Genomic DNA, 57,671 nt, shown 5'->3' on the forward strand with positions numbered 1-57,671 from the left:
TTTAACGATGGTACCTTGTTGGAATTCAGTCTCGTTTAGAAACTCTTCAAAGAGTTGAGCAAAAGATTCAGTCATTTAATTAATCTTCAATAAGTAAACGTCCACGGGTGTCCTACCACATGGGGTTATTAAATTCGCCAGTCATCATCCATGCGACCAACGCTCTTAACTGACGTGGTTTATTCCGCCAGCTTCGATTCGATATATTGTAGTGCCTTAACCACCACTTCGTCGATAGACATTTCGGTGGAATCTAGCAATAGCGCATCCTCTGCAGGGCGCAATGGCGCCACTGGGCGGTTACGATCTCGGTCGTCACGCTCTTGGATTTCGCTCAAAAGGGCGTCAAATTTAACATCAAGCCCCTTTAGTTGCAACTGCTTGAAACGTCTACGTGCACGTTCCTCAGCACTCGCATCAAGGAAAATTTTGGCTTCTGCCTGTGGAAACACCACAGTTCCCATATCACGGCCATCAGCAACTAACCCCTGGCCTTCCGCAAAAGCACGCTGTCTGCGCAGCAATGCTTCACGAACGCGTGGTAAAGCCGCCACTTTTGACGCTGCCATACCCGTTTCTTCTTTACGCAGTTCTTTGGAAACGTCTTCACCTTCGAGGATAACTTTTACCAAGTCTCCTTCTGCGATGAACTGCACATCCAAATGGGTGGCCAGCGGTACGAGTGCGTCTTCAGATTCGATGTCAACACCGTGGTGAATTGCAGCAAGAGCTAGCACGCGATAGATCGCACCAGAGTCTAATAGATGAAAACCGAGTTTGTTAGCCAACAGCATGCAAAGCGTGCCTTTTCCCGCTCCGCTTGGTCCATCAACGGTAATCACCGGTGTATGAGAGGACATGTTTTACTCCACTTTATTTTTGTTCGTGACTGACTTTGTCAGCGATTTACCGGCGGCAAATTATAAATTGATTCGGAGTCAGGTGCTAGGAAGGATTCAAGAAAGCGGCGATTTAAAGTCAAAATTTCAGGAGAAAAACTCAGATCTGAGACCTGAGTTTTTGATGTCAAAAACCTCAGTTATAACAAGATACGTTTGTCATTCTGAGCAACGATAGCTGGCCCAATGCCTTTCACTTGCGTCAGATCTTCTTTAGATTTGAACGCACCATTGGCCTCACGATAGTCAACTATTGCTTGGGCTTTTTTCAGGCCGATACCTTTGAGTAAAGTTGCCAACTCTTCCGCTGGTGCCGTATTGATATTGACAGTTATCTCGACCCCTTCTGTAGCAGAAACATTTTCTTCCGCCCAACTGTGAGATACTGGCCAAGTGACAGCCAGGAGAATCGCCAACCAAAATTTGTGAATTTTCATACTGTATGTTCCTTGTAAAGTAAAAACGCCGCCGATCATAGGCCGGTGTGGCTTTACGGCATACCAAGAGAAATCAGAAATAAAATGGGCTGCAAACGCAGCCCATTTTGTTAAACATATCAGTTACAAGAAACTCAACTACTGGCTCACAGCATAGTACTTAATGTCGGTGTTCTGACGCAGCACGCTCAACACTCCGGCAAGATCTTGCTGAACACCAATACGTGCTAATTGCGCACCAATTTGGTCGTGGTATTCAGTATTCACTTTTGCTTCCACCTTATCCAGCTCCACGACAATGATGTTGCCATCGAAGTCTTTCGCTTGTGCGTAAGTTACTGCACCTTCAACGGGTTTAGGCATCGCGTACACGGTTCCTGCTAGAGGAGAGCTGCGATCAATCATGTTCAAATCGCCAAACGCCAGATTATGCTGTTGCAACAGAGATTTATCACCTTGTTTCAAACCATCGACAAGTTTGCTTGCCAGCTCCAGAGCTTGCTGTTCGCCTTTCACTTTCGACAGTTGAGCAACCACTTGATCTTTTACTTCTGTCAGTGGCAAAACCACTTCCGGACGAGACTCCTCCACTCGTACCACCACCACATGCTCTGGGGCAACTTCAATGGCTTCAGAGTTCAAACCATCGTCTTTCACTTCTGGAGTCTGGATCGCTTTGAGAACATCTGCATTGTTCAGCGTCGCCGGAAGTTGCTGCTCAGAGACAAAATCCGTTTTCTGTACTGTTGCTGAAATCGCTTTCGCAGCCTCGTCCAGAGAATCTGGAGATTCAAACGCTACTTTTTCTAGTTCTGTTTGCAACTCGTAGAATTTATCTACGGCTTGCTGATCTTTCAGCTCTGCTTTGATATCTGCCGCGACATCAGCATATGGCTTCGCGATTGGCGCTTTCACTTCGTCCAATTTGATGATGTGGTAGCCAAAATCTGACTTCACCAGACCACTAATATCACCTGCTTGTTTCAAGGCAAATGCAGCACTTTCGAACGCGGGATCCATGGTGTCATGTTCGATCCAGCCCAGCGAACCGCCTTCTTCAGCACTACCGATATCCTGCGATTTTTCTTTTGCCAGCGTTGAAAAATCCGCGCCCGCTTTTAGTTCATCAAGAATTGCCTGCGCCGCTTTTTCATCATCACCCTGAATCAGAATATGGCTGACTTTGCGCTGTTCAGCAGAAGAGTACTTGTCCAGATGATCTTGGTAGTATTGCTGTGCCTGATCATCACTGATAGTGACCGCGCTTTTCAGCTGCTCTGCCGACAATTCGATGTACGAAAGTTTTACCTGCTCTGGACGGGTATAACGCTCTGGGTTTTGTTTGTAGTACTGCTCGATTTCGTCATCGCTCAGCTCAACATTCTTAGCAAATTCTGCTGGTGACAGCGTGATGGTACGAATATCACGAGTTTGAGAAATTAGTTCCCCCTGAGCTTCAACTTCGCCTTTCAGAGTGAATTCGCTGCCTTGTAGCGCGCTCATCAATTGGTTACGCACCAAATCACGGCGCATATACTCTGCAAACGAGTCTGGTGAGAAACCAGCTCGACGCAGTGCAGACTGGTAAATTTCCTGATCAAACTTGCCTTCGCTTTGGAACTGAGGCATGTCCAGAATCATTTGACGAATCTGATCATCACTCACACGCAGGCCCAGTGATTGTGCGTGTTGTTCCAATAACAGGTCGTTGATCATACGATCCAGCACCGATTTACGGAAAGACGCCACGTACTCAGGATCTGCAAGCAAGTTAGCAAAGTAATCGCCTAGCTGGGCTTGCATGCGGTTACGTTCATTCTGGTACGCTTGTTCAAATTCACCACGGCCGATTTCGGTTCCGCCGACTTTGGCTGCTGCATTATTACTGCCGCTGATCAGGTAGTTACCTACCCCTGCGAAGATAAAAGAAAGGATGATTAGTCCTAGGATAATTTTTACCGCGATGCTGTTCACGCCCTCGCGTAATCGATCCATCATAATTTTACTGCTCTCCGGGTTTGAAGTGACACACTTCAGCCAAAATTTTGAATAGCGCAATAGTATCAGAAAAAGAAATGCGCATCAGTATGATGCGCATAATTTCAAAAGGTTCGAATTAATTTTGCCTGAAAGGGGCAAAAGGATAATTCTGATTAGTTACAAGCGTCTTTAAGAGCTTTGCCTGCTTTGAACGCAGGAACTTTTGCTTCTGCGATTTGGATTTCTTCACCAGTCTTAGGGTTACGGCCTGTGCGAGCTGCGCGAGTACGTACTGCAAATGTACCAAAGCCAACTAGAGCCACCTGATCACCAGATTGAAGCGTGTCGCTCACTGCTTCAATGAATGCATCTAGTGCACGACCAGCTGAAGCTTTAGAGATATCAGCGTTAGCTGCGATTTGTTCTACTAATTGTGTTTTATTCACTGTGAATTCCCCTTCGGTCACCAATTATTATTTTGTTCGGTGCCTATTTCGTTCCATTAATGTTAAAAACTGGTCTAAAGCCTTGTTACAACTGGGCTGAAGGCCTAGTGAGTAACGTTAGCGCCCAAAAAAAACGCTGACAAGCCTTTTTCGACCTATCAGCGTAAACTTTTACTTATTTTTGCTGCACATCACTATTTTTTAGCGTCAAACTCGACACCAGTCGGGTCATTTTCAAGTGCAACCTTCAGTACTTCGTCAATCCAGCGAACTGGAATAACTTTCAGATCTGCAATCACATTCTGTGGAATCTCTTCCAGATCACGTTCGTTGTCCTTTGGAATCAGTACGGTTTTGATACCACCACGATGTGCAGCCAGCAATTTCTCTTTTAGGCCACCGATAGGCAGAACTTCACCACGTAGTGTGATTTCGCCCGTCATCGCCACTTCTGCTTTAACCGGGTTACCCGTCAGACAAGAAACCAACGCTGTACACATTGCCGTACCCGCACTTGGCCCATCTTTTGGTGTAGCCCCTTCAGGTACGTGCACGTGGATATCACGTTTCTCGTAGAAATCCGGGTTAATACCCAGTTTCTCGGCCCGAGAGCGTACCACAGTCATGGCCGCCTGAATCGATTCCTGCATGACATCGCCCAGTGAACCTGTTTGAGTCAGCTTACCTTTACCTGGCATAGACTGTGTTTCGATGGTCAGCAGATCACCGCCCACTTCGGTCCAAGCAAGACCAGTAACTTGACCGATTCGGTTGAATTCATCCGCCTTACCAAAATCAAAACGTTGCACGCCCAGAAACTCTTTCAAGTTTTCCTGATTCACAGTGACCGTTTTCGTGCCACCGTTCAGCAGAATTTTCTTCACGGCTTTGCGGCAGATCTTAGAGATTTCACGCTCCAGGCTACGCACACCCGCTTCGCGCGTGTAGTAACGAATAATGCCAATGATGGCTGAATCCTCGATCACGATCTCGCTTGGTTTCAGGCCATTGCGTTCGATCTGTTTATTCACCAAGTGGCGTTTCGCGATGTTCAGTTTCTCATCTTCGGTGTAACCCGACAAACGAATCACTTCCATACGGTCTAGCAATGGGCCTGGAATGTTCATTGAGTTTGAGGTAGCAACAAACATGACATCCGACAAATCGTAGTCCACTTCCAGGTAGTGGTCGTTAAACGAGTTGTTCTGCTCTGGGTCAAGCACTTCCAGCAGTGCAGAAGCTGGATCGCCACGCATATCAGACGACATCTTGTCGATTTCATCCAACAGGAACAGTGGGTTTTTCACCCCAACTTTCGCCATTTTCTGAATCAGTTTACCTGGCAGCGAGCCAATGTACGTACGACGGTGACCGCGGATTTCCGCTTCATCACGTACACCGCCCAGCGCCATACGTACGTATTTACGACCCGTTGCCGCCGCAATTGAGCGGCCCAGCGAGGTTTTACCTACACCTGGAGGGCCAACCAAGCACAGGATAGGACCTTTCAGCTTATTGATGCGGCTTTGTACTGCGAGATATTCAAGAATACGTTCTTTCACGCGCTCTAGGCCGTAATGATCGGCATTGAGGATCTCTTCTGCTTTCGAGAGATCTTTTTTCACTTTGGAACGTTTGTTCCAAGGCACGCTGACCATCCAATCGATATAGCTGCGCACAACCGTTGCTTCTGCTGACATCGGAGACATCATCTTCAGCTTTTGCAGTTCCTGTTCAGTTTTCTCGCGAGCCTCTTTCGGCATCTTCGATTCTTCGATTTTCTGTTTCAGCGCTTCGAACTCATCCGGCGCATCATCCATCTCACCCAGCTCTTTCTGAATCGCCTTCATTTGCTCATTCAGATAGTACTCGCGCTGAGATTTCTCCATCTGCTTTTTCACACGGTTGCGAATGCGCTTCTCAACTTGCAACAGATCGATTTCAGATTCCATCTGGCCCATCAAGAATTCCAAACGCTCAGAGACGTCCAAAATTTCCAGCACTTTTTGCTTGTCGATGAGTTTCAAAGGCATGTGTGCTGCGATGGTATCGGCAAGGCGCGCCGCCTCATCGATGCCGTTCAGAGACGTCAGCACTTCCGGTGGAATTTTCTTGTTCAGTTTGATGAAGCCTTCGAACTGATTGATCGCGCTGCGAACAATCACTTCTTGCTCTTTTTCATCAAGTTCAGGCGTAAGCAGGTACTCAGCTTCTGCTGAGAAAAACTCGCCTTCATGGAATTGGTTAATTTTTGCGCGCTGCTGACCTTCGACAAGCACTTTCACAGTGCCATCTGGCAGTTTCAGTAGCTGGAGGATGGTTGCAACTGTACCGACATCAAATAGATCGGTGATTTTCGGTTCGTCGGTTTCCGGCTGTTTTTGCGCGACCAGAAGAACCTGTTTGTTGTTGTCCATCGCTGCTTCTAGGCATTGAATCGACTTTTCACGACCAACAAACAGAGGAATTACCATATGTGGATACACCACCACATCGCGCAGAGGTAGTACAGGGATCTCGATACGCTCGGAACGTTCCAAGTTCATATTTATCTCTCTTCCGCTTTTCTATATATCGCAGTATATGGGGGCTAACTAACTGGATTCAATGACAGAATAAAAAAAAGGAGGTATTAAATACCTCCTTTGATGTTTTAACATTCTGTTTTACTCAGCGCCAGCGGCTTGACTTTCACTTCCGGTGTAAATCAGCAGTGGTTCTGACTCACCGTTAATCACGGATTCGTCAATCACCACTTTCTCTACTTCAGTCATTGAAGGCAGTTCGTACATGGTCTCAAGCAATACGTTCTCAAGAATCGAACGTAGGCCACGAGCCCCTGTTTTGCGCTTCATAGCGCGTGCTGCGATAGCGCGAAGTGCATCTTCACGGAACTCGAGATCTACATTTTCCAGCTCAAACAGAGCCGCATACTGCTTGGTCAATGCATTCTTAGGTTCACACAGAATCTGAATCAGAGCTTCTTCGTCGAGTTCTGTCAGTGTTGCTGTCACAGGTAGACGACCGATGAATTCCGGGATCAAACCGTATTTCACCAAATCTTCTGGTTCCACTTGAGTAAACAGTTCACTCAGTGATTTGCTTTCGTCTTTTGAACGAACTTCTGCGCCGAAACCGATACCAGTACCAGTTGCAACACGTTGTTCAATCACTTTATCCAAGCCAGCAAATGCACCGCCACAGATAAAGAGGATCTTAGAAGTATCTACCTGCAGAAACTCTTGTTGAGGGTGCTTACGGCCACCTTGTGGTGGTACAGAAGCCACTGTGCCTTCAACCAGTTTCAAAAGCGCTTGCTGAACCCCTTCGCCTGACACGTCACGCGTGATCGACGGGTTTTCAGCTTTACGGGAAATCTTATCGATTTCATCGATGTAGACAATACCACGTTCAGCTTTTGCGACGTCATAGTCACACTTCTGTAGCAGTTTCTGGATGATGTTTTCTACATCTTCACCCACATAACCAGCTTCAGTTAGTGTAGTCGCGTCCGCCATTGTGAACGGTACGTCAAGGAAACGAGCCAGTGTTTCCGCCAGCAGTGTTTTACCACTACCCGTCGGACCGATAAGAAGAATATTACTCTTACCCAGTTCCACACCTTCACTCGTTGTATCACCGTTACGTAAACGCTTGTAGTGGTTATATACTGCAACCGCGAGCACTTTTTTCGCGTGTTCTTGGCCAATCACATAGTCATCAAGATGCTCACGAATCTGACGTGGCGTCGGCAGTGCCGAAGACTCTTTCTTCGGTAAAACATCTTTGATTTCTTCACGGATAATGTCGTTACATAAGTCGACGCATTCGTCGCAAATGTAAACAGATGGACCTGCGATTAGCTTGCGAACTTCGTGCTGGCTTTTGCCACAGAAAGAGCAGTACAGCAGTTTACTACTACCACCCTCTTTGCTTTTGTCTGTCATTCGCTAACCTCTTAGCCTTTACTCGTTATGGTTTGAGTGTATAACAATTTGAACCAAATTGCGTTAAACAATTCCCGCTCGATTACTCGCCGCGATGGGTCAAAAGTCCGTCCACCAGACCATAGTCTACTGCTTGTTGTGCCGACATAAAATTGTCTCGGTCGGTATCACGTTCGATCACATCAAGAGGCTGACCTGTGTGGTCTGCCAACAAGCGATTCAGCTTGTTTTTGATGGTCAGGATTTCCTGAGCATGGATCTGAATGTCTGATGCCTGGCCTTGGAAACCGCCCAGAGGCTGGTGAATCATGACACGTGAGTTAGGCAGAACATAACGCTTACCTGGTGCACCACCAGCCAGCAGAAATGCGCCCATTGAACAAGCTTGTCCGATACACAGTGTGCTCACGTTTGGTTTGATGAACTGCATGGTATCGTAAATCGACATACCCGCAGTCACACTGCCACCCGGAGAGTTGATGTACAGGAAAATATCTTTATCAGGGTTTTCAGATTCTAAGAAAAGCAGCTGAGCCACGACAAGGTTTGCCATGTGATCTTCTACTTGCCCCGTTAAAAAAATCACGCGGTCTTTTAACAAGCGAGAATAGATGTCGTAAGAACGCTCACCACGAGAAGTTTGTTCCACCACCATGGGTACTAGCGCGTCAATGATTGGCGACATTGCATTTTTTTCTTGGTAGCTCATAGTCTTATGTCCCTAAAATAAATGGCCCGGATGATGGGTAATCACACGGACCATTGTTAGCAGAATAGGCGACGTGTCGTCAACCTTTCTACGTTACAACTTGCTTATTAAGCAGCAACTTGTGGGTTCATTAGCTCATTGAAGCTAATGGCTTTCTCAGTTACTTGCGCTTTAGCAATGATCGCGTCGATCGCTTGCTCTTCAAGAGCAACGTTACGCATATTGTTCATCATTTGCTCGTTTTGCTCGTAGTAAGCAATCACTTCAGTTGGATCTTCGTAAGCAGTCGCCATCTCTTCGATCAGCGCTTTAACTTTCTCTTCATCCGCTTTCAGTTCTTCAGCTTTGATCACTTCACCCAGCAGAAGGCCAACAACTACACGGCGTTTTGCTTGCTCTTCGAACAGTTCACGTGGCAGCTGGCTAGCCGCTTCAATGTTACCGCCGAAACGTTGTGCCGCTTGCTGACGCAGAACGTTGATCTCTTGGTCGATCAGTGCAGAAGGAACATCGATGTCGTTCTCTTTTACCAGACCTTCAATCGCTTGCTCTTTGATACGCGCTTTGATTGCTTGCTTCAGTTCGCGATCCATGTTCTTACGAACTTCTGCTTTCAGTGCGTCTACGCCGCCTTCAGCAACACCGAACTTAGCAACGAATTCGTCGTTCAGTTCTGGCAGTTCACGAGCTTCTACTTTGTTTACTTTGATTGCGAATTTCGCCGCTTTACCTTTCAGGTTTTCAGCGTGGTAATCTTCTGGGAAAGTCACTTCGATTTCGAATTCCATACCTTTGGTTTTACCCACGATACCGTCTTCAAAACCTGGGATCATGCGGCCTGCGCCCATTTCCAGAGGGAAGTTCTCAGCTTTACCACCTTCGAACTCAACACCGTCGATAGAACCAACGAAGTCGATAGAAACGCGTTTGCCTTCTTCCGCAGCTTCATCAACTTCTTTCCAAGTTGCTTGTTGCTTACGCAGAGTTTCCAGCATCTCAGCTACGTCTGCTTCAGTGATTTCTGCAGCTGGTTTTTCAACAGTGATGTTTTCCAGACCTTTCAGTTCAACTTCTGGGTAAACTTCGAAAGTTGCTGTAAAGACTAGATCTGCGCCTTCTTTCACTTCTACTGGTACGAACGTTGGTGCGCCAGCTGGGTTGATCTTTTCTTTTACGATAGCTTCGATGAAGTGACGTTGCATAACTTCACCAAGAACATCTTGACGCACTGCTTTGCCGTACATCTTAGCAACCATCTTCATTGGCACTTTGCCTTTGCGGAAACCATCGAAACGACGGTTTTTCGCGATGTTGCGTAGTTCAGCTGACACGGCATCTTCGATGTTTGCAGCTGGAACAGTAATATTCAGACGGCGCTCTAGGCCTTCTAGCGTTTCAACAGTAACTTGCATTGTTTATAAACCTCAAAACTGGCTCAGGGTTCCTGAGCGTCATGAGCCAAAACCAGGTTTCGGCTGCATCCTTGTGTTGCACTCAAAAGAGCACTTAACTGTAAATATTGAGCATCGATATTCAAAAGCTCAGTCGGCCTGAATACCGGACTAATGAGTGATATCTTTGACGATTTTGGCCGAAGAAAGGTATCTCTGATTAGTCTCAGGACAAAAATTTAGACGCAACATTCTACCGACCTGAGGATTCGCTGTCGAGCTAATCCCCCGTCAGGGAAAGGTCAATGTCCTAAAAACTCAACCAAGTGCTAAAAAATCCACCAAACACAAAGTGTCGATGGCTCTGAAATGGGGACAATATAGGCTTTTTCAAGGGAATCGAGGCTTTTTTTTCCTCAAAAGCTCAAAAAGAGATCTTGCTCTTGTTTTGCACTCTCATTTTGTCATCTTTTTAAGCACGGCAAGCGGAACTCCCAGTATCATGAAGCGGTGTCAGGGATTTGGATGAGTTGAGAGATCAGGATGTGGTCGATTCGCAGGCTTAGCGTACTGTTTTTTATTGTCTTTGTCGTCGTCACGGTCATGTCGGCGCATCTGGTTTGGCGTTATCAATATCAGAGTTTGCTGCTCGATCATCAATCTCAGCTGGATAAGTTCTCCAGCCTGATTACCGCGAAGCTGGACAAATACGCCCACATCCCGCGCCTGCTTTCTAAAGATAAGGAATTGGTTGACGCTCTGCTGCATCCGGCCAACACGGCGCAAATCGAAGTAACGAACCGCTATCTGGAACAAGTGAACGATGTGATTCAGGCCGCGGACACCTATCTGCTCGATCAATACGGTAATACGCTCGCCGCCAGTAACTGGAACTTAGACCGCTCCTTTATCGGTCGTAACTTTGCTTGGCGCCCCTACTTCTATCAGTCGATAGCGGGGGCTGACAGCCAGTACTTTGCCCTCGGTTCGACTTCCGGTCAGCGCGGCTATTATTACGCCTACCCAGTGGTTTACGCGGCAGAAATTCTCGGGGTCGTGGTCGTCAAAATGGATCTGTCCGCTATCGAGGAGAACTGGCAAAGCCAGAGCAGTTATTTTGTCGCCACCGACACCAATCAGGTGGTGTTTATGTCCAGCCAACCCTCATGGCTATTTAAAAGCGTCGGTAATCTGAGTGATACCACCCGGGATCAAATTCGCAGCAGTTTGCAATACCTCGACAAACCTATCGCCTCGCTCGGACTCACTGGCGATTTTTCCGCGCAGGAAACCGAGTGGTTCAATCATCGAATGGGCTGGATTAAGGGCGACTTTATTGTGTCCAGTCGCCAACTCAGTATGCCCGATCTGACTATTCGGGTACTCTCTCCGAAGATGAACGTATTTTGGGATGTATTCGGCTTTGTCATGATCCTCACCATGGTATTTGCCATCGTTTATCTGGCGATACTGCTCGCCCATCATCGCCAGGTTCGTCAGCGCCAGATCGAACAGTTGCAAGTGGAAGCCAAACAAAAGCTGGAATTCCTGGTGATGGAACGTACCGCCAAACTGCACGCCGAAATTGACGAGCGAATTCGCACTGAACAGGCATTGCGCCAAACACAAAATGAGTTGATTCAGGCGGCCAAACTGGCGGTACTCGGTCAGATGTCCGCCAGTATCAGCCATGAACTGAATAATCCGTTGGCCGCAATTCGCAGTTTTGCTGATAACGGCCGACGTTTTCTTGCCAATGGCAAATCAGAACGTACAGACGAGAACCTTGCCCGCATCTCAGCCCTGACTGAACGTATGGCCAAAATCAGTGAGCAGCTTAAGTCTTTTGCGCGCAAAAGTAGCAGCGATGAGAAAGCGGACGTTCAGATCTATCCGATTGTGGTGTATGCCAAAGAACTGATGCAGCCACAGTTTAAGTCGCACTATATCGAGCTCAACATTCAGACGCCGCAGGAACCTGTGTGGGCCAGCGTCAACCCGATTCAGTTGGAACAGGTACTGATCAATCTGCTGACCAACGCGATGCAGGCGCTTGATGGCCAAGAGTCGCGTAAAGTGGCCATGACATTACTCAGTGATAGCGATGGCACATTGATTCATGTCGACGATAATGGCCCGGGCATTGGTCAGGATAAAATGGCGCATCTGTTCGAACCGTTTTTCACCACCAAGCAAAATGGTCTGGGACTGGGCTTGTCCATTTCCCAACAAATTATACAAAGTATGAATGGCGACCTGACTGCGTCGGTTTCGCCACTCGGCGGCGCGCGCTTTACCATTCATTTGCCTCCATTGACCGCGCCGGCAACAGAAATAATGCAAGGAAAGTAGTATGTGCGACGTTTTTTTTATCGATGATGAGTCCGATATTCGCATCGCCATTGAACAAAGCTTCGAACTGGCTGAGATCAACGCACGCTTTTTTGCCAGCGCAGAAGAGGCCTTATTGGCGATAAAGCAGGATGGTTTGCCTTTGGTCGTGGTGACTGACATCTGTCTGCCCGGGTTGAGTGGCCAGAATCTGCTGTCCACCATTCGTCATCAGGATGCGGATGTCCCTGTCATACTCATCACGGGGCACGGCGATATTTCGATGGCCGTACAGGCGATGCACGATGGTGCGTATGACTTTATCGAAAAGCCCTTTGCCCCGGAGCGTTTGATGGAAACCGTCAGCCGGGCGATGGAAAAACGCAAGTTGATGCTGGAAAACCAGCAGCTCAAACGCAGTCTGAAAGCCAGTCAGACACTCGGCCCCCGCATCATTGGTGAAACCGCCAGCATTCAGGAGTTGCGTGACACCATCGCCCATATCGCCGATACCGATGCTGACATTCTGTTGTTTGGCGAAACAGGCACGGGTAAGGAATTGATCGCCCGCTCTCTGCATGAACAGAGCTCGCGCCGTGAGCAGAATTTTGTCGCCGTGAACTGCGGCGCGGTACCGGAAAACCTGATTGAAAGTGAACTTTATGGTCATGAGAAAGGCGCATTTACCGGTGCCGATGCCAAACGCATCGGTAAGTTTGAACATGCACAAGGCGGCACACTGTTCCTTGATGAAATCGAATCGATGCCGATGCAAGCACAAATCCGTTTACTGCGTGTGCTGCAAGAGCGCGTCATTGAACGGGTCGGTTCGAACGAGCTGATCCCTCTCAACATACGTGTGATTGCCGCCACCAAAGTCGATCTGAGGCAAGCGGCGATGGAAGGCACTTTTCGTCAGGATCTCTACTATCGTCTCAACATCGTCACGCTCGATTTACCACCACTGCGTGAACGTAAAGAGGACATTCCAACGCTATTCCATCATTTTCTCCTTGTGGCAGCGGCACGCTATGGCAAAGCCGCCACATCGCTTGCCAGCCAGGATTTACAGACGCTGATGAATCATGACTGGCCGGGAAATGTGCGAGAACTGCGCAATGTCGCGGAGCGTTTTGTGCTGCTGGGCAAACTCGCTCAGTTGGATGACGCCCCTGCCGCCGCTTCGCTCAGCCTGGCAGATCAGGTGGCTGAATTTGAAAAAGTCGCCATCGAAAAAGCCCTGGTCGAGTGCAATGGCAGTATCAAACACACCATGGAAGTGTTGGCGATCCCGCGCAAAACGCTGTACGACAAAATGCAGAAATACCGCATTGATAAAGAGATGTACAAAGCCTGAGCATACCTGCCCTTTTTCCCTTCCTTGCTCGTATAAACTTGATGGGCATCTGTGCAACAAGGATGTGGGAAATGAGTAGGAAACTTCGCTTACCCTGTGTAACAGAAACAATACTGATCGACGGCGTGTATTGTGAAGAACAACGCGTCAGCGTTGATCGACGGGTAAAACAAATCAAATGGCGCTTCTATGAACGAAGAACAGGCTTGGCGGATTCACGTAGAAACCCGGGCAAGCCTGTGAGAGAGGTAGTCTGACTTTTCTTAAATCACAGCAACATGCTGTTATTTGGTAATGATTTCCGGCCCCATCAGCATGGTCGGTAACCAGGTTGATACCCATGGCACGTACGTCACGATGATGAGGAACAGGAACATAACGCCAACCCATGGCAGAGCCGCCTTGACCACGTTCATCATCGACATCTTCGCCACCCCGGCGGTCACAAACAAGTTGAGCCCGACCGGCGGAGTTATCATGCCGATCTCCATGTTCACCACCATCATGATGCCAAGGTGAATCGGGTCGATGCCCAGAGCGATTGCGATTGGGAAGACCAACGGTGCCACGATGATCAGCAGGCCTGATGGCTCCATAAACTGGCCACCAATCAGCAGCAACACGTTCACCACGATCAGGAAGGTAATCGGGCCTAAGCCTGCCGACAGCATCGATTCCGTGATCATCTGCGGTACGCGTTCTTCAGTCAGTACGTGTTTCAGAATCAGCGCGTTGGCGATGATGAACAGCAGCATGATGGTCAGCTTACCGGCATCAAACAACGTGGCTTTGGTATCTTTGTGAATGAGCGACTCAAACACTTTGACGATCGCTGGTTTGGTGTTGGTCTTGTCGGCAAACGGTCCCATGTCGCGGTAGATAAAGTTGGCGATCAGGAATGAGTACACCGCCGCGACCGCCGCCGCTTCGGTTGGCGTAAAGATACCACCGTAAATCCCCCCCAGAATGATGACCACCAGCAGCAACCCCCAGCTCGCATCTTTCGCGGCCGCCATCGCTTCTTTCCAGCCAACAAACGGCTGCTTAGGCAGATTTTTCACACGGGCAGTGATGTAAATCGCGATGATCAGCATCAGACCCGCCAGCAGGCCCGGAATCACGCCGCCGAGGAACATACGGCCAACCGACACGTTGGTTGCCGCCGAGTAGACCACCATCACAATCGAGGGCGGAATCAGAATACCCAGCGTACCCGCGTTACAAATCACGCCTGCGGCGAATTCTTTGGTGTAGCCATTTTTCACCATCCCCGCGATAACAATACTACCGATCGCCACCACGGTAGCCGGTGAAGAACCCGACAGTGCCGCAAACATCATACATGCGACGACTGAAGCGACCGCCAAACCACCACGGAACCAACCCACCATCGCAATCGCAAAGCGGATAATACGTTTTGCCACACCACCGGTAGACATAAAGCTGGATGCAAGAATGAAGAAAGGGATGGCCAGCAGTGTGTAGTGCCCTTCAAAGGCGTTAAACAGGGTTTGTGCCACCGAAGCCAGTGAAGCTTCAGAGTGCCACATCAGAAACAGAATACTGGACAGACCCAGTGAAACCGCGATCGGCACGCCCGCAAGCATGAAGCCAACCACCATCAAAAATAACAGCAAAATCGCCATGGTTTACTTCTCCTTACCGTTGTCTCGCGATTCAGGCGTTGCCATCATGGCTTCACCCGCACCTTTCAGCTCTTCTTTCAGTGCTTCAAGATCTTCTTCTGCTTCGTGACCCGCAATGATGCGGTCCAGTTCGCCCGTCAGCACCTGATAACCCACTTGCAGAAAACGGAAAGTCAGCAGCGCCATACCCAACGGCAGCGCCATATAAGGAATGAAGCGCGGCATTTTTTCGTAAGCTTCACCCTCGTTAAACCAATCGGCTAAAAACTGCAGCATGTCCGGCATCGGAATATCGTCCGTTTCGTACCAGGCACGCTCGCTAACAAACGGATACCAGTAATTCCAGGAGCCAATCAGCAGCAGAATAGAGAAAGCAAGACAACACCCCACCGCAAACAGTGCCAGCAACTTGCGTCCGCCCTCTGGCGCGAGGTTAATCATCACATCGACACCGATGTGGAAGTGCTTTTTCACGCCGTAGGACGCGCCCACCAGCACCATCCATGCGAACATGAAAACGGTAAGCTCAAGGGCCCAAAGAATATTGTCGTTGAATAGATAACGCATAATAACGTTGACGAAAGTTAACAACGTCATTGCACCGAGGAAGAAGGCGATTAACGTCTCTTCGACCTTATCGGTCCAGTTGCCGACTTTAGAAAAGAATGACTGTTCCATGTGATACATCGCTCTATAAGGCTTTAATTATGGTGAGAAATGGCCTCATTGCCCGATACAATGAGGCCCACTTCTATTACTTGTTGTTCGAAGCTAGAGCGGCTTCGATCAAGTCTGAACCGATGTCTTTCTCGAATTTCTTCCACACTGGTTTCAGAGCATCAACCCAAAGCTGGCGCTGCTCAGGAGTCAGTTCACGCACCACACCACCCGCTTCGATGACGTATTGCTTGTTCTGCTCTTCCACTTTGTTGGATTCCGCGTTACGAGTTTCGGTGACTTCCTTCAGAATCGTCGCCAGTTGGTCACGCACGTCTGCTGGCAGGCCGTCCCACCACTTGGTTGACGTAACCACCAGGTAATCCAGGATACCGTGATTGGTTTCAGTAATGCCGTCCTGTACTTCAAAGAACTTCTGACCGTAGATGTTCGACCAAGTGTTTTCCTGTCCATCGATAACTTTGGTCTGCAGGCCGCCATACACTTCGGCAAACGACATTTTCTGTGGGTTGGCACCCAACTGTTCGAACTGAGCAACCAGCACATCCGACGCCTGAACACGGAACTTCAGACCTTTCGCGTCTGCAGGCACCAGAATTGGCTTGTTGGCCGAAATCTGCTTCATACCGTTGTGCCAGAATTCCAGACCTTTCACGCCACGACGGTTCATCGCATTTTTCAGCTTCTCACCCGCATCAGAGTTCTGGAAACGGTCTACAGCATCAACATCATCAAAAAGGAACGGAAGGTCGAAAAGGCGGAACTTTTTGGTGAATTTTTCAAACTTAGACAGAGACGGAGCAGCCAGTTGAACGTCGCCATTCAGCAATGCTTCCAGTACTTTGTCATCATCGTACAGCGTTGAGTTAGGGAACACCTGCATACAGGCTTTGCCGTTCATCTCTTCGTTAACGCGCTTTTCCAGCAGTGAGGCAGCAATCCCTTTCGGGTGTTTGTCTGTGTTGGTCACGTGGCTGAACTTGATCACGATTTCACCCGGATCACAACTGTTCGCAGCAGCATTGAAGCTAGTGACAGCAAGAATAGAGGCAGTTAACAGGGTAAGAGGCTTTAACATTATAATTCTCCTTGGTTGGATTCATCAGTCCCGTCGCTGGGTACTGGATGAACTGTAGGAGCAATTAGTAAGCCAACTTGCTACAAACTGTTAACATTTTATATTTTACAAAGAGTTACAGCTATTGAGCATGCAAATGAGTACAAGAGTTTCAATTCATACCCTTAAAAATGGGTGGAAATTGACCCATGAGAAAATGGCGTTTGGGTCAGTTTCCACCCGTTTTCGAATCAGTTGAGTTATTGTTGTTGCTCGCCTGATATGCCGTATTCTTTATCACCAATCGTAATCAGTTGGTTGGCTTCATCTGGTAAATAGCCTGCCAACACCATGCCGCAGAAATGGGGGGCAGCCATCGACGTCCCGCTTTTGCTGGTGACTCCGCCCCCAAGCTGCGTCGACACAATATTAACCCCTGGCATGGCGTATTCAACGTAAGTCGGAATCGTTACGCCACCGACCGTGTATGAACTTACCGATGTGTTGTAGTTTGACCAGTATGGCGGAATGGAGCTGCTATCAATGGCTGCGATGGTATAAACATTAGTTCTTTGCACCTGCGCGGGCGTGTAGTTGGAGATATCCGTCCCACTGTTCCCCGCCGCAATCGAGAAAATAATGCCTTTACTAGCTACATCATTTATCGCGCTGTCCAGCGCTTGAGAAGTGCCTGAACCACCCAAGCTCATGTTGACACAGTCACCAGCATGCGCATTATCGTCCGTCCACTGCTGGCCGACAAAATCCACACCAGCAATCACCCCCGACATGCTGCCACTGCCGTTGTTATCCAGCACTCGCACTGGCACGACTGTCACGCCAGCGGCGATGCCGACCACATCAATTTGGTTGTTGATCGCACCGATCGTTCCCGCCACATGGGTGCCATGTCCGTTCCCATCGGATGTTTGGTTGGGTTTGCCGCGCGCGTAGTTAATGCCCAGACTGGCATCCACATTTAAGTCGGGATGGCTGGCATCAATACCCGTGTCGATAATCCATGCCTTATTAGCTGAGTTAAGCGTTCTTGGTCCTCCCACGAAAGTTACACCCCAAGGGGTTACCTGAGGAGGCTCAGTTGACGATCCGGTATCGCCGCCGTTGCTTGGTTTTCCACCTCTGGGCATCGCCTGAACCAGCATATCCGGTTCAATGTAATCAATATCCGGAAAGCGATGTTGCAGTCCCTGTAACGCGGTCAGCGGCATATGCACCGCAAAACCCTGAATCGCATTCTGGTAACGAAACAGCACTGCGCCTCTCTGGTTCTCAATCGCGGCTAAAACTTCTTCAGCTTTTGAGGGAGAGACATCATTCTTCAGAATCACGATGTAACGGTCGGACAAATCAATCCCCTGATTGATCACAGACCAGGCCAGTGGTGAGACGAGAGTTGCGACAAGAGTGAGAGAAAGTGTGGTTGAGCGCATAACTAAGTTCACTTTTTATTGGTTAGGTGGCTTAATTATAGATGCTATTGATAGATTGGTTATTTAGTGACGGACTTTGAAAAAGGTAAGTGCACCCTCCTCTGAGCCACTCGCTGACTCAGTCGCACCCCCGTGCTATTCACCCAAGCCTCCCCCGAGTACCTGAGTATTGGCGGAGAGTGCACTTAATCCGGAACCATCGTGGTAAACCCTATCGACAAAAAAGATCAAGGGTTCACCATGATGTGTTAACAACCAACAATTTTAGCCCAAAAATCACATGCCAGTAGCCACAATTGTCCTCTCGTCAGGATGTAAATCTCTTTGTGCAGGACACGCGTTTATACATCAACTTTCACCAACACTACATGGCGGCTTTGACTGCCTTTGCCAATTTCTGCGCTGCTTCATGCGGATCGGCATCGCTATCGTTAAAGAAGTTACTGACTACGTCAAACATCGCTGCCTGAGCATAACTTGTGGTTGCCATACCGTGTGCCATGCTCGGCACCAGTGCCCCCGTCTTCGCGGAAGACTTAAACTCGCGCATTGAATCTATCGCACATTGGTCAAACTTTGACATATCCATGTCGGTTCGAACCGGAATCGAACCTTTGTTCAGGTTAAACACCTCCTGAAATTCCGGATCCAGAATGGTTTTTGCCAGCGCTTTCTGCGCTTCAATGTTCTCTTTGTCGCTCAGTTCGAAAAACACAAAGCTGTCGACGTTATAAATAAACTCTCCGGCAGTACCGAGTGCTGGCAGGCAGAGATAATCCTTGCCAGGTTGTTTTCCCGTCGCAGAGAACTCACCTTTTGCCCAGTCACCCATAATCTGCATCGCCGCTTGGCCATTAATCACCATTGAAGTAGCGACGTTCCAATCCCGCCCCGGTGCCGCCGCATCGATATAGCGGTGAAATTGTTTAAATCGGGTGAACACTTGAACCATCTTGTCACCCGACAATGTCGCCATATCCAGATCAACAAATGCTTTGACGTAATCCTGCGCACCCAGAATATCCAGCGCCAAGGTTTCAAATACCGTGACGTCCTGCCAAGGCTGACCACCATAGGCGAGCGGAATAAACCCAGCGGCTTTAATTTTCTCTGCCGCAGCAAAGAACTCGTCGAGATTTTTCGGGATATCCGCACCAGACTTTTTGAACACATCAGGGTTTGCCCAAATCCAGTTCACCCGGTGGACGTTCACCGGCACAGCCACATATTCATGGTTGTATTTCATCACATTGGTGATCATCGGCGGGATGATGTTATCCCAGTCTCCGGCTTCAGCTACATCATTCAGGTTGGTCAGAAAGCCCAAGCTCGCCCACTCCTGAATATCATGCCCTTTTATCTGGGCAGCGGACGGAGGATTGCCGGAAACAGCCCGGGTTTTGAGCACCGTCATTGCGCTCTCTCCCCCGCCCCCTGCGACAGCAAAATCCTTCCAGGTATGGCCTTGCTTTTCCAGCATCTCTTTGAGTACTGCGTTGGACTTCGCCTCGCCACCGGAAGTCCACCAGTGCAGAACTTCCACTTCGCCGCCATAAGCCAGCGAGGCAGAAAACAGTAAACTGGCCGCGAGTAAGGTTTTTGATAGCTTCATGGTTAGGTCCAACTCGGTTTTATGATTCAAGGCTGACGTTAGGAACGCTTGATACAGTCCATTTCGAAGCGATTTGTCACACTTCGATGGTCGGTGGAATAAAGACTTGGACAATCAAACCACCTTGCAGTGAATTGCTGATGATCAGATCGCCACCGTGGCCGTGAAGAATATTGCGGCAGATACCCAGTCCAAGGCCATGCCCTTCGCCGTCATCCGACAAGCGGAAATACGGTTCAAACACCGCTTCCAGTTTGTTCTCCGGAATGCCGGGGCCCTGATCATGAATGGTGATCACCACCCACTCAGCGGTCTCATTGATGCTGACGGTAACTTCATCACCATATTTGACGCCATTACCAATCAGATTGGTCAGTACCCGTTTCATCGCCAGCGGCTTCGCCACCAAAGGTTCAATGTTCACCGGGGTAAAATGCACAGTTTCACGTTCGAAGTTATACCCTTCCGCGATATTCTGAATCAGCTCATTGAGATCGATATAGTCGTTATTTTCATGCAGCTCAGTGTCACGCACACATTGCAGCGCGCCTTTGACCATCATTTCCAGCTCGTCGAGATCGCGGTTAAATTTCTCGCGTTTGACGTCACTTTCCAACAGCTCAGCCCGCAATCGCAGACGCGTGATCGGCGTTTTCAGATCGTGCGAAATAGCAGCGAAGAGATGCTCGCGATCCGACACGTAGCGGCGAATGCGCTGCTGCATGCGGTTAAAAGCGCGGGTTGCAGTCACCAGCTCACTCGCGCCTTCTTCACGCAACGGGCGCTGGGCAATATCCATACTGAGATCATTCGCCGCGCGGGCCAGATTCTTCAACGGGCGAACCTGACGTCGCATCAGCAGATAAGTCAGCAGCAACAAAATAGTCGTCGAGAAGAACAGGAACAAAATCTGCTCACGACCAAGAATGTTGTCATCAAGTTTGACGTAGGGCGCGGGTAGCAGCGCGGCGACGTAAATCCACTCATGTTCACCGAGCTCTATCTGCACCACCAGCACTGGTGGATTAAGTGGTTCCAGCGTCAGGGTATGGTAGGCCCAGGATTTCGGCAGATCGCTGAGGAAAATATCGTTTTTCAGCAAGCGCAACTTCTCCGGGCGGGTGAAATCCACCAGAATATTGCCGACATTAGTCAGTTTTTGATGCAGCACTTCCTGCACCGCATCAACCGAAGCGACTTTCAGACTGGTCTCTTCAATCGGTTCGACAATGAGCTGTTCCTTGTTAAACGAAACAAAAAAGCGCGTGCCGCCCATATTACGGATCTGGTCGAGCACGATATGACGATACTTTACGGGCAGAGACTGAAAAAAGGTTACCGTTGAGGCAAACATCCCCGCCATACTGGCGGAGGCGGAGCGGATCCCTTCAAGTTCATTGGCTTTGGACTGGCTGTACCAAATCGAGGTTGCCACACCCTGAGCCAACATCACCGCCAGCAGCGTCAACAACAAAGTTCGGGCCACCAGCGAAGTGGGCTTAATGCGTTTCCATACGCGCTGAATGGGCATGTTAATACTCGAACTGAACCGGAACCGATAAAATATAGCCATTGCCGCGCATGGTTTTGATGTAGTTCGGGTACTGCGCACTTTCGCCAAGTCGTTGGCGCAGGCGACTCAGCTGCACATCAATACCACGTTCAAACGGTAAGGCTTCACGCCCGCGCGTTGCAAAGGAAATGGTGTCACGATCCAGCACATCATTAGGGCGATTGAGAAACAACATCAGCAGCACATAGTCACTGCCCGACAACTCATGCTCCTCTTCCCGTTCCAAATGCGCGATGCGGTGAGTCAACGTATTCAGACGCCAATCACCAAAGACAATGTGTGTCGGCGTTTGTTCTTCAGGCTTCTCTTCGCTCACCTGTACTCGGCGCAGCAGTGCTTTAATGCGCGCCATCAACTGGCGTGGGCTGAACGGTTTAGCGATGTAATCATCAGCACCAATTTCCAAACCAATGATTTGATCCGTTTCATCCGACACAGCGGTCAGCATGATGATCGGTACATTGGAATCACGCCGAATCTTCTGGCACAGCGTGAAGCCATCATCGCCCGGTAACATCACATCCAACAGCACAAGATCCGGATAACCTTGCTGATCAAGGTATTGCGCCAGAGCCCGTCCATCGGAAACCGTTGATACACTGAATCCGGATTTAGTCAGATACTCATCCAACAACTCACAGATTTCCTTGTCATCATCAACGACTAAAATGTGCGTGTTTCCCATTCCCCACCTATTGAAACCACGATTTTGGATAGTGTATCCATCAAGCTCTCACTTGATTATTGATATTTATGTAAAGTTTGACCTCATCCTAGACCGGGATCACATTTCCTTCGCCTCACGACGAACAGCTGATTTCGAGCTTTTTACCCCATTCTGGCGGTAGTTTGGCGTAATCTTCTGCATCCGGTTGTTCATGGAACGGATGTTTGAGCAACTCTGCCAGACGCAACACTTCGCTGTAATCACCCTCTTCGGCCTTATCAATCGCAATTTGGGCCAGGTAATTACGTAAAATGTACTTGGGATTGATCTGACGCATCTTAGCGCAGCGTGCTTCAGCACTCAGCGTCAGCCCTTGCTCATCCAACTCCTGATCACAACGCAGCAAGTAGCGGTCAAGCCAGGCCAGCGCGGCGTCGCGGTCAAGAAACAGATCCGCCACACTTTGCGCGGATTGCGTATCGAGATGAGACATCTGACGCATAAAACGGGTGTAATCCACACGATTCGCTTCGAGCAATTCGAACAGATCATTGAACAGCTCACCATCTTCCGTCTGACGGCTGACAAGACCAAGTTTGTCACGCATTAATGTGCTGAAATAGCCGTTGAGTTGGGTTTCATACGCATTGAGAGATGCTTCAAGTTGCTCTCTGGCGATAAGCGGCGACAACGCATGTGCCAGTGCCGATAGGTTCCACAGCGCAATACGTGGCTGTTGGTCAAACGCATAGCGTCCTTGGTAATCGGAATGATTGCAGATGTATCCCGGCTCATAGTCATCTAAAAAGCCGTATGGACCATAATCGAAAGTCTGACCGAGGATCGACATGTTATCGGTATTCATTACGCCATGGGCGAAACCAACCGACTGCCAGTGGGCAATCATCTGAGCGGTGCGATCGACGATATGACCGAACATAGCGGCATAGGGTTGGTCTTCATTCACGCAATGCGGGAAATACCACTCGATAACTTTATCTGCCAACAGTTTGAGTTCTTCATGCTGTTCGGTATAAAAGAAATGTTCAAAGTGACCAAAACGGACATGGCTCTGCGCAACACGCACCAACAACGCGCCACGTTCCTGCTTTTCTCGGTACACCGGTGTGTCACTGCTCATCAGAGCCAGTGCCCGGGTCGTCGCGATACCTAAACCCGCCATCGCTTCGCTGCACAAGTATTCGCGGATCGACGAGCGCAGTACAGCCCGGCCATCGCCCATACGAGAATAAGGTGTCAGGCCTGCGCCTTTAAGATGAATGTCAAAAACTTCGCCTTGCTGCGTCGCCATTTCGGCCAGCAGTAAACCACGGCCATCACCGAGATCCGGATTGTAGACACCAAATTGGTGTCCGGCGTACTTCATGGCTAACGGCGAAAAGGCAGCCGGAGGATGCTGACCGGACAAGCTTAACAGCAGCTCTTCATTCGGCGTTTGCGGCAAGCCAAACTGCTCAGCCAGATCGCGATTCCACGCCACCCAGCGAACGTTGCTCAGCGGTTGCGGTTGCACCGGGGTATAAAAGGCCGCGGGCAATGCGCTGAAGCGGGTGGATAAAGTGACGCTGTCCCAAACCGACATAAAACCATCTCTCATTCGACTATTTGCCTGCAAGTTAGCAAATACCTGAGTCAAATACTAGGTTTTAGCCTGAACGACAACGATAAGAAAAACCCCAGCTTCAAGCTGGGGCTTTCTCCATTACACTAGGCAGAATACGCCGACTAAAGCAACCAGGGAGAACACAAGCGTTCTGCCTATCACTCCCAACAAACTCGGTTGAATCATTTCTACGTGCATTTGGCTCTCCCCTCTGAATATGACAACGTAATGACAATATGATGAAATTTAAGGAAACTCTCAATAGCCAAAAATATTAATTTTTTGTTACATCCCGCATGACAAAAGGCATCACAGCCGATGGTTAGCGTCTACGCTTTAAGAAAGCACTAAGCTGTTTTGTGACTGAATCCAAATGCAGGTGACCCTATGTTGTCGATTTTCGATATTTTTAAAATTGGCGTTGGCCCGTCAAGTTCCCATACCAACGGACCAATGATTGCGGGCTTTCAATTCCTCTCCGTTATCCCGGATATCAATCAAGTGGCGCGTATCCAAATCGATCTGTTCGGATCGTTATCGCTGACGGGAAAAGGACACCACACCGACCGCGCGGTAGTGCTCGGTTTGCTGGGAAATCAGCCCGACACCATCAAAATGACCAGCGCGACACAGGCGATGCAGCGCGCGATTGACGAGGGGGTGCTGCTGTTAGGTGGCCGCAACGAAATCCCGTTTCATTACTCCAGCGACCTGTTATTCCACAGTGAAAATCTGCCACTGCACGAGAACGGCATGACCCTTTCTGCTTTCGATGCTAAAGGCTTAATCGTCGCTTTTGAAACGTATTACTCGATTGGCGGCGGATTTATCGCCACCGCAAAAGAGCTCGAGCATGGCACCGCGGAATCGTCCATTAAAGTCGAATTCCCGTTCAACTCCGCCGAAGAACTGCTGAAAAAGGCCGAACGTAATGGCTTAAGCCTCGGCGGTTTAGTCCTGCGCAACGAACTGGCATTTCGCGACATCGACACCATCGATCAAAAAACCGAGCAGATCTGGAAAGTGATGTCGCTGTGCATGCAACGCGGGTTTGATACTGAAGGGATTTTGGAAGGCGGCCTCAACGTAACCCGCCGCGCGCCAGCGCTGCTCAAAAAACTCGAAGCCAACGCGGCGATAGAAAATGATCCGATGGAGATCATGGACTGGATTAACCTGTTCGCCTTCGCAGTCAGTGAAGAAAATGCGGCGGGAGGCCAAGTCGTCACATCGCCGACAAATGGCGCTGCTGGCGTCATTCCCGCTGTGTTGATGTACTATCATCGCTTCATTCGTCCACTCGACACCAAACAGCTCAAAGATTTTCTCGCTGTCGCTGGCGCGATTGGCATTCTGTACAAAACCAATGCGTCCATATCCGGAGCCGAGGTGGGATGTCAGGGTGAAATCGGGGTGTCATCATCGATGGCCGCCGCAGGGCTGACATCGCTGCGTGGTGGCAGCAATGAGCAAATGTGTATTGCAGCTGAAATTGCCATGGAACACTCGCTAGGCATGACCTGTGACCCGATTGGCGGCTTAGTGCAGGTGCCTTGCATAGAACGCAATGCGATGGGCGCAATGAAAGCGATTAACGCATCGCGCATGGCATTAAAACGCACCAGCAAGTGTCTAATCTCATTGGATAAAGTGATTGATACTATGTATCAGACAGGTAAAGACATGAACAAGAAGTATCGCGAAACTTCATTAGGTGGCCTTGCGCTGATTCATCTGGCTCCACCGTGCGAATAACGCTCAATTCTTCTCATGAGCCTGACGGTGCAAGCCGTCAGGCCGCCAATTTAAGATGAGACTGTTGCAGCATCTTATCGATTGTCTGCCGTTGAACAATCCACTGATAACTCAGCGATAAAATACAAATTTCGTACGCCCAGGCCAGGTAGGAAAAGAGGCCGAACCCCAACGCAATCGCCCAATTGCCATCAGCTGGCAGGCTGCTGATCAGTAGACCTGAGCTCATCGGGATAATGCCTGTCAGAATAAAGAGCGCGCCTTTGTGTTCCTGAGACAAACGCCAGGCGAAACGCAGACCTCGCGGTTCATCATCAATCGCGGTGGCCGGAATCACCAACCCCCAGCGAGAGACCAGCCAAATCATCGGCAATGTGCCCACCGCACCGACCAAAATCTGAATCCACACACCACTTCTCTCATGTATCAGGCCAATTGCGCTGCTTAACACGACCCACCCAAACACCACCACCATGATGGCAATAAACATCATCAGCCAATAACCAAGAATACGCATTTCACGTAAACCAGAAGGCGGCGAATCAGCCGGAGAACTTTGCCGATTCAACAGAATTTCCCGATGCAAACGTACCGTCGCCCACGCCATGGCGACCATCACCATCAGGCAGTATAAAAACAACAGGGGTACTGAATCCGTTTCATCAGAATGGGATTGCAACACTTGAGTCGCGACGGTGACAGCCAGATAAGGCCAGGAGAGCGCCAAAAAGGCTCGCCATTTATCTCTCATTAACCGTGCCGAACTGACTAAAGTGTACAAAATGGGTAAGGGGTATTTTTTCATTGTCCTAGCTCAACGCATTGCTCCCTTACAATATGACTCAAATTGCGTACATTCGCAGCGATAACTGCGTGACATAAATCATGGGAAGATGACGAGTTAGTAATACATTGCTTATTAATTCATCAAACCAATGTATGCAAACCTCTGGTCAAAAATCGGGCTAAGCCTTGAATTGACGGATTAAGTTGTCCAGTATGGATAAAAGAAGGAAGCCACTGAGGACACGAAGTGTATGAGTAGTGATACACCGCGTTTGACACTGCGCGTGATAGAAAAAAGTGATTATCCCGAACTAGCAGAACTGATGGATCTGGTTTTTCACGATGTTGGTGGTGCCTGGCCACGCATGACCATCATGGATTTAATTCATCAGTTTCCCGATGGCCAGATTTGTATTGAAGACAACGGAAAAATCGTCGGTGCCGCACTGACCATCAAAGTCGATTACAACCGCTTCTCCCTCCCCCATGTCTACACCGACATCATCAACGAAAATAACGTCATTCAGCATAAAGCCAACGGTGATGCCCTGTATGGGCTCGATGTATTCGTCCATCCGGATTATCGCGGTCTGCGTCTGGGTCGCCGTTTGTACGCCGCCCGCAAAGACTTATGCCGTAGCGCTAACCTGAAAGCGATTCTCGCGGGAGGCCGTATTCCCGGCTATGGCCGTTATGCCGATACGATGGAGGTGCCGGAATATATTGAGAAAATTAAGCGCCGTGAGCTGTACGATCCGATCCTCTCTTTTCAGCTCTCCAACGATTTCGACGTCAAACGTATCATGCGCCACTATCTGCCGGAAGACGACAGTTCCCGCGGCTATGCGACTCTACTTGAATGGGATAACTTCTTTTACGAGGAAGACATCAACTCCATTCACGACATCGAAAAAACGCTGGTTCGCATTGGCATTGTGCAATGGCAGATGCGTGCCATGCTCAGTGTGGAGGACTTGATTGAACAAGCGGAATTCTTTGTTGATTCCCTGTCCAATTATCATGCCGATTTCGCTCTGTTTCCGGAGTTCTTCAACGCACCATTGATGGGACTGAAAAACGATCAGAATACCGTGGAAGCAATTCGCTTTCTGGCCTCGTTCAGCGAAGAAATCAAACTGCGTTTTTCCAAACTGGCGGTCACCTACAACATCAACATTATCGCGGGTAGCATGCCTGTGCTCGAAGATGGTCAGTTGTATAACGTCGCTTACCTGTTGCATCGCGACGGCACCATTGATGAGCAGTACAAAATTCACATCACGCCTCACGAAAAACGCGATTGGGTCATCGACGGGGGTAATCAGGTGCAAGTGTTCGAAACCGATGCCGGCCGAGTGGGGATTTTGATCTGTTACGACAGTGAATTCCCCGAACTGGGCCGCATGTTGGCCGAACAAGGGGTGCAAATTATCTTTGTACCATTCTGGACGGACACCAAAAATGGCTACCAACGCGTTCGACTCTGCTCACAAGCACGTGCCATCGAGAACGAATGTTACGTCGCGATTGGCGGCAGCGTCGGTAATCTGCCTCGAGTGGATAACGTCGACATTCAATACGCCCAATCTGCTGTATTCTCGCCATCCGATGTGTTTTTTCCTCACGACGCGACGATTGCGGAAGCCAGTCCCAACACCGAGATGATCATTTTTGCCGATGTGGATCTTGATAAACTAAAGCAATTGAATACTGAGGGTTCGGTGACCAATCTGCGCCACAGGCGCATGGATTTATATGGCGGATTTACCCAAACAAAGTGACGAAAGTTATTGATATCCATCACATTAACTAGTCTGACCAGAATGCGTTCCCCCATTTCGGTGGAACGCATTCTTTTTCAATTTGGAAATTTCATCGCCTTGTCGATCATGGAGTTATCGTTTTCACGCTGCGGAGTGCAACTAGCGTCGCAATTTGCAAATCACTAATTCGATTAAATTCATACAGTTAAACACATTACCCCTTTGGTATTAGCCACTTATGCCCCCTCTTGCAGTTCGTCCTTAATCTTTTTATATCTATGGGTAGCGCGCAACGTTTTGCGAGCAATATCCCACTTTGCGTACCCGACTACTGATGAGGAATGCCCCATGTTTAACGCCCTGATCTCTCGCAAAACTGCTGTTTTACTGGTGTGGTTTGCCTCGATGTCTGGTTTTGCCAGCACCGATACCATTCTCACCGTCGACAACCATGGTCGAAAGGCCCAATTCAGCCTTGAACAATTGCTGGCACACGCTGACAAAGAGATTGTCACTAACACCCCTTGGACCGACGACAACACCAAGTTTGTCGGCGTCTCAGCCAAACAACTGCTGAACATGATTGGCGTTTCAAAAGCCGATTTAAAAGTCACTGCGCTGAATAATTATTGGTCGACCATCCCTTACGACGACATTGAAAAGTACAACCCGCTGTTTGCCGTGAAAAAGAACGATGACGTTATGAGCATTCGCGACAAAGGCCCAATCTGGGTGATTTATCCGCTCAGCGAATTTAATGAAGTAAATAACGAGGTGCTGCACAGCCGTATGGTGTGGCAGGTCAGCCAAGTAGAAACGTTGCAGTAATCAAAACGCTGAGTGTGTAGGTATCTATGAGCCGCCATATTGCCATTTTCATCATGTTTGTGTTTGGACTGTTTATCTTCTCCATCTGGACGTTGGTAAAGTTCAACGACACTTATAACATGCTGACCAAGCACACTCAGTTGTCTGCCTGGGCACTGGCTCAGTTGGAGATCGAAACACTGGAGTTTTCTTCCCAGCTTGAAACCTACCTGATCAACGACACCCGTTCGTCACGCAAACTCAATCTCAAATACGACATTCTATGGAACCGTTATGATACGTTTCTCAACAGCGACGAAACACGCGAGATCCGTTCGCAGTACGGTTCTGGTGAAGTGATCGCGAAGGCGTTTAATGTGCTGCGCAAGTACGAAAATGCCGTGCTCAAATCCAATCTCAGCGAACTGAAGGCGTTTTCTGGTGAGCTGAAAAGCCTGATGCCCGGCATTCGCAACCTGATGATCGTCAATTTCACAGGGGAAGAATCGGCCAAGAACAGAGCCATCATCGCGGACAATAAACAAACCGTGTTGTACGACATGCTGTTGATCTTATTGGTGCTTGGCTACATCTCGCTGCGCGTATACAAAGATGCCAAATACCAACAGTTTATGGCCTGGCATGATCCGCTCACTCAGCTGAAAAACCGTAACTATCTGCTGCAACAAATTAAAAATCTGAGTAAGCGTGAAGACGACTACGCGTTGATTTTGCTGGATATCAGCCACTTCAAAGAGATCAATGATATCGTCAGCTACGAGTACGGCGATAAAATCCTGACCGAAATCAGTGAACGGCTCAAAGCGAAGTGCGATCAGTTCCACTTTTTGTGCGCGCGTGTCGGTGCCGACGAGTTCGCGATCCTCATTAACCGCTGTGATTTCAATTTCGAATTTTTCGTCAAGGCGTTATTGAGCGATCTTGGTGCTGTTTTAAATCGTCTCGACCCTTCCAAACGTATGACGCTCGCAACCGGGATTGCGATGAGTAAAGAGATGAGCGAGCACACCAAACGTTACCTCAAAAAATCGTCGGCGATCCTGAATAACGCCGACCTGGCACTTAACATCGCCAAGAAAATTCCGGCCGATCCTGTGGTCTACTACAGCAAAGAGATTGAGATAGCGCACCGCAAAAAGCGCAAACTGTCCGAAGAGCTGGAAGGTCTGATCAAAACCGACGATCAGCAGCAGCTTTACATGGCCTTTCAGCCGATTATTTCTCCGCAAAGCGAACGCCTTGGTTGCGAAGCACTGATTCGCTGGAACCATCCGCAACACGGTTTCGTGAATCCGGAATATCTGATCGCGATTGCGGAAGAATCGGGGCTGGCTAAAGAACTGGGACGCTGGATCATGCGACAGGTTTATCAGGCCCTGTCTGTCGACTGGAGCGCTTTCCATTCGCGGATTGAAGTCGCCATTAACCTGTCAGATTCGCTGTTTGACGAAGAGTTACCCGCGTTGGTGTCGGATATCTTCGCCACCGACATCAACTACCTTGACGCCATCGTGCTGGAAATCACCGAAACCATGACGCTGGATGAAATCGAGCGCAGCGTCAGCATCATTCGCCAGCTCGAAGACATCAATATTCGTCTGTCGCTGGACGATTTCGGTACCGGTTGGTCGTCACTCTACAACCTCAACCACCTGCGCTTTAACAAGCTGAAAATCGACAAGTCGTTTGTTCGCGACCTGAACAGTTTGGACCAACAGAAGTTCTTTATTTCGGCGATCGTAACCTTATCACATCAGCTTGGCATTAAGGTCGTTGCTGAAGGGGTCGAAGATGAAATTCAGCTCCATCGCCTACAGGAGCTGGGCGTCGATGAATTTCAGGGCTACTACTTTTCTAAACCCATCACCAAAGAAGAATTTGCCCATTTCAGCCATCAGTACTTTGCCCACCGAAAGCCAGCGCTCAGTGCAGTGGAATGATCCCGAGTGTTCACGGTTAAATCTCGTTAACTTGTCCCAGAACCCACGTGACAACGCTTCAAAAACTCAGCAATAAATGCTAATACTTCGCCTCTTATACAACTTGTTTAATAATTGATTTATCACTAAAACAACACACTATCGTCAGAGGCTTTATGAATACCCCAACCCCGGATGAGGCTAATCGCCGACCATTGGCCGTCCGCGAACTCAAACTCACCAAACGCATCGCCATCTGGCTTAGCCAGAAGAATGTCACCCCAAATCAAATCTCTTTGCTCAGCATCCTCTTCGCCCTGGCAGGGTTTGTCAGTTTACTGCTCTATTACTTTTACCCTGCCGCTTCGTTGCTGTTACTCGCCGCTGCCAGCATTCAGTTGCGCCTGCTGTGTAACTTATTTGATGGCATGGTCGCTGTTGAGGGCGGAAAAAAGACGCCTGCCGGAGAGCTGTTTAACGATGTACCGGATCGCATTGCCGATCCGCTGTTTATCGTCGCTGCCGGCTTTGCCACGCAATCGTTGGTGGGTATGGATCTGGCCTGGATTTGCGCCATTCTCGCGGTCTTGACGGCCTACGTCCGCGTGCTGGGCGTGAGCATGAACGGGCCAGCGGATTTTTGCGGCCCGATGGCGAAGCAGCATCGCATGGCTCTGCTGACGGCTTCACTGTTGATATTGTGCGTTTACCAATGGCTACAACTGCCGCTGCATTTTTTGGGTTACACCTTAGATTGCGCCCTCGCGCTGATGTTGTGTGGCTTGGTGATCACCACCTGGCGACGTCTGGAACATATCTATCACTACCATCAGGCGCAATTCGCCCAGCAACAGGAAACTCAGCGAGATGTTTAATATTCCCGTTCACTCTCAACATGTCATGCTGGCGATCGTCGCTGTGCTGGTCGTCGGCACTGTGTGCTATTTGTGGTTGTCACGCCGTCACACAGATCGTGACTATCTCGAGCTGAAACTGCGCATTCGCTCCTGGTGGTGGATGGTGGCCATCGCATTTGTCGTGTTGGCACTACCACTCAACTACACACTGTTTTTCATGGGGTTTCTCAGCTTTTTAGCACTGAAAGAATTTCTGTCTATCGTTCCGACCCGTATGACCGACCGCCGCGTCATTTTCTGGGCGTACCTCTCCATTCCTTTTCAGTTTTACTGGCTGTCGATCGGTTGGTACGGCATGTTCATCATCTTTATTCCGGTGTACATCTTCTTGTACCTGCCCATGGTGATGGTGTTGATTGGCGATACCAAAGGCTTTATTCGCTCTGCGGGCGTGATTCACTGGGCAATGATGCTGACGGTGTTCTGTATCAGCCACATGGCGTATCTATTGGTGCTGCCCAGCCTTAACCCGAATGCAGGTTCATTAGGCATGCTGCTGTTTTTGCTGGTAATGACCCAATTCAACGATGTTTGTCAGTACGTATGGGGTAAGAGTTTTGGCAAGCACAAAATCGTGCCGAAAGTCAGTCCGAACAAAACCTGGCAAGGTTTTATCGGTGGCAGTGCGACAGTGATTGTGGTGTCCTATTTCGCCGCGCCGTACCTGACGCCACTCAACCCGATACAAGGCTTGGTGGCCGGAGTGATCATCGCTTTCAGCGGCTTCATCGGCGATTTGGTGATTTCATCGGTCAAGCGAGATTTGCGTATCAAGGACACCAGCCAGTTTATCCCTGGCCACGGCGGCATTCTGGATCGAATTGATAGCCTGATGTTCACCGCACCGCTGTTCTTCCATTACATCTACTATCTCTATTACTGAGGCCACCATGGCAAGATTACTCAAACTGTTGTTTGTGCTGCTGATCGTCAAGCCACTGGTGTTTATTGGCTTGGGGCTCAATATCTTACAGCGACAAAACCTCCCCGAGCACGGGCCGATGATCATCGCCGCCAATCACAACAGTCATCTTGATACGCTGGTGTTGCTGGCGCTGTTTCCGATTCATATGGTGCATCGCGTGCGCCCGGTTGCAGCGGCCGATTACTTTCTCGCCAATCGCTTTGTGGCGTGGTTGTCCCTCAATATCATTGGCATCATTCCGATTCGCCGTGCACCATCCGCTTCCCAGCGTGACGCCGTCTTTGATGCCTGTCATGCGGCATTAAGTAACGATGAAATTCTGATTATTTTCCCCGAGGGCAGCCGCGGTGAACCGGAGATCATGAGCGGCCTGAAAAAAGGCATCTACCATTTGGTGAAAGATCACTCAGGCGTCTCCGTGCTGCCTGTGGTCATGCGGGGTCTCGGGCGCTCACTGCCTAAAGGGACGGCGATGCTGGTACCGTTTAACTGCGATGTGGTGATCGGAGAGCCGCAAGCGGGATTTACCAGCGCCCAGCACTTTATCGACACCATGCAGACACAATATCAGCAACTTGCGCAGCACTGCATTACGCAGACCGCCAACGCAGAACAACTCGATATTGAAGAGTAAAGAAAACGCGGCGATTGCCGCGTTTTCTTTACCAGTAACGTTCATGGATATAGTTGCCACCCGTCGCCTGACGAAATGGCGGCAAGCCTTTTTCGCGTAAGGTACTGGCGGTGTCTTTAATCATGTCAGGGTTACCACACATCATCACAAAACTGTGCTCTGGCGTTAACTCTAACTCACTTACAGTTTGCAACTCACCTGACTCAATCAAGGCCGGAATACGTCCACTCATCGCATCGCTAAGCGCTTCGCGGCTGACCACAGTGTGATAGCGTAAGCGCCCCTGATATTGCTCCACCAGCGTCTGAATATCGTCGCGATACACGCGGTCACGACCATAGCGCACGCCGTGCACCAGCACGATATTCGGTTGGGTCAGGCGTTGGTCGGCGAGCAGTGACAGAAATGGACCAATTCCCGTCCCGGTTGCCAATAACCATAAATCTTGCGTGAAATCAGGAATCGAAGGCTGAATCAGATCGCCGTAGGCCGAATTACCCATCCACACGGTATCACCAGCGGAGAGTGATTGCAGGCGCGGAGAAAGCTTGCCTTGTGGATGAGCCACAATCAAAAATTCATGTTCATCCGCTGTAGCCCCTGGCGCATTAACCAGAGAATAGGCTCGGCTCACCAGATTGCCTGCATCATCTTCGAGCCCCAACTTGGTAAACTGCCCGGCCGAAAATGGCAACTCGGCGCCGCTCACTCGCAGTGAGAACTGCTCCGGCGTCCAGTCGATACGTTCAATCACCTGCACTGGGTTAAAACCTGCGAATAGACTCATGATCTTTTCTCCTCACCGATTATCTTTGAGTGACGTTACGCCCCTTTACGCCTTAAGTAAAGTTTTTACCTTACTTATTAAGTTAATGTTTTGTTAACGCACTCACCGACAACTCTATCCGATAACGACTAGAATAATTAGTCTAATCACAGCTCAACCAAGGAATGAAAGAAGATGGAAAACTTACTGCAGGACTTTCCGGTCGTGACTGAAATCCCGGTCGCATGGGGCGAAATGGATGCCTTACAACACGTCAACAACGTGGTCTATTTCCGCTATTTTGAAACGGCGCGCATCGATTACTTTCGTCACATTCAACTGATGGAAGATTTGGCGATCACACAGGTCGGCCCGGTGCTGAGCGAAACGCAAAGTCGCTACAAAATTCCGGTCACCTTCCCTGATACGTTGCTGATCGGATCGCGCGTGAGCGATGTGCAAGAAGATCGCTTCACCATGGAGTATCAGGTGGTGAGCAAAAAACTGGGCAAAGTGACCACCACAGGCAGCGCCACTGTGGTGATGTTTGATTTTAAAAACGGCACCAAAGCCAAACTGTCAGAGCGTATTCTCGACGCCATTCAAACCCTTCAGGATCTGCCTTCCTGATACGGTTCGACACCGACCTTCAGGCTGCTATCCACAAGGCAGCCTGAAATACTGCATTCGTGCCGATGTGAGCCATGGCGGCATATACACAAACAACTTGGAGTTGCAGGTAGGCGCAAATGAGTGAGTCCCCATGAGCATAGATACGCTATGTAATTGGGGTGAATGAATGCAGCCAACACCGCGCAGCTTCAAGCAGGAAGGGTATAGTGGCTATAACTAATTCTCATGTTACCAGCGTGTGAATCATATTGCGCATTCGTGCGGCTGGGCTTATTGTTGGGGCTCCGCAGTCCTCTTTTCATTTGGAACCTTTCATGAACACCGCACTTCTGGGCATGTTTATTCCCACTTTCTTCTTAGTCTCAATTACGCCGGGTATGTGTATGACACTTGCCCTTACCCTGGGTATGAACATTGGTTACAAACGCACACTGTGGATGATGATTGGCGAACTGATTGGCGTGGCATTGGTTGCCGTCGCGGCCGTGGTGGGGATTGCAGCCGTCATGCTCAACTACCCTTGGTTATTTACCGCTTTCAAGACCGTCGGTGCCTGTTATCTGTTTTACCTTGGTGTGCAAATGTGGCGATCAAAAGGCAAGTTGGCGCTCACTTCCGAGTCCGACACGCACTATCAGGGCAGCGATTGGGGCTTAATTGTTCAGGGTTTTGTCACCGCGATCGCCAACCCGAAAGGCTGGGCGTTTATGATCTCGTTGCTACCGCCATTTATCGACCAATCGACCAGCCTGACACCACAATTAATTTTCCTGGTGTCGATCATCATGGTGTCCGAATTTGTCTGTATGACGCTCTACGCCACTGGCGGTAAAGGGTTAAAACGCGCCTTGGGCAAATCGCAAAATGTTCGCGTGATGAATCGCGTTTCCGGTTCCCTGATGATGGCCGTAGGCATTTGGCTGTTTGTAAGCTAAACGTTGTGAGCTAAACGTTTCTTTTTGATTTATGACCTATCGAAGCGGCCTTGCGCCGCTTTCTTTACATGGCTTTACACTCCTAACAATCCCCATTAAATTCAACAATTAATGTAAAAATTAGCACTAAACCGAAAACTCCATTGGTTCATTTGGTGTTTACAACAGAGTTCAAGCGCGTATATTTATGAGCCATAACATCAAATAAACCAAAAGGTGATGAAATGACTATCTATACCTACTCGCGCTTCTCGCCACGCAACCCAGATTTCCAGCAAGATATGGAAGCGCTAAAAGCGGCCTTCCCCGACGCCACACACATTGAAGATTCCGCTCGCGGCCGCATGCCGGCTATGGAACGCCCAGACTTTGTCGCCTTAGTCGACACACTGCAAAGCGGCGACACGCTGGCCGTCAACTGGCTGAGCAGCATCAGCAAAGATTTCCAGCAGTGCCAACACGTATTGCAACTGCTGATGGAGAAAAACGTCACGCTCAAAACCACCAAACCCGCCATGACAGTGGCTCCGGACAGCGAAACCGCCGCGGCAATTGCACTGGTGCTGGAAGGGTATGGACAAGCGGACACGCGCCATCGCTTACATGCCGCAGAAATGGGCCGCCGCGCCCTGCGCGAAGATGGCCGCGCGTGGAAAGAGAAATTCCGCGGCCGCCCGGCCAACAAAGAGAAACACATGAAAATCGCTGGCCTGCTGCTGGAAGGCAAAACACTGGAAGAAGTCGCACAAATCTGCGATTGCAGCCTGTCGACGGTTAAACGCGTCAAAAGCCGGGTCAGCGAACACGATGACGAAGGCGCGCTGCGTCGCCGTGGTCATGGCCGCCACGGCCACCACCGTCATGGGATGCATCGCGGTGATCACCGTGGCGAAGGGCGTGGCGAAGGGCGTGGCGAAGGTCGTCGACACCGAGGCCGCCCAACGGACAGCGATGAATAAGATTCCGACAAACGTCTGGAGACAAAACGGCGCCTGATGGTGCCGTTTTTTATTCAAGTCATGCCATTCAAAGAAGGAGCATTAACTCATCCGCAGCGACGCGGTTTCGGTGAACGTTGCCGCGTCAAGTTGCGCTTCAGTAAAGGGAATGTCGTGCAGTTGTTTATTGGCAAACTGCTGCAACTGCGTTGTTCTTCCCAGAGATTCAACGCCATCGCGCTGGCCGTGACTGAGGATACCTTGGACGGTAATGCCCTGCTCATCCCACGTCGCCAACTGCACATACGCACTGCCGAACAAAATATGCGGGAAACCGTTTTTATCAAGCGGTGCAGGCATTTCACCATTGAGAAGCCCTTCCTGATACGAGCCGCCATGCAAGGCGATTTTGGTGTTATCCGCCGTCTCAAACAGCGCCTCGCCCCACGCAGTATCGAGCGCAAACCCCAACGCGTTTAGCTCATCAACCGTTGCGGCCAACGCCTGCGTGATCACCGGTCCATTCGCCTCACGGGTATCCAGTTGAGAGCCCAGTGTCGGATCGCCACTGCTGGGAACGTTCAACACATTGAGCTGCACCATACGGTTCCAGAACAGATGGAATAACAGCGCACCTTGGCTGGTCGCATTGTTTTTGCGATCCCATCGACTCAGCACTTCGCACGCTTGGCACACCGCGGCGGAAGCAGAAACACGCCCAACGCTTAAGAGCTGATCAAGAAACGTTTCTGCGGCGTAGTTGCGGTTATCAAAGATGATCGGTAAGACCTTGTCTGGCGTGATGGAACCTTCGGCCGTAAGTTCATCCAGTCGGCGCGTTGACATGATCAACCTTGGGTCATAACGCAGCCCGGCAGCAATGTGTTTCCCGACTTGATACGCCGCCTTATGCTGGCCAAATACCGACGGAAAGTCCGGTTGAACTGCCCCAAATTCGGAAAATTTATAGCTGTTGTTGGTGTTTTGGATAATGCCGCGCGAGATGACCGTCGGGTAGAACGAGGCAGGTGCAAGCAACGGCTGGCCGTCGCTACCGCGCAAAAAGGCATCGGAGCACGTACCATCCAACACATTAAACGCCGATTCCGCATCGCCAACATGGCGCTGGGCCATGGCGTCATCAGTCAGCGGCGGCACGTTGCCCGCAACCACATAAGCCACTTCGCCGTGGCGGTCGGCCACCACCAACTGGCACAAAATCCCCCGCTGCGATTCGATGGCCGCAACAAAGTCCCGGGTCGACGTGGTTTTCGCTGCTGCCATGAACTGATCCAGCCCGCGCGCATTCTGCTCTCCGGGGTTGGTGATGGCATACCAACCTTGCGGTTTGCCCACGCGATGCGGCAGGTGATAGAGCACCCCGAGTTCTGATTCAAGAAACTCATAATGGCGTGTCGCGATCTCGCCGGACGCTTCTAACACCTCGACCGCCACGGCGCGAATCGATAATGGACGGTTTTCACTATCGACTCGATAGCTCAGTGTATTGCCTGACGTGTGAATCGCCATTTTCTGCAACACAAACGGCGTCACCGACGCCGCATCTAAAATGCTCCACGCCACATCGGCGTTATAGCCAGTCATCGGCAGCGGGAAACCAAGAAATGAGGTACCTGCAACGTCTAGCTCGCCGGGAATAGTCAAATGGTACTGATGCATGTAAATGCGTTGCTGATGCGGCGTTCTTTTCCAGGCCGAATGGGGGTTGCCAAGCAAGATCGCACGCTCTCCGGCGACAACATCGCCACCAAATGCCCAGGCGTTACTGCCAAAGCCACCCTCCACTTCAACCGGTGTCGCATGCGGTGAATCGACCGTGTCAGGTGCGGATTCCGAGCGCCATTGCTGCGCCGACGAAACAAGGTGCGGGCCAATTTCCACCAGCTCTTTCATGATGCCAAAGCGCATCGCGGCCCTTACCACGTCTTGCTCGGTAAAGGTCACCAGCGGCTCATCGGCGCGCCAACGCTGTTTCTCGTCTGCCGGCATCTGATCCACATAGTGATTCAATCCGCGCACGTAGCCTTGCACGTACTCACGCGTTTGCGTGCTGAGCTTTGCCAGTTCATTTTCAACCCACTCAGGCGGCAGACGTAAACGAAACATCAGATCGGAATTCAGGTTGGTGGTTTTGAGAAAACCAATGGTGGATAAGCGCTCCGCACCATAATGTTTTGAGCGCTCACCCCGCAAGGTGATCACCTGACCGGATAGCTCACACAAGCGGTCGCGCGCATGCACGTAACCGTAGCCAAAACCCAAACTTGCGTAATTCTGCGCTTCGATGTGCGGAACATCATGATCCGTCCAACGAATATTAACCTGATCCCATTCGTGTTGATTCATACCGTTAAAGCCTGCCTGTCGTATCGCATTGTCTTAGAAAATTTAACGATAATGATAACACATATCATTTACATAAAATCCCCTGTGCAGATCAACTTTAGGTGCTTTGTTGAGTACGCTTTTCAGTGAGAAACGGTGCGAGAGGGACAGTCAGTGACTTACACAACCCGAATGGTCAAATAATCGTGCTGTGCAGTACCTCTCGATAACGCAACGCAATACCCGATAGACTGCCAATCATTATTGAGAGTGTTCACAAAAGCTTCATAAATAAACAACAATGATAAAAATAGCTCTGATTGACGACCATACCATCGTACGTTCCGGATTCGCTCAGTTACTGAATCTGGAGCAAGACATTGCTGTTGCCGGCGAATTTGACAGCGCCAGCGACGCCTTTCGCGGATTAACTCAAACGCCTGTGGATGTGGCGGTCATCGACATCTCGATGCCGGACGAAAATGGCTTGAGCCTGTTGGAAAGGCTTCGCCAACGCGATCCGGCGTTCAAAGCCATCATTCTCAGCATCTACGATTCCGCCTCTTTTGTGAAAAAGGCGCTCGATGCTGGCGCTCAAGGCTATCTGTCTAAACGGTGTGGCCCGAGTGAACTGGCGAGCGCCATTCGCACCGTGGCGGCAGGCAAGCGCTATTTGTGTGCCGATGCGCTGGTCAATCTCAGCAACCCGGACATCAACAATGTGCTGGTCGATCTGACCAAACGCGAGCTGGAAGTGTTTGACCAGTTGATACAAGGTAAAGAAGTTAAAGAAATTGCGCAGGCGCTGTTTCTCAGCCACAAGACGGTGCATGTGCACCGCGCAAACATCCTCAGCAAACTCAACCTGACCAATAATGTCGACCTGATTCGTTTTGCCATACAGCACCATCTGTTAGCGGAAGGCTAAGTATGCCGGGACTCCTGTTTACGCTGACCTTCAGCTTTCTGCTCTACAGCATCAGTCAGTTCAGTTTGTGGAACATCAGCCAATATCTGAGTCAGGCCCCACTGCACGCGTATCTCTTATTTCCCACGGGCCTGAGATTAGCGGTTTATCTGCTGGTGAAGCCCGCTTACCTCTGGGTACTGATCCTCAGCGATCTGCTACTGGCGGGTGCGATTCTGGTGTATCTGCCCACCGAGGCGGATTCGGTGTTGTTGCTGATGCCGTTTGTCGCCTGGTTTGCGACCTCTTTTGCCCGCAAGCGCTGGCAACACCTCACTCTCTATTGGCAAAAACTGCTGTTGATTGTCGCACTGGTCATCGTGCACAGCGCAGCCACCGGACTGACGTTCGTGCTGCTCGGCAAGCCACTTCGCATCAACGCCGACACCATCACCGCCGTCACGGTCGCATCGTTGACTGGCGGAATTGTGTTGACGCCGTTTCTCTATCTGGTCGCTGACTACCTGCGCCATCAGACCTGGTCGCCCCTGACACCGCAACTCATCCATCAGGATGTAAAACTGAAGCCGAAAATGCTGGTCTGGAGCCTGTTTTTCTTCGCCTTAGGGTTGCTGGCTGAACTGACTCTGCTGGACCAAATGAAGCCATTTGCGCTGCTGATCATCATGTTGCCAACCATATTCATGGCCTACCGCTATGGCTGGCAAGGAGGGGTACTGGCGAGCAGCTTGAACTGCATCCTGCTCGCAACTGCACGTCAGATCAGCGGCTCATTTGACTCCGATCAGGAGCTGCTGATTTTCATGTCCAGCCAGGCGTTGGTTGGTCTGGGACTGGGGATCGCAATCAGTCGTCAGCATCAGTTGGCACTGCTGGTGCAGAAGGTCAACCTCCGGCTGGCACGGGAACTGGAAGAAAAGCAGAATCTGGCTCGCCAGTTGGTTTCTGTCGAGGAGCAAATTCGCAAATCGGTAGCCAGAGAACTGCACGATGAAATCGGTCAGAACATCACAGCGATACAGATCCAATCCATGCTAGCGCAGCGGCTGGCCGAAGATGAACAGGCTCGGAACGCCGCCGCAAGTATTCAGTCTCTGGCGATGCGAATCCACCATTCCACCCGCCAACTGTTAAAGCAGTTGCGACCCCATATCCTTGATGAGCTTGGGCTGGAACATGCCATTCGTCAGTTGATCCAAGAGATGCGTTTCAGCGAACAAGGCATTCAGGTTGGCCTCAATATGGGTGTGGATCCGCAAAAACTTGACGATACCACCAGCGTGACGCTGTTTCGCATCGTGCAGGAGCTGCTCAACAACGTCTCCAAACACGCCAAAGCACGCACTGTTAATATCAGCCTGTTCCCCGGCAGCGATATGGTATTGGAAGTGAAAGACGACGGCGTTGGCCTGCCGTCGGACTGGCGCATTCGTGGTCAGGGTCTGAAAGGATTGGCTGAGCGGGTGTCCGCGCTGGGTGGCAGCCTCAACGTCACCACGCCATCTTCGCCTAAGGGCGGTACGCGCATAATTGTTAACCTGCCCACAAAATCATCACCTACTGACTAAAAACTAGGAATATTTCCTAGATGAATACAACTCCTTCTCATGTTTTTCCTGCTCCTTCTCTCTAGGATCAGATTCAACAAGGACAAACAAGCATGAAGATTGTGCCGACACTCAACAACAGCACAAACATGGACACCAATCAGGCTTACCGCTACTGGCGCATTCAATTGATGGTTTCCATGTATGTCGGATACGCCGTCTTTTACCTGACCCGTAAAAGCTTCAACTTCGCGCTGCCGGGCATGCTGACAGATTTAGGCCTCGACTATTCCGATCTTGGTCTGTTAGGCACCCTGTTTTACCTCACGTACGGCGTCTCCAAGTTTGTGTCCGGGCTGATGATAGACCATTCGCGCTCACGCTACTTTATGGGGCTGGGTTTGCTGGCTACCGGCATCGTCAATATCGCCTTTGGCTTCAGTTCATCCTTGCTGGCGTTTACGTTGCTGTGGACAGTCAACGCGTTCTTTCAGGGTTGGGGCTGGCCAGCCTGTGCCAAGATCCTGACCAGTTGGTACTCGCGCAGTGAGCGGGGCTTCTGGTGGTCCATTTGGAATACCTGCCACAACTTGAGTGGCGCGCTGATCCCGGTTGCGATTGGCTTTATCAGCCTGAATTTTGGCTGGCGTTACGGGTTCATCGTGCCCGGCTGTGTGGCGGTACTGGTTGGCATCTGGCTCTGCTATCGCATTCAGGAAAAGCCGACTGAAATGGGATTGCCCTCGGTCGGACAATGGCGCAACGACGCACTGGAACTTGAGCATGAAAAGGAAGGGCAAGACCTGCCCTTTAATGCTGCGGTCTATCGCTATGTACTGACCAATCGCTACATCTGGTTGCTGTGTGGATCTTATCTGTTGGTGTATGTCGTGCGCATCGCGATCAACGATTGGGGTGCTCTGTATCTGGTTGAGCGCCATTCCTTTGATGTGCTGAGCGCCAACAGCGCCGTTTCGATGTTTGAAGTGGGCGGATTTCTGGGCTCACTGTTTGGCGGCTGGGGTTCGGACCGATATTTTCATGGTAACCGTGCGCCAATGAATCTGATTTTTGCATTAGGCATTTTTGCTTCGGTCGCGGCGCTGTGGCTGACCCCCGTCGACCACATTGGCTTTCTGGCCGGATGTTTTTTCTGTATCGGCTTTTTCGTCTTCGGCCCACAAATGATGATCGGCATGGCCGCTGCCGAATGTGCCAGAAAAGACCTGGCAGGCACCGCCACCGGATTTATCGGCTTGTTCAGTTATCTGGGCGCCGCACTGGCGAGTTACCCGATGTCTCTGGCTATCGAACATTGGGGCTGGGAAGGCTTTTTCTGTTTGATTACCGCGGCAGCAGCCGTGATCAGTTTGCAACTGCTGCCGTTTATAAAAGCTCAGCAACCGAACTCGGACGATGAGCTACCAATATGATGAAAACTCTACCATCCAACAACGTGACAATGCTTCGCTTGGTGACCTGATTGGCATTTTTGCCTGATCGGGGATTCTGGCAGGCATAAACAAGAGGGAAAACCCAATGATTGTTAACGCAAAACGTACGCTGCTCGCACTAAGTATCCTCGGTTCGGTGATGGCCGCGCCCGCTGCTCAGGCGGCCGGGCGTCTGGTTGTCTACTGCAGCGCCACCAACGCCATGTGTGAAGCTGAAACCAAAGCGTTTGCCGACAAATATGATGTGAAAACATCCTTTGTTCGCAACGGCTCAGGCAGCACGCTGGCTAAAATCGATGCTGAGAAAAATAACCCGCGTGCCGATGTCTGGTACGGCGGCACACTCGACCCTCAATCTCAAGCGGGTGAAATGGACTTGCTGCAAGCCTATCAGTCTCCTCAGCTTGATAACATCATGACCAACTTCCGCGATCCAGCCAAACGCAAAGGGAACTACTCGTCCGCCGTCTACATGGGCATTCTGGGCTTTGGTGTTAACACCGAGCGTCTGGCTCAAAAAGGCATTCCGGTTCCTCGCTGCTGGAGCGATCTGACCAAACCGGAGTATCAGGGCGAAATTCAGATTGCTGATCCACAAAGTTCGGGCACAGCCTACACAGCGCTGGCCACCTTCATTCAGCTTTGGGATGAGCCAACGGCTTTTGAATACTTCAAACAACTCGACAAAAACGTCTCTCAGTACACCAAATCAGGCGTGACTCCGTCACGTAACTCTGCGCGCGGCGAAATCGCCATCGGCATTGGCTTCCTTCATGACTATTCGCTAGAACAAGCCAAAGGTGCGCCACTGGAGCTGATTTCTCCTTGTGAAGGCACTGGCTACGAAATTGGCGGTGTGAGCATTATCAAAGGTGCCCGTAACCTGGACAATGCCAAACTGTTCGTTGACTGGGTGCTATCGAAAGAAGGTCAGGAACTGGCATGGCAACAAGGCGAATCGTTCCAAATCCTGACCAACACCTTGGCAGAGCAATCGCCGAATGCCCTCAATCCGAAAGACCTCAAATTGATTAATTACGACATGGAAACCTACGGTTCTTCCGACGAGCGTAAGCGTTTGATCACCAAATGGGTGAACGACGTCAAGATGGGCAACTAATCCATCAGTTCTTTCTGACCGTCCTATGACGGCTTTCATCACCTGACACTCAGTCTGCTGGTTCTGGCGGGCAGGCTGAGTGCAGCTCAAAAAAAGGTTCCAACATGAACGAGCGAATTCAGGCTTTGAACCTCACGACCAGCCAGCCACGGCGCATCGATGCCGTTTTTTACTGGCTTGGCGTGATGGTGTTTAGCTTTATCCTTCTGCCATCCTTTGCTTTGGACTATGGTTTGTTTGAATCGACCGCAGACGAGTTTTACGACGCGATGGGCTGGAGCTCTGTCAATATTTCCTGGCTCTGGTTCAGCCTGCCTCTGTTTCTGATTGTTCGCCCACTTCAACCCGCAGGACGTCAGCACAAAGTCCGCCATTATCTGGATATCGGCTATTCCGCGCTGTGCATGCTGGTGATACTGATCAGCTCCTGGCTGACGCATCAGGGTTTGGGTTATTCCACCATCTTGCTGTTTATTGCGCTTGGCGCTGTCATGACCACGGCTTTCGCCCGCCTTGAATATTTGGGCGGCGACCATTTTGTGATTGGGTCGCTCATCAGCATTATTTTGCTGATTGCCATTTTCATTATTTTTCCAAGCATCGCGATTTTCCTGCCGATGTTCAAAGATGAGATGGGCCAATGGACCGCGTGGCAATTTATGGAGATTCTCTCGCAATCTCATACCCTGTCGGTGATCCGCAACTCCATCGTTCTGGGTATTGCGGTGGGGGTGGGTGCCACGTTCTTTGGTTTGATCTTCGCCATTTACACCACGCGCATCGCCAAACGGTCGGCGTTTATTGCCCGCGTGTTTTCCATTCTGCCCATCGTGACCCCGCCGTTCATCGTCGGACTCGGCGTGACCTTAATGCTGGGTCGCTCTGGTTACATCACTGAATTGATGGTGGACTGGTTCGGGCTGCAAAAAACCAACTGGTTATATGGTTTTACCGGCATTTGGCTGGCTCAGGTTCTCGCGTTTGCGCCAATGTCGTTCATGATTCTGGATGGCGCCCTCAAATCCCTCCATCCGTCACTGGAAGAGGCGTCTTACACGCTGAAAGCCAACCGTTATCAGACATTCTTTGGCATCATTATTCCGCTCTTGAAACCGGCGCTCGCTAACTCGTTCCTGATTATTTTCGTGCAGTCGTTGGCCGATTTCAGTAACCCGTTGGTGCTGGGCGGAAGCTTTGACGTTCTGGCGACCCAAATCTACTTCTACATCGCCGGAGCACAGCTCGATTATGCCTCTGCCAGTACGCTGGGTTCTGTCCTGCTGCTGTTCTCTCTGGCCATCTTTGTCGTCCAGTATCTGTGGATTGGGCAACGTTCCTACGTCACGATTTCCGGCAAAGCCTATCGTGGCGACGTGCAGGATATGCCAGCGTCACTCAAACTGGGCGTCACCTTGACGTTGTATGTCTGGATGGTGTTTAACGTGCTTCTGTACGGCAGCATCTTCTTTGGTAGTTTCACCGTGAACTGGGGGGTGGATTACACGCTCACACTGCAAAACTACCTCAACCTGTTTGGCAACGGCATGTCTGATGGTGCCTGGCCGTCACTGATCACGACCATGATTTACGCGGGTGTCGCGGCGCCAATCACCGCCCTGTTCGGCTTGCTGATTGCGTATGTAGTGGTTCGTCAGCAGTTCTACGGTAAAAAGGTCATCGAATTCTCAACCATGCTCTGCTTTGCCGTTCCGGGCACCGTGGCGGGGGTGTCGTATATTCTGGCGTTTAACGATGCGCCTATTTACCTGACGGGCACCGCGGCAATTGTGGTGATCTCGATGGTGATGCGTAACGTGCCGGTGGGCATTCGCTCCGGTATCGCCGGACTTGGTCAGCTCGATAAATCACTTGATGAAGCGTCATTGAGCCTGCGCGCCAGTTCCCTGCAAACCATTCGTCACATCATCCTGCCACTGCTGCGCCCGGCGATTCTGTCGACACTGGTCTACAGCTTTGTGCGTGCGATGACGACGGTAAGCGCGATTATCTTTCTGGTTACCCCGGAAACCCGTGTTGCCACGTCGTACATACTGAACCGCGTCGAAGACGGTGAATACGGGATTGCCATTGCGTATGGCTCTGTCCTGATTGTGGTGATGTTAGCCATCATTCTGTTGTTTGATTTATTGGTCGGTGAAGCTCGTATTTCCCGCTCCAAAGCCACCAACCAAGATTCCTAGGAGACGTCACCATGGAAAAACAAAACTTCGTTGTACTGAAAAACATCTGCAAGCGATTCGGTAACAATACCGTGATCGGTAATCTGGATTTGGAAATTAAGAAAGGCAGCCTGGTGACCCTGCTCGGTCCATCGGGTTGCGGTAAAACGACTGTGCTGCGTTTGGTGGCCGGACTGGAAAAACCCACCAGCGGCCAAATCTTTATCGACGGTGAGGATGTGACGGAACGTTCCATTCAGCAGCGCGATATCTGTATGGTGTTTCAGTCGTACGCCCTTTTCCCGCATATGTCCTTGTATGAGAACGTGGCATATGGGCTAAAAATGCTCAAACTCCCGGCCGAAGAAATTCGCCAGCGGGTCGATGAAGCGTTGAAAATCGTCGACTTAGAAGGCATGGGTGAGCGCTTTGTCGATCAGATCTCCGGTGGCCAGCAGCAACGCGTTGCCCTCGCCCGGGCTCTGGTACTCAAACCCAAAGTGCTGTTATTCGACGAACCCTTAAGTAACCTGGACGCCAACCTGCGCCGCAGCATGCGTGAAACCATTCGCGAGTTGCAACAACGTTTCGACATTACCTCGCTGTATGTCACGCACGATCAGGCTGAAGCCTTTGCGGTATCGGATACGGTGATCGTGATGAAAAGCGGAGAGATCATGCAGATTGGATCGCCGCAAGAGCTCTACAAGTCGCCGAAATCGATGTTTATGGCGAACTTTATGGGTGAAGCCAACCTGTTTCAGGGCCATTTCGACGGTGAACGTATTCACATTCATGGTTACGCGATTGATGCCGACCCAGAGGCGACGCAAGGCAAAGCGAAGGGAGAATATCAGATTGGTGTTCGCCCGGAAGCCATTACCCTGAGTACGCAGGGCGAAAACAGCCAGGCATGTGAGGTACTCAAATACGCGTACATGGGTTCAATGTATGAAGTCACGGTCAAATGGCACGATCAGGAGCTGCTGCTACAACTCAACTCAGCCCAATTTCGCCAGGAGCTGACCAAACACGCTTATCTCGAGTTCAACCCGAGAGGGCTGTTCTTGCTCCCTGCCGACGAGGCCTAGTTCATTTTCGGTAAATCAGACTAACCCCACCTCGGTGGGGTTTCTTGTTTCTATCACTCAGTGGAGCGCCAGAAACGAAAAAGCCCCAGCAGAAACTGCTGAGGCTTAGAATAAATGGCACGCCCTGTAGGATTCGAACCTACGACCACATCCTTAGAAGGGACGTGCTCTTTTAACCCCCTAAATAAGAGTTACCACATATTACTACTAATGCTTAAATTTTGTCTAGTTTTATTCAAATTGTCATATTTTGTAGCTCTTACTTTTACTGCCTCCACCTTGCGTAACCCCCAGCTAACAATTACCATTAAATCATAACACATGGAAGTATAGGTCAACTATGAACGAGTTTGCTCCAATAGGCAGGTATCATTTCATCGTAAAGCAAAAGGTAGGGACAGTGCCTGCGACCGCATTCCCAGTGCTATATCTCGAATCTAATGATGGTTTTACAGTTATGTGGTCACTGGTTCACTACTTCCTTGCTCACACATCAAGAAGTGATACTTGGATGCGTGATACAGCTCGTGCAGTTGGGCTATTTTATGATTATTGTACTGCTTGCAACATCACCAGTGTTAATCAACGTACACAACTCCGTAAATTCATGTTTAGCCTCGAAAACGGCACAATAGATACTAATGAGAAAGATCCTACAGGCTTGTACTGGTCACCAACAGGCTTAACTAAAGCAAAAAGATTAATAGGATCTCTTTCAAAATTCATTTACTGGGTGAATCAGGAAGAATCACTGTCTAATGGTTCCACAACATTCGTAGCACCTACAAAAAATAGTGAAAAATTGACCTTATCTTTATTGAAAACGGCTAAAAAGGTTATTAGCAATAGTTTTATGGAACACGCCAAAGACCCAACGTTAATAGCAGAGAAACTCCTATTGGCTCGTGAGACTTTTGGCTATGAATTTGAAGATGATCCAAAGGCTTATATAAATGCACAACGTGAAGTTAAGAGCTTTCCTCATGAATTGATAGCTCCACTTTTCGAATATGGATTCGTAAAAAACCCTCTAGCAACAAAACCGTTTGAACGTGAAGATATCACAGCAAAAATGATCACTTTATTGCTACTATTTGGCGGACTTAGAAAAAGTGAGCCATTTCACCTTTGGTATAACGATGTCACCCCACTACTAGAGTTCAAGTGTCAAGTAACGCTGTATCACCCTAGCGTGGCAAAAACAAACTTAATCGGTGAAAAAGATAAGACTAGAAAACACTATCTCAAAGAGCGGGGACTACTCCCTCGGCATGACAAGGCAAACCCAAAGTCACTTAAGGCTGGCTGGAAAAAACTTGCCGTAGATAAAACCTCTTATCATGCCGACGTACACTGGCTACATAGTTCAGCAGAAGCTATTTTCTCATCTCTTTATCCGCATTATCTAGCCTATAGAAGTAAACTCATGGAGACCTATGAAGAGCTTCATGGGCATGACCACCCATTCTTGTTTGTATCTATAGGTGAAGACAGAAATACTGGAGAGAGTTACGTCGGTGCTCCTTATTCAATCAGTCAATTTATGAAAAGCTATAATAAAGCGTTAGATAGGCTTGAACTGCATCTTGGATTCAAAATCCACCGAGGTAGAGAAGCTGCTACAAACCCTCATAGTCATCGACATTGCTATGTGGAAGCACTCAAAGAAATGGGAGTAAACCCCAAGATTATACAGAAATGTCTGCACCAACGGACTATTAAGGCACAGGAAGCATACCAAGGGATCTCATATCAGAAAATCCAAGAAACATTATCCAAATATTCTCCTAGCCTTCCAAAAGACCTTTCCCTACAAGACACGAGTTACCTACACATATGATGACATCCGATAACCCTCATAACCTTAAAGGTATCCAATTCAGCGCCTCTGTTACTGATGAAGAACTCGCCAAAATCAGTGAGATGTTTACCTCTCCACAAAGCTTTGTCAGCTTAGCATCTCAAAGAGCATACCAGTCTGGAATGGATACATTAGAACAACTGATAGATAATGGTGACATCACAATCAATAGCTTGTTTTTCTACCAAAAATTTGGGACAGAAAAGCGTTTCAATGCACCTGAGTTAGCAAAAAGACAGGCATCTAACTTATACAAAGAGCTATCAGTACTTGCAGACAAACTGCTTCTTAACGCCAAGGTAAAAACCGAAGATGGTCGAAGATCTGCTGAAAAACGATTTGAACAATGCGTTGAGATTTTTCAATATGCTACAAAGGTTAGAACTCTCTCTGATATAACTCTCGATAAATTTAAGGAATTTATTCGCCCCCTTAGAACAGAGAAAGATAGATGGCACCACGATACAACGCCACATCATCATAAAGCACTAAGAGGGTTTGCTCTCTGCCTTGATCATCATTTCAACAGTGCCGATTTCGTAAAGTGTACTGAAGTCCAACGAAGTGATACCAGAAACAAAACCAAGGATCTGTTCGCACAGCCAGAAAAGCACATGAAAAAGTGGGTTAGCTCTTGGTTCGAATTCTTAGACGCAAAAAAAGCATTTTCAACGAAAGCATTCAAAGATGCGGCTGCGAAATTCCGCGATTTCCTTGAAGAAACATATGCATCAAACAGCTCTCCATTTCCTAACGAGCCAAGTCTATACTTTTCTAAATATCGCGGAGAAGAGTTCTACGAATGGTTAAATGAACAACAAGAGAGTAATGGACTCAGCAATAAAGTATTGATTAAAACACTCACTGCCATCAATACTTACAGCAATTGGTTTATAGCCAAATATATGTCTGATGTAGATGAGAATGGTGAACTAACAACCCTTGCCTATCCTCTCATGCCGAACCACAGAATTGATCAAATCATACAACAACATGGAGGAGAAGATAATGGTGAAATATATCCAAGCGAATCACCCAAACCCTGTCCCCCGCTTTGGATGGTTCTAAGCCTTAAAGAAATATTGACTGAGAATGATTATGCCTGGGCAAAGTCTTTAACCTCCCAGTATAACGAAAGCATTCTTGATGAAAATGGCCGCCCTGTCTGGATACCTGTAATCACGTATTTGTATCTTGTTATGCTTGAAATACCCATCCGTAAAATTCAAGTCTTACGCCTTGACTCAGGTGAAGGAGACATCTGGAGATACGATGCTCAAGCAGACATGTGGGTAAAAAACGATCATCAATTAGCAAACTACTGGAAGAATACTGGTGCAAAAGTCCAAAATAGAGGCGTTTTTAGGCGAAAATTCTTCAATGGCGTTTTAAATCCGCAATTTGTTTTATATATCAACTCAAATAAAATTTCTGATAAAAAAGTTGGCTTTAACGAGTTTTCGGGTTACGAAATACCTTGGAAAAACCCCAATGTAATCAAATATCTAGATGAATTAAGGGTGTGGCAGGAAAAGTACAATCCAGCAGTAGCTCCAGTGAAGTTCAAAGATATTCCGACATCCATTTTTGAAGGTGAACCTACAAAACAAGTTATTGATTCGATTCCTGATCGCTTCTATTTGTTTCGTTCAGCTAAAGAAGTCAAGAACGGAAATCGTCAGATGCCACCATCAAATCGTATGTTGCATGAGTTCTGGGTCAAATTAATGGATGAACTAGAGAAGCGACTACATGATGAAGGTATAGATTGCCAACTAATTCTAACTCGTAACAAAAATACAGGAGCACCCCAACAAGCACTTTACAATCCTCATGGGTTGCGGCTTGCGGGATTAACTTCCCTTGCTCAGCAAGGTGTCCCTATCGAAGTTTTGAGTAAAATTGTGGCAGGACACAAAAGTATCCTGATGACAATTCACTATTTGAAATATCATCCAAGCCATATTAGCGAATTACTTAGTGAAGCTAGTCGAGATTTAGAGCTTAAATATCAAAAGAGCTTTCAGAGCTGGCTCAAAGAAGCAGCATGGGATCAAGTTGCCAAATACGCAGCTTATAACTCCGAAGATGCAATTGAGGGGGTTATGTCTGATGTTTCTCGTTGTACCTCCTCCTTGTGGAACACAACAACTTTAGGATTGTGCCCATACAATGGAACCAGATGTCACGACGGTGGTATTTGTGTTCGCAAGAATGGCAAAGGTAGAAACATTTACTTACCCGTTGAGGAAAAAAACTGCGTGATATGCAGACACTTCATTACAGGGCTTCCTTGGTTAACTGAACTTTGGGTGCATGGAAATGCGCTTCTACTCAAATCCGAAAAAACCTCAAAAGAGTTAAGCGAGAGTTTAGAAGATATCAAAACACTAAAAGTCAAACGCAAAGATCTTCAAAAGAATGGCGGAGAAGTACCACCACAACTTGTAACAAAGATTAAAAAAGCTGAAACCCTTCACGAAAAGAAATCAGTCGAACTAGACAAAGTTTTTCAAGAGTTGCATGCGACTCACAACCTAATTGAGAAGATAAAACATCTACCTAAACATCCTATTATTGATGAACAAAATGACCATCAGGACAACCTTCCTGCATTATTAATACGTAGTGATTCAGAATTCGAGTTTGACTACAAAGAATCACCAAATAACTTCCAAAACTTGGATTTTGTTATTCAAGCTAGTCGTTTCTATCAGTATGAAAGAAATGAAGATTTTGAACGGGAACGTGATCAGTTTATCGACACAATTTTGCTGAGAAATGAACTAAAGCCATTGATGTTAATGAATTTAACACCCGAGGAAAAAAGGCAGGCTGCTGACGCATTTGCAAAATTTCTGGTGACAAAAGTTGATGCCGAGACACTTCAACTTCTAAAAGATGGTCGCGTTTACCTGAATGAGCTAGGGCTTGAGCAAGAATTACTTAAGTCTGTACCAATTAATATTCTACAAAAACCTACTACATAAGCAGTGGAGCGCTAGAGTTAAGCACATGAAAGAAAAAGACATTCTCACAACATCTGATACCCAAAAGCTCTACGATGAACTTTACGAAGATGCAACAAAAGCTAACGTTAAAGCAACTTTGAGTGCGATAAACAAAGCTTGTGAAAAAATGGTAGAGGTTAACGCTATCCCATCCGTCCCAGCAATAGTAAAAGCTCTCGCCAGTAAAGGAATGCTCGTTTCGGAGCGTACGATTTACAACAGAAGGGAGGGTAAGAATCCATATCCCATTCTAATTGATTGTTGGATTAAGGTAGCGCAGAGTAAACAACTTGGCATTTCAGCATTGGTTGAGGCAACCACACAAAACAACGCTGATACGGTTGTTTCCTCTCACCAATCAAACTCCTTAATTACTGAAGAAGACTTGATGAAGATTACCGATCCTGTGCTGCGGTACAAAATCTCGGTTCTCTACGGTCAGATGACTTCGCTAACAAAGCAGAATGCAGCATTACGCGGACTTCGCGAATTGCCCGCAGTGTATCCCGACTATCATTCGCAGCCATCAACAACTAATTGTGATATCAATCCAAGCCAGCCAACAGCTCAACTAGATAGCTTGGATGTAGAGATTCTAAGAAACTTCTTAAATGGCCAGAATAAACAACTATACTTCGATGATGAAGGGGTTCTATACGCTGCTAGACCAATAAAAACACATACGCCTATATCTGATCCTGGTTTCAAAGAAGTAATAGAGAAAATTCTACCTCAGAAATTACTCCTGTAATTTCTATCTTATTGAAGCGATAGTATTTGAAAGTAATGTAATAGCTGAAAGTGACAATAACAATAGCCTGTGTGAGTCCATGTTGGATGAGAATTTAGAAAACTGAATCAGCGCATACTTGGCTTGTAGTAGCTCATACTCGAACTTACATACTCGCTGGTAACTCACGACTAGATTGTACAGTCGGCCTGCTTGTATCGTAACCCACAAATGGACATGTTTTGCCGCAATTGATAATTTAGCAAAGTATTGATTATTTGAAGTACTACAAAACTCGCTTAAGTCGGTGTCCAGTCTTACAAGAGCAGATCAAACCGAGTTCGCTATATACCTCCAGTAATCGCTGACACTCGCCTATCCCCTTATCGGATAAGTTGTCCCAAGCTCACTAGAAGGTGATGAACTTAACTGATATTGAGGCACGCCAAGAGCTATCAATTTATCTCGGGTGTATAATATGCCATCATCATAATTCCAGTTCTCCCAAATAGCATCAGGGTAAGCTTCCAAGATGCATCTAAAGTACGGAACGTCAATATCATTGACCGAATGACCTATCACAATGATTTTTGTAACATCTCCGTAGCCTTCTAGTTGAGCACGATGACGTTCTAGTATCTCAGCTACTGGCTTGTGAAACCTATCTGTTACTGAAGCAACTGTTCTTTGGGATTCATCAAACCAAGGCTCGTCTTCATTCCATGGCATCGATGTAGATTGGTTGCCGTTCCCGATTCCATGACCAAAAATGACATTCGATCTGGCTTTACCATGAATATGCAGAACATCTTCGTCAGGAACTGAATATATGTCTTGGAGAGTAGATGTATAGTTGAAGTTAATGAACTTAGATCCATTAGGAAATTCAAATAATTGCGTGGCTGTGGTTACGTCTATTGCTCTTATCCAAGTTTTGAACGTATCTGTTACTGCATCCACCAATTCATCTACTTTTATTGTCATCTCATCTTCATAGCCATACAGTAAGCTACTTGAAGAGTCCGCCAACTCATCTAAGCTTGGCTGTAATACGGCTTGTTCGCTGAAATCATCCTCATTGAAAACACCTAAGTTTTCTTCAAAGTTAGACCACTCTTGATCATCGTAAAACTCAGGAAAAAAGACAAAATGCTCGTTTAGAGCATCATGATGGTTTTGATGGAAATGCCAATAACTTGTAGGTAATCCGTTCTGAATATCAAAACCATTACCGATTATGACTAAAGTTGTCACGCCAATACCCCTACAGATAATATCTCAAAGTTACAAGTTGCATAATATAACAAGCAATAATCGCATAATCTTATGATTAGTCTACGAAATTCCAGAGTAAGGAATGCGTTCATTCGCCCCAATTTTGCCTTTCACTTTAGGAGACAGTTTATCCCTGAACTTACACGAATCCTCATTCTCCTCACCTTTGTAACCAGAACAAGCTACATACACACCATACCTGCCTAGTCTTGTAATTTTGGGTGATTTGCAACGAGGGCATAGCTGGAACTTAGCCTTACAAGTTAAACACTCACCATACCTCAATTTCTTAACCGCTAGACCATCAGCACAGCATTCGCATTCAACAGCTTCCGACAGACAGCCTAATCCTGTAGAACACACGTAAGTACCACGCACACCTTTCTTTGGCTTGAGGTATCCTGTTTTACAGTTGGGGCATTTCCTTGCAGCCAATTTTTCAGGAGTAAAGTGTTCTGACACTATATTGATTTTATATTCAGGACTAAGTAACTCAAGGACAAATTCAGACGGTTCTTTCGGGTCAGCAACCAAATAGCAACGCTTCTTTGAACGAGTGATTGCTACATAAAACAAACGTCGTTCTTCAGCATGCGGATACATATCAACTGTTGGCATCAACGCACTTACAACCTCGTTCTCTTTTCTTTCAGTCGGGAAGCCGAAGTATCCTTGGTTTAAATCTAAAACAAAGCAGTAATCCGCCTCTAAACCTTTCGAACCATGCAACGTCCAAAACTTCATATTCTTGAACCCACGTTTCTTCGTGAAACGCTGAGCTGCTGCTGTTTTACTCTTACGGTAACGGGTCAGGATACCAATTGAAGCATCAGCATCATCTGCATAGATTTCCTTTATCGCTTTCTCAACAGCATTCAAAGTAGCTTCAGTAGGATCTTTTTCATTGGCATCATGGTTATCAATCAGAAAGACTTCTGATGAATCAACTTGAGTATGCGTGACGATCTGCTTCTGGTATTGCTCTGGGTTCTTCATTACAAAGCCGCCAGCAGTGTCAGCAATACTATTGTTGTATCGAAAGGTCTTTTGCAATTTGGTTAGGGCATGATTACCAACGTTATTTTGGAATCGTGTCGTGTATTCGAGCTTACCACCAACAAACGCATAGATAGCCTGCCAGTCATCCCCCACCACAGTGAGACTTGTTCCTGACGCTTTCAACAGCTCCATCAAGAAATTCCACCTAGAAACGGAGATATCTTGAAATTCATCAACAAGAATGTACTTCCACTCAGGCTTAAACATGCCCTCTTTCAAGTAGTGAGTTGCCAAAAGGATCATGTCATCGAAATCAAGGTGGTTTCGGCTACGCAACTCACCAACATAGGCTTGTCTTAATCCCTCAATCAATTCCATATGACTGCGTGCATTTTGGATATCTGCTACTTCCAAACGACGCTGGATTTCATAACCCTCAATCGCCTCTGAACGAACGGCTGATAGCGTTTCGGAAAGCTCATTAACAGCATTTTTGATGAAGTCTTGCTTTCTTACAGCCTCAAGAATCTCTTCCTTCGATATTGGCTTAGGCACTACATTTAATGCCCTCAACTTAGCTTCTAATACGGCTTCAAGATTGCCCTCACACCAGTCATAGTGATAAGTATCAACCAGCTCAGTATCCATCTGTTCGTGAAGAGCTTTTTTGTCTTTGATTCCCTGATTGTATTTAGCTTTATTGATATCAGCTCTTGTGTTTTCCTCTCTATCGATACCAAAGTGCTCAATGTAAATCTGATCGCTTATTGCTCCCTCAACAGGTTTCACATAGAAATCTGGACGGTATGGAAAACCAATATTGATACCAAGACGATTGCTATAATCAGGCTCATACACATATTCAATGCCATTCTTGAATAGCCAGTTGCCAATCAATACCTCTTGATAGCCTTTTACCTCAACACCATTCAACGTGATGTACTTCTTACCTTTCAAAGCTTCTTGGTGGGCTTCTTCAGACTCAGATAGGAATGGGTTGTATGCGTAATATACCGTCTCAATGAAAGTGTTAAGATTTTCCTCACTCTCTTCGATGAAAGTAACGAGCCAATTATTGATAAATTCAAGCAATGCTGGCTTTTTTACCAACCAACTCATGTTCAATTTACGGAACTCTTCCACAGATTGCTTCTGAGCTGCGGCGATAACTTGGAAGCCACGGCTATGAAACGTGGAGATCTGCTTGTCGAGGTCATAATGGTGGATATTCGCAGCTTTCAGTCGTTCTTTGGAGCGAATACGAAGTTCTTCGGCAGCGGCATTACCATATGCCAACACCATTACTTCTTCAGGCTTAGCCAATTGTCTTTCAAGAATATCCGTTGTTTTTGCGACCATAACAGATGTTTTGCCTGTTCCTGCGGCAGCAAGAACCATATTGAAGTCATCGTGCTGAACTACTGATAATCGTTGTTCTTCAGTAAGTGGATTGCTCTCAATGCTATCGTAGAAGTTTTTACGGGCATTTAGCACTCTACCAACGTGCAACTCTCTCAGATAGTTTGCAGAGCTTGAGATTGGGCTTAACTCAGATAGCTTCTTAATCTTTTGTAGCGGTTCGCCTGATAGGTAGATTTCCCAAGCATCAGGTGTCTTGTTAAATAACCGAACCATTGGTTCAATGATCGCTTGAACGTCAGGGATAGCCGACTCACGCAGATATTGACCAACTGCGGCTTTTGAAAATCGAGTGTATGTGTCTGTTATTTTGGATTCGATTGCTACTTGAATTGATCGATTAATTGCGTGGAATTGTGGAATGATCTTTCTATGACTCAGACCACTAATAACAACCTCCCCGTTATCAGTAGTGACTTGAAGGTTGTGACCAAAAATAGAACGTTTTATGGTGCAGAAACTAAGTATGTTAGAGTACTTGATTGTTCTAGAGGATGACTTATCTACCACCTTTAGGGAGTGCTTCCCGAGCACAACCCCTTTGTACTTACCAAGTAGGCTGATTCTTGATTTTATGATCTTCTGAGGCATTTAATATTCTTGCATCGCTACACAGTAACTATGATGCCATAGAAGAGATAAGCAATGAACAAAAACTCATACACATCCAAGTTAATATAAGTGGTAAGGCTACGTTATACGGCGAGGCTCGCACAAAGTACTTGGTCATTAGCTAAAATATCCCAACATAGAATTCTCATTATTTCCTCTGAAAAAGGCTTCGACGCATTTTGGGGCAAAGGTGAATTTGCCGTGATCGGCGCAGACACCCTTATGGACATTTCCGTGTTACGATTTCTGGTGAATGTAGGACTCTCAGCTAAATTTTGCTGGGGCCAAAAGAAAGACCTGACCCGAGTATTATTAGCCTTTATGTCATAGATAACATTAGCAGTTAATATTAAGGTCAAACGTTACTATTTGACCTTAGTAAAATTATATCAACTTTTGACCATTTGAAGACCATCTATATCTAACATACTGATCAAACTCAGGTTCATCTGCATGTTCTAAAACTATAATCTGTGGCTTAAATCCAATTTTTG

44 protein-coding genes (2 of these 44 running past the window's edge) are annotated in these 57,671 nt (G+C 48.4%); 21 read left to right on the top strand and 23 right to left on the bottom strand.

Going from position 1 to position 57,671, the window contains the following annotated elements; all coding sequences use genetic code 11:
- The 9 genes from rpsA to tig form a co-directional block, all read right to left on the bottom strand.
- On the bottom strand, window positions 1-75 hold the start of the coding sequence (gene rpsA / locus JIG40_RS15025; protein WP_020327821.1) for a 30S ribosomal protein S1. 1,596 nt of this gene lie to the left of the window's left edge; 75 of the gene's 1,671 nt are visible here — the first part of the coding sequence; the start codon lies at window positions 73-75; its stop codon lies beyond the left edge, outside the window.
- A 104-nt stretch (window positions 76-179) separates the two neighbouring features.
- A complete protein-coding gene (gene cmk, locus JIG40_RS15030) occupies window positions 180-860 on the bottom strand; it encodes a (d)CMP kinase (RefSeq protein ID WP_024374736.1) in 681 nt (226 codons plus the stop codon).
- A 179-nt stretch (window positions 861-1,039) separates the two neighbouring features.
- Window positions 1,040-1,336: a ComEA family DNA-binding protein gene (locus JIG40_RS15035; protein WP_020327823.1), complete on the bottom strand. Its 297-nt coding sequence runs from the start codon at window positions 1,334-1,336 to the stop codon at window positions 1,040-1,042.
- Between the two features lie 138 nt (window positions 1,337-1,474).
- Window positions 1,475-3,334, bottom strand: a complete 1,860-nt coding sequence (ppiD, locus tag JIG40_RS15040) for a peptidylprolyl isomerase (RefSeq protein ID WP_020327824.1) — start codon at window positions 3,332-3,334, stop codon at window positions 1,475-1,477.
- A gap of 155 nt (window positions 3,335-3,489) precedes the next feature.
- A complete protein-coding gene (locus tag JIG40_RS15045; RefSeq protein ID WP_004726502.1) occupies window positions 3,490-3,762 on the bottom strand; it encodes an HU family DNA-binding protein in 273 nt (90 codons plus the stop codon).
- A 194-nt stretch (window positions 3,763-3,956) separates the two neighbouring features.
- A complete protein-coding gene (gene lon / locus JIG40_RS15050; protein ID WP_020327825.1) occupies window positions 3,957-6,308 on the bottom strand; it encodes an endopeptidase La in 2,352 nt (783 codons plus the stop codon).
- Between the two features lie 120 nt (window positions 6,309-6,428).
- A complete protein-coding gene (gene clpX / locus JIG40_RS15055) occupies window positions 6,429-7,709 on the bottom strand; it encodes an ATP-dependent protease ATP-binding subunit ClpX (protein ID WP_020429992.1) in 1,281 nt (426 codons plus the stop codon).
- An 82-nt stretch (window positions 7,710-7,791) separates the two neighbouring features.
- Entirely contained in the window at window positions 7,792-8,418 is a 627-nt protein-coding gene (gene clpP, locus JIG40_RS15060) for an ATP-dependent Clp endopeptidase proteolytic subunit ClpP (RefSeq protein ID WP_020327827.1), read from the bottom strand.
- 107 nt (window positions 8,419-8,525) lie between these two features.
- Entirely contained in the window at window positions 8,526-9,830 is a 1,305-nt protein-coding gene (gene tig, locus JIG40_RS15065; RefSeq protein WP_158151362.1) for a trigger factor, read from the bottom strand.
- A 522-nt stretch (window positions 9,831-10,352) separates the two neighbouring features.
- Here tig and JIG40_RS15070 point away from each other — a divergent pair.
- Both JIG40_RS15070 and JIG40_RS15075 read left to right on the top strand, forming a co-directional pair.
- Window positions 10,353-12,161 carry an ATP-binding protein gene (locus JIG40_RS15070; protein WP_199465596.1) on the top strand — a complete coding sequence of 603 codons (1,809 nt, stop codon included), beginning with the start codon at window positions 10,353-10,355 and terminating at the stop codon, window positions 12,159-12,161.
- A gap of 1 nt (window position 12,162) precedes the next feature.
- Window positions 12,163-13,497, top strand: a complete 1,335-nt coding sequence (locus JIG40_RS15075; protein WP_020327830.1) for a sigma-54 dependent transcriptional regulator — start codon at window positions 12,163-12,165, stop codon at window positions 13,495-13,497.
- Between the two features lie 284 nt (window positions 13,498-13,781).
- Here JIG40_RS15075 and JIG40_RS15080 read toward each other — a convergent pair whose 3' ends face one another.
- The 8 genes from JIG40_RS15080 to JIG40_RS15115 all read right to left on the bottom strand — a co-directional run bounded on the left by JIG40_RS15080 (window position 13,782) and on the right by JIG40_RS15115 (window position 23,784).
- On the bottom strand, window positions 13,782-15,143 hold the full coding sequence (locus tag JIG40_RS15080; RefSeq protein ID WP_020429982.1) for a TRAP transporter large permease: 1,362 nt from the start codon (window positions 15,141-15,143) through the stop codon (window positions 13,782-13,784).
- Window positions 15,144-15,146: 3 nt separating this feature from the next.
- Window positions 15,147-15,821, bottom strand: a complete 675-nt coding sequence (locus tag JIG40_RS15085; RefSeq protein WP_020327832.1) for a TRAP transporter small permease — start codon at window positions 15,819-15,821, stop codon at window positions 15,147-15,149.
- Window positions 15,822-15,897: 76 nt separating this feature from the next.
- Window positions 15,898-16,899: a TRAP transporter substrate-binding protein gene (locus JIG40_RS15090; protein WP_032081811.1), complete on the bottom strand. Its 1,002-nt coding sequence runs from the start codon at window positions 16,897-16,899 to the stop codon at window positions 15,898-15,900.
- A gap of 239 nt (window positions 16,900-17,138) precedes the next feature.
- Window positions 17,139-18,329, bottom strand: coding sequence for a S8 family serine peptidase (locus tag JIG40_RS15095; protein ID WP_199465597.1), 1,191 nt, complete (start codon window positions 18,327-18,329; stop codon window positions 17,139-17,141).
- A 364-nt stretch (window positions 18,330-18,693) separates the two neighbouring features.
- The gene (locus JIG40_RS15100) at window positions 18,694-19,941 is read right to left on the bottom strand and encodes an ABC transporter substrate-binding protein (protein WP_158151365.1); all 1,248 of its coding nucleotides are present in this window, start codon (window positions 19,939-19,941) and stop codon (window positions 18,694-18,696) included.
- Window positions 19,942-20,017: 76 nt separating this feature from the next.
- Window positions 20,018-21,472 (bottom strand): ATP-binding protein, encoded by a 1,455-nt coding sequence (locus JIG40_RS15105; protein WP_020327836.1) that lies wholly within the window; start codon window positions 21,470-21,472, stop codon window positions 20,018-20,020.
- A gap of 1 nt (window position 21,473) precedes the next feature.
- The gene (locus tag JIG40_RS15110) at window positions 21,474-22,199 is read right to left on the bottom strand and encodes a response regulator transcription factor (RefSeq protein WP_020327837.1); all 726 of its coding nucleotides are present in this window, start codon (window positions 22,197-22,199) and stop codon (window positions 21,474-21,476) included.
- A gap of 115 nt (window positions 22,200-22,314) precedes the next feature.
- Entirely contained in the window at window positions 22,315-23,784 is a 1,470-nt protein-coding gene (locus JIG40_RS15115; RefSeq protein ID WP_199465732.1) for a protein adenylyltransferase SelO, read from the bottom strand.
- Window positions 23,785-24,192: 408 nt separating this feature from the next.
- On the opposite strand from JIG40_RS15115, the gene JIG40_RS15120 reads away from it, so the two are divergent.
- Window positions 24,193-25,560, top strand: a complete 1,368-nt coding sequence (locus JIG40_RS15120) for an L-serine ammonia-lyase (protein ID WP_020327839.1) — start codon at window positions 24,193-24,195, stop codon at window positions 25,558-25,560.
- Between the two features lie 37 nt (window positions 25,561-25,597).
- Here JIG40_RS15120 and JIG40_RS15125 read toward each other — a convergent pair whose 3' ends face one another.
- Window positions 25,598-26,311: a hypothetical protein gene (locus JIG40_RS15125; protein ID WP_055453548.1), complete on the bottom strand. Its 714-nt coding sequence runs from the start codon at window positions 26,309-26,311 to the stop codon at window positions 25,598-25,600.
- Between the two features lie 286 nt (window positions 26,312-26,597).
- Here JIG40_RS15125 and JIG40_RS15130 point away from each other — a divergent pair, with 286 nt between their 5' ends.
- The 6 genes from JIG40_RS15130 (at window position 26,598) to JIG40_RS15155 (ending at window position 33,332) form a co-directional block, all read left to right on the top strand.
- Window positions 26,598-28,127, top strand: coding sequence for a bifunctional GNAT family N-acetyltransferase/carbon-nitrogen hydrolase family protein (locus JIG40_RS15130; RefSeq protein WP_020327841.1), 1,530 nt, complete (start codon window positions 26,598-26,600; stop codon window positions 28,125-28,127).
- A 387-nt stretch (window positions 28,128-28,514) separates the two neighbouring features.
- The gene (locus JIG40_RS15135; protein ID WP_199465733.1) at window positions 28,515-28,937 is read left to right on the top strand and encodes an oxidoreductase; all 423 of its coding nucleotides are present in this window, start codon (window positions 28,515-28,517) and stop codon (window positions 28,935-28,937) included.
- Between the two features lie 119 nt (window positions 28,938-29,056).
- Window positions 29,057-30,877 (top strand): bifunctional diguanylate cyclase/phosphodiesterase, encoded by a 1,821-nt coding sequence (locus JIG40_RS15140; RefSeq protein ID WP_199465734.1) that lies wholly within the window; start codon window positions 29,057-29,059, stop codon window positions 30,875-30,877.
- 155 nt (window positions 30,878-31,032) lie between these two features.
- Window positions 31,033-31,731, top strand: coding sequence for a CDP-alcohol phosphatidyltransferase family protein (locus JIG40_RS15145; RefSeq protein WP_171933480.1), 699 nt, complete (start codon window positions 31,033-31,035; stop codon window positions 31,729-31,731).
- Window positions 31,724-32,656: a phosphatidate cytidylyltransferase gene (locus JIG40_RS15150; protein WP_020327845.1), complete on the top strand. Its 933-nt coding sequence runs from the start codon at window positions 31,724-31,726 to the stop codon at window positions 32,654-32,656. Before JIG40_RS15145 ends, JIG40_RS15150 begins: the two co-directional genes overlap by 8 nt.
- A gap of 7 nt (window positions 32,657-32,663) precedes the next feature.
- Window positions 32,664-33,332 carry a lysophospholipid acyltransferase family protein gene (locus JIG40_RS15155; protein ID WP_047462714.1) on the top strand — a complete coding sequence of 223 codons (669 nt, stop codon included), beginning with the start codon at window positions 32,664-32,666 and terminating at the stop codon, window positions 33,330-33,332.
- Between the two features lie 28 nt (window positions 33,333-33,360).
- Here the strand turns inward: JIG40_RS15155 and JIG40_RS15160 are convergent, their stop codons facing one another.
- Window positions 33,361-34,119 (bottom strand): ferredoxin--NADP reductase, encoded by a 759-nt coding sequence (locus tag JIG40_RS15160; protein ID WP_199465598.1) that lies wholly within the window; start codon window positions 34,117-34,119, stop codon window positions 33,361-33,363.
- 174 nt (window positions 34,120-34,293) lie between these two features.
- Between JIG40_RS15160 and JIG40_RS15165 the strand changes: the two genes are divergently transcribed.
- The 3 genes from JIG40_RS15165 to JIG40_RS15175 all read left to right on the top strand — a co-directional run bounded on the left by JIG40_RS15165 (window position 34,294) and on the right by JIG40_RS15175 (window position 36,625).
- Window positions 34,294-34,728 (top strand): thioesterase family protein, encoded by a 435-nt coding sequence (locus JIG40_RS15165; RefSeq protein ID WP_020327848.1) that lies wholly within the window; start codon window positions 34,294-34,296, stop codon window positions 34,726-34,728.
- A 317-nt stretch (window positions 34,729-35,045) separates the two neighbouring features.
- On the top strand, window positions 35,046-35,666 hold the full coding sequence (locus JIG40_RS15170; RefSeq protein WP_199465599.1) for a LysE family translocator: 621 nt from the start codon (window positions 35,046-35,048) through the stop codon (window positions 35,664-35,666).
- A 224-nt stretch (window positions 35,667-35,890) separates the two neighbouring features.
- On the top strand, window positions 35,891-36,625 hold the full coding sequence (locus JIG40_RS15175; RefSeq protein WP_199465600.1) for a recombinase family protein: 735 nt from the start codon (window positions 35,891-35,893) through the stop codon (window positions 36,623-36,625).
- An 81-nt stretch (window positions 36,626-36,706) separates the two neighbouring features.
- On the opposite strand, the gene JIG40_RS15180 is transcribed toward JIG40_RS15175, so the two are convergent.
- Window positions 36,707-38,971 (bottom strand): penicillin acylase family protein, encoded by a 2,265-nt coding sequence (locus tag JIG40_RS15180; RefSeq protein ID WP_199465601.1) that lies wholly within the window; start codon window positions 38,969-38,971, stop codon window positions 36,707-36,709.
- A 280-nt stretch (window positions 38,972-39,251) separates the two neighbouring features.
- Here JIG40_RS15180 and JIG40_RS15185 point away from each other — a divergent pair, with 280 nt between their 5' ends.
- The 9 genes from JIG40_RS15185 to JIG40_RS15225 all read left to right on the top strand — a co-directional run bounded on the left by JIG40_RS15185 (window position 39,252) and on the right by JIG40_RS15225 (window position 52,893).
- Window positions 39,252-39,878 (top strand): response regulator transcription factor, encoded by a 627-nt coding sequence (locus JIG40_RS15185; protein WP_061056692.1) that lies wholly within the window; start codon window positions 39,252-39,254, stop codon window positions 39,876-39,878.
- A gap of 2 nt (window positions 39,879-39,880) precedes the next feature.
- Window positions 39,881-41,446: a signal transduction histidine-protein kinase/phosphatase UhpB gene (gene uhpB, locus JIG40_RS15190; RefSeq protein ID WP_199465602.1), complete on the top strand. Its 1,566-nt coding sequence runs from the start codon at window positions 39,881-39,883 to the stop codon at window positions 41,444-41,446.
- Between the two features lie 92 nt (window positions 41,447-41,538).
- Window positions 41,539-42,858 (top strand): MFS transporter family glucose-6-phosphate receptor UhpC, encoded by a 1,320-nt coding sequence (gene uhpC / locus JIG40_RS15195; RefSeq protein ID WP_199465603.1) that lies wholly within the window; start codon window positions 41,539-41,541, stop codon window positions 42,856-42,858.
- Window positions 42,859-42,964: 106 nt separating this feature from the next.
- Window positions 42,965-43,999 carry an ABC transporter substrate-binding protein gene (locus JIG40_RS15200; RefSeq protein ID WP_020327856.1) on the top strand — a complete coding sequence of 345 codons (1,035 nt, stop codon included), beginning with the start codon at window positions 42,965-42,967 and terminating at the stop codon, window positions 43,997-43,999.
- A gap of 104 nt (window positions 44,000-44,103) precedes the next feature.
- Window positions 44,104-46,200 (top strand): iron ABC transporter permease, encoded by a 2,097-nt coding sequence (locus JIG40_RS15205; protein ID WP_199465604.1) that lies wholly within the window; start codon window positions 44,104-44,106, stop codon window positions 46,198-46,200.
- Window positions 46,201-46,211: 11 nt separating this feature from the next.
- Window positions 46,212-47,270 (top strand): ferric ABC transporter ATP-binding protein, encoded by a 1,059-nt coding sequence (gene fbpC / locus JIG40_RS15210; protein WP_061056695.1) that lies wholly within the window; start codon window positions 46,212-46,214, stop codon window positions 47,268-47,270.
- Window positions 47,271-47,610: 340 nt separating this feature from the next.
- Complete coding sequence (locus JIG40_RS15215) at window positions 47,611-49,110, top strand: site-specific integrase (protein WP_074530712.1); 1,500 nt, start codon at window positions 47,611-47,613, stop codon at window positions 49,108-49,110.
- Window positions 49,107-52,121: a VPA1269 family protein gene (locus tag JIG40_RS15220; protein ID WP_020904076.1), complete on the top strand. Its 3,015-nt coding sequence runs from the start codon at window positions 49,107-49,109 to the stop codon at window positions 52,119-52,121. Before JIG40_RS15215 ends, JIG40_RS15220 begins: the two co-directional genes overlap by 4 nt.
- A gap of 25 nt (window positions 52,122-52,146) precedes the next feature.
- Window positions 52,147-52,893: a hypothetical protein gene (locus JIG40_RS15225; RefSeq protein ID WP_193256250.1), complete on the top strand. Its 747-nt coding sequence runs from the start codon at window positions 52,147-52,149 to the stop codon at window positions 52,891-52,893.
- Window positions 52,894-53,247: 354 nt separating this feature from the next.
- Here JIG40_RS15225 and JIG40_RS15230 read toward each other — a convergent pair whose 3' ends face one another.
- From JIG40_RS15230 to JIG40_RS15240, 3 genes are all read right to left on the bottom strand, one after another.
- Window positions 53,248-54,126: a bacteriophage abortive infection AbiH family protein gene (locus JIG40_RS15230; protein WP_193256248.1), complete on the bottom strand. Its 879-nt coding sequence runs from the start codon at window positions 54,124-54,126 to the stop codon at window positions 53,248-53,250.
- An 81-nt stretch (window positions 54,127-54,207) separates the two neighbouring features.
- A complete protein-coding gene (locus tag JIG40_RS15235) occupies window positions 54,208-57,156 on the bottom strand; it encodes a UvrD-helicase domain-containing protein (protein WP_193256246.1) in 2,949 nt (982 codons plus the stop codon).
- 405 nt (window positions 57,157-57,561) lie between these two features.
- A protein-coding gene (locus tag JIG40_RS15240) for a DUF3732 domain-containing protein (protein WP_199465605.1) crosses the window boundary here: on the bottom strand, window positions 57,562-57,671 show its 3' end. It continues 1,843 nt past the right edge of the window; the window shows 110 of its 1,953 coding nt (coding positions 1,844-1,953); its start codon lies off the right edge, out of view; its stop codon occupies window positions 57,562-57,564.

Source organism: Vibrio sp. bablab_jr001 (genome assembly GCF_016464285.1).
Taxonomy (GTDB): domain Bacteria; phylum Pseudomonadota; class Gammaproteobacteria; order Enterobacterales; family Vibrionaceae; genus Vibrio; species Vibrio fluvialis.

Coding starts and splice junctions, on each gene's coding strand:
- cmk (WP_024374736.1), bottom strand. CDS start 860: ATGTCCTCTCATACACCGGTGATTACCGTTGATGGACCAAGCGGAGCG.
- JIG40_RS15035 (WP_020327823.1), bottom strand. CDS start 1,336: ATGAAAATTCACAAATTTTGGTTGGCGATTCTCCTGGCTGTCACTTGG.
- ppiD (WP_020327824.1), bottom strand. CDS start 3,334: ATGATGGATCGATTACGCGAGGGCGTGAACAGCATCGCGGTAAAAATT.
- lon (WP_020327825.1), bottom strand. CDS start 6,308: ATGAACTTGGAACGTTCCGAGCGTATCGAGATCCCTGTACTACCTCTG.
- clpX (WP_020429992.1), bottom strand. CDS start 7,709: ATGACAGACAAAAGCAAAGAGGGTGGTAGTAGTAAACTGCTGTACTGC.
- clpP (WP_020327827.1), bottom strand. CDS start 8,418: ATGAGCTACCAAGAAAAAAATGCAATGTCGCCAATCATTGACGCGCTA.
- tig (WP_158151362.1), bottom strand. CDS start 9,830: ATGCAAGTTACTGTTGAAACGCTAGAAGGCCTAGAGCGCCGTCTGAAT.
- JIG40_RS15070 (WP_199465596.1), top strand. CDS start 10,353: ATGTGGTCGATTCGCAGGCTTAGCGTACTGTTTTTTATTGTCTTTGTC.
- JIG40_RS15075 (WP_020327830.1), top strand. CDS start 12,163: ATGTGCGACGTTTTTTTTATCGATGATGAGTCCGATATTCGCATCGCC.
- JIG40_RS15080 (WP_020429982.1), bottom strand. CDS start 15,143: ATGGCGATTTTGCTGTTATTTTTGATGGTGGTTGGCTTCATGCTTGCG.
- JIG40_RS15085 (WP_020327832.1), bottom strand. CDS start 15,821: ATGGAACAGTCATTCTTTTCTAAAGTCGGCAACTGGACCGATAAGGTC.
- JIG40_RS15090 (WP_032081811.1), bottom strand. CDS start 16,899: ATGTTAAAGCCTCTTACCCTGTTAACTGCCTCTATTCTTGCTGTCACT.
- JIG40_RS15095 (WP_199465597.1), bottom strand. CDS start 18,329: ATGCGCTCAACCACACTTTCTCTCACTCTTGTCGCAACTCTCGTCTCA.
- JIG40_RS15100 (WP_158151365.1), bottom strand. CDS start 19,941: ATGAAGCTATCAAAAACCTTACTCGCGGCCAGTTTACTGTTTTCTGCC.
- JIG40_RS15105 (WP_020327836.1), bottom strand. CDS start 21,472: ATGCCCATTCAGCGCGTATGGAAACGCATTAAGCCCACTTCGCTGGTG.
- JIG40_RS15110 (WP_020327837.1), bottom strand. CDS start 22,199: ATGGGAAACACGCACATTTTAGTCGTTGATGATGACAAGGAAATCTGT.
- JIG40_RS15115 (WP_199465732.1), bottom strand. CDS start 23,784: ATGTCGGTTTGGGACAGCGTCACTTTATCCACCCGCTTCAGCGCATTG.
- JIG40_RS15120 (WP_020327839.1), top strand. CDS start 24,193: ATGTTGTCGATTTTCGATATTTTTAAAATTGGCGTTGGCCCGTCAAGT.
- JIG40_RS15125 (WP_055453548.1), bottom strand. CDS start 26,311: ATGAGAGATAAATGGCGAGCCTTTTTGGCGCTCTCCTGGCCTTATCTG.
- JIG40_RS15130 (WP_020327841.1), top strand. CDS start 26,598: ATGAGTAGTGATACACCGCGTTTGACACTGCGCGTGATAGAAAAAAGT.
- JIG40_RS15135 (WP_199465733.1), top strand. CDS start 28,515: ATGTCTGGTTTTGCCAGCACCGATACCATTCTCACCGTCGACAACCAT.
- JIG40_RS15140 (WP_199465734.1), top strand. CDS start 29,057: ATGCTGACCAAGCACACTCAGTTGTCTGCCTGGGCACTGGCTCAGTTG.
- JIG40_RS15145 (WP_171933480.1), top strand. CDS start 31,033: ATGAATACCCCAACCCCGGATGAGGCTAATCGCCGACCATTGGCCGTC.
- JIG40_RS15150 (WP_020327845.1), top strand. CDS start 31,724: ATGTTTAATATTCCCGTTCACTCTCAACATGTCATGCTGGCGATCGTC.
- JIG40_RS15155 (WP_047462714.1), top strand. CDS start 32,664: ATGGCAAGATTACTCAAACTGTTGTTTGTGCTGCTGATCGTCAAGCCA.
- JIG40_RS15160 (WP_199465598.1), bottom strand. CDS start 34,119: ATGAGTCTATTCGCAGGTTTTAACCCAGTGCAGGTGATTGAACGTATC.
- JIG40_RS15165 (WP_020327848.1), top strand. CDS start 34,294: ATGGAAAACTTACTGCAGGACTTTCCGGTCGTGACTGAAATCCCGGTC.
- JIG40_RS15170 (WP_199465599.1), top strand. CDS start 35,046: ATGAACACCGCACTTCTGGGCATGTTTATTCCCACTTTCTTCTTAGTC.
- JIG40_RS15175 (WP_199465600.1), top strand. CDS start 35,891: ATGACTATCTATACCTACTCGCGCTTCTCGCCACGCAACCCAGATTTC.
- JIG40_RS15180 (WP_199465601.1), bottom strand. CDS start 38,971: ATGAATCAACACGAATGGGATCAGGTTAATATTCGTTGGACGGATCAT.
- JIG40_RS15185 (WP_061056692.1), top strand. CDS start 39,252: ATGATAAAAATAGCTCTGATTGACGACCATACCATCGTACGTTCCGGA.
- uhpB (WP_199465602.1), top strand. CDS start 39,881: ATGCCGGGACTCCTGTTTACGCTGACCTTCAGCTTTCTGCTCTACAGC.
- uhpC (WP_199465603.1), top strand. CDS start 41,539: ATGAAGATTGTGCCGACACTCAACAACAGCACAAACATGGACACCAAT.
- JIG40_RS15200 (WP_020327856.1), top strand. CDS start 42,965: ATGATTGTTAACGCAAAACGTACGCTGCTCGCACTAAGTATCCTCGGT.
- JIG40_RS15205 (WP_199465604.1), top strand. CDS start 44,104: ATGAACGAGCGAATTCAGGCTTTGAACCTCACGACCAGCCAGCCACGG.
- fbpC (WP_061056695.1), top strand. CDS start 46,212: ATGGAAAAACAAAACTTCGTTGTACTGAAAAACATCTGCAAGCGATTC.
- JIG40_RS15215 (WP_074530712.1), top strand. CDS start 47,611: ATGAACGAGTTTGCTCCAATAGGCAGGTATCATTTCATCGTAAAGCAA.
- JIG40_RS15220 (WP_020904076.1), top strand. CDS start 49,107: ATGATGACATCCGATAACCCTCATAACCTTAAAGGTATCCAATTCAGC.
- JIG40_RS15225 (WP_193256250.1), top strand. CDS start 52,147: ATGAAAGAAAAAGACATTCTCACAACATCTGATACCCAAAAGCTCTAC.
- JIG40_RS15235 (WP_193256246.1), bottom strand. CDS start 57,156: ATGCCTCAGAAGATCATAAAATCAAGAATCAGCCTACTTGGTAAGTAC.